The 57,671-nt window shown below is 67.4% G+C and carries 46 protein-coding genes and 1 riboswitch (1 of these 47 running past the window's edge); of the genes, 30 read left to right on the plus strand and 16 right to left on the minus strand.

Annotated features, from left to right (window positions below; all coding sequences use genetic code 11):
• Window positions 1–181: 181 nt before the first annotated feature.
• A complete protein-coding gene (gbdR, locus tag GPA22_RS08390; RefSeq protein WP_211169016.1) occupies window positions 182–1,351 on the minus strand; it encodes a choline metabolism transcriptional regulator GbdR in 1,170 nt (389 codons plus the stop codon).
• A 664-nt stretch (window positions 1,352–2,015) separates the two neighbouring features.
• On the opposite strand from gbdR, the gene GPA22_RS08395 reads away from it, so the two are divergent.
• From GPA22_RS08395 to cobT, 3 genes are all read left to right on the plus strand, one after another.
• Window positions 2,016–3,239: a hypothetical protein gene (locus GPA22_RS08395; protein ID WP_169255644.1), complete on the plus strand. Its 1,224-nt coding sequence runs from the start codon at window positions 2,016–2,018 to the stop codon at window positions 3,237–3,239.
• A gap of 236 nt (window positions 3,240–3,475) precedes the next feature.
• Window positions 3,476–5,038: a trimethylamine methyltransferase family protein gene (locus GPA22_RS08400; protein WP_169255645.1), complete on the plus strand. Its 1,563-nt coding sequence runs from the start codon at window positions 3,476–3,478 to the stop codon at window positions 5,036–5,038.
• 50 nt (window positions 5,039–5,088) lie between these two features.
• A riboswitch (cobalamin riboswitch) is annotated at window positions 5,089–5,266 on the plus strand.
• An 84-nt stretch (window positions 5,267–5,350) separates the two neighbouring features.
• A complete protein-coding gene (gene cobT, locus GPA22_RS08405) occupies window positions 5,351–6,391 on the plus strand; it encodes a nicotinate-nucleotide--dimethylbenzimidazole phosphoribosyltransferase (RefSeq protein ID WP_169255646.1) in 1,041 nt (346 codons plus the stop codon).
• A 26-nt stretch (window positions 6,392–6,417) separates the two neighbouring features.
• On the opposite strand, the gene GPA22_RS08410 is transcribed toward cobT, so the two are convergent.
• The 6 genes from GPA22_RS08410 to GPA22_RS08435 all read right to left on the minus strand — a co-directional run bounded on the left by GPA22_RS08410 (window position 6,418) and on the right by GPA22_RS08435 (window position 13,629).
• The gene (locus GPA22_RS08410) at window positions 6,418–9,084 is read right to left on the minus strand and encodes a LuxR C-terminal-related transcriptional regulator (protein WP_169255647.1); all 2,667 of its coding nucleotides are present in this window, start codon (window positions 9,082–9,084) and stop codon (window positions 6,418–6,420) included.
• 33 nt (window positions 9,085–9,117) lie between these two features.
• Window positions 9,118–9,336 (minus strand): cysteine protease, encoded by a 219-nt coding sequence (locus tag GPA22_RS08415; RefSeq protein ID WP_169255648.1) that lies wholly within the window; start codon window positions 9,334–9,336, stop codon window positions 9,118–9,120.
• The gene (locus tag GPA22_RS08420; RefSeq protein WP_169255649.1) at window positions 9,333–9,824 is read right to left on the minus strand and encodes a hypothetical protein; all 492 of its coding nucleotides are present in this window, start codon (window positions 9,822–9,824) and stop codon (window positions 9,333–9,335) included. The genes GPA22_RS08415 and GPA22_RS08420 overlap by 4 nt, the downstream gene beginning before the upstream one ends.
• Window positions 9,814–10,404: an acyl-CoA thioesterase gene (locus tag GPA22_RS08425; RefSeq protein WP_246264184.1), complete on the minus strand. Its 591-nt coding sequence runs from the start codon at window positions 10,402–10,404 to the stop codon at window positions 9,814–9,816. Before GPA22_RS08425 ends, GPA22_RS08420 begins: the two co-directional genes overlap by 11 nt.
• Before the next feature lie 60 nt (window positions 10,405–10,464).
• Entirely contained in the window at window positions 10,465–12,480 is a 2,016-nt protein-coding gene (locus GPA22_RS08430; protein ID WP_169255650.1) for a 3-hydroxyacyl-CoA dehydrogenase/enoyl-CoA hydratase family protein, read from the minus strand.
• 234 nt (window positions 12,481–12,714) lie between these two features.
• Window positions 12,715–13,629 carry a TetR/AcrR family transcriptional regulator gene (locus GPA22_RS08435; RefSeq protein ID WP_169255651.1) on the minus strand — a complete coding sequence of 305 codons (915 nt, stop codon included), beginning with the start codon at window positions 13,627–13,629 and terminating at the stop codon, window positions 12,715–12,717.
• Between the two features lie 235 nt (window positions 13,630–13,864).
• Here GPA22_RS08435 and GPA22_RS08440 point away from each other — a divergent pair, with 235 nt between their 5' ends.
• The 13 genes from GPA22_RS08440 to GPA22_RS08500 all read left to right on the plus strand — a co-directional run bounded on the left by GPA22_RS08440 (window position 13,865) and on the right by GPA22_RS08500 (window position 31,207).
• Window positions 13,865–14,548 (plus strand): GntR family transcriptional regulator, encoded by a 684-nt coding sequence (locus GPA22_RS08440; RefSeq protein WP_169255652.1) that lies wholly within the window; start codon window positions 13,865–13,867, stop codon window positions 14,546–14,548.
• Between the two features lie 54 nt (window positions 14,549–14,602).
• The gene (locus tag GPA22_RS08445; protein ID WP_169255653.1) at window positions 14,603–15,811 is read left to right on the plus strand and encodes a thiolase family protein; all 1,209 of its coding nucleotides are present in this window, start codon (window positions 14,603–14,605) and stop codon (window positions 15,809–15,811) included.
• A 175-nt stretch (window positions 15,812–15,986) separates the two neighbouring features.
• Complete coding sequence (locus tag GPA22_RS08450; protein ID WP_169255654.1) at window positions 15,987–17,519, plus strand: acyl-CoA synthetase; 1,533 nt, start codon at window positions 15,987–15,989, stop codon at window positions 17,517–17,519.
• Entirely contained in the window at window positions 17,519–19,645 is a 2,127-nt protein-coding gene (locus GPA22_RS08455) for a hydantoinase/oxoprolinase family protein (protein ID WP_169255655.1), read from the plus strand. The genes GPA22_RS08450 and GPA22_RS08455 overlap by 1 nt, the downstream gene beginning before the upstream one ends.
• Before the next feature lie 157 nt (window positions 19,646–19,802).
• Entirely contained in the window at window positions 19,803–21,500 is a 1,698-nt protein-coding gene (locus GPA22_RS08460; RefSeq protein ID WP_343035989.1) for a hydantoinase B/oxoprolinase family protein, read from the plus strand.
• Window positions 21,497–22,630 (plus strand): benzylmalonyl-CoA dehydrogenase, encoded by a 1,134-nt coding sequence (gene iaaF, locus GPA22_RS08465; RefSeq protein ID WP_169255657.1) that lies wholly within the window; start codon window positions 21,497–21,499, stop codon window positions 22,628–22,630. The genes GPA22_RS08460 and iaaF overlap by 4 nt, the downstream gene beginning before the upstream one ends.
• Window positions 22,627–23,031: a cobalamin B12-binding domain-containing protein gene (locus GPA22_RS08470; protein ID WP_169255658.1), complete on the plus strand. Its 405-nt coding sequence runs from the start codon at window positions 22,627–22,629 to the stop codon at window positions 23,029–23,031. Before iaaF ends, GPA22_RS08470 begins: the two co-directional genes overlap by 4 nt.
• Entirely contained in the window at window positions 23,028–24,641 is a 1,614-nt protein-coding gene (locus GPA22_RS08475; protein ID WP_169255659.1) for an acyl-CoA mutase large subunit family protein, read from the plus strand. The genes GPA22_RS08470 and GPA22_RS08475 overlap by 4 nt, the downstream gene beginning before the upstream one ends.
• A 181-nt stretch (window positions 24,642–24,822) precedes the next feature.
• On the plus strand, window positions 24,823–25,689 hold the full coding sequence (locus GPA22_RS08480; protein ID WP_169255660.1) for an FAD binding domain-containing protein: 867 nt from the start codon (window positions 24,823–24,825) through the stop codon (window positions 25,687–25,689).
• The gene (locus GPA22_RS08485; RefSeq protein ID WP_169255661.1) at window positions 25,673–26,146 is read left to right on the plus strand and encodes a (2Fe-2S)-binding protein; all 474 of its coding nucleotides are present in this window, start codon (window positions 25,673–25,675) and stop codon (window positions 26,144–26,146) included. Before GPA22_RS08480 ends, GPA22_RS08485 begins: the two co-directional genes overlap by 17 nt.
• 13 nt (window positions 26,147–26,159) lie before the next feature.
• Window positions 26,160–28,568 (plus strand): xanthine dehydrogenase family protein molybdopterin-binding subunit, encoded by a 2,409-nt coding sequence (locus tag GPA22_RS08490; protein WP_169255662.1) that lies wholly within the window; start codon window positions 26,160–26,162, stop codon window positions 28,566–28,568.
• Window positions 28,569–28,713: 145 nt separating this feature from the next.
• A complete protein-coding gene (locus GPA22_RS08495) occupies window positions 28,714–29,910 on the plus strand; it encodes a CaiB/BaiF CoA transferase family protein (RefSeq protein WP_169255663.1) in 1,197 nt (398 codons plus the stop codon).
• A 148-nt stretch (window positions 29,911–30,058) separates the two neighbouring features.
• The gene (locus GPA22_RS08500; RefSeq protein ID WP_169255664.1) at window positions 30,059–31,207 is read left to right on the plus strand and encodes an ABC transporter substrate-binding protein; all 1,149 of its coding nucleotides are present in this window, start codon (window positions 30,059–30,061) and stop codon (window positions 31,205–31,207) included.
• A gap of 192 nt (window positions 31,208–31,399) precedes the next feature.
• Here GPA22_RS08500 and GPA22_RS08505 read toward each other — a convergent pair whose 3' ends face one another.
• The 8 genes from GPA22_RS08505 to GPA22_RS08540 all read right to left on the minus strand — a co-directional run bounded on the left by GPA22_RS08505 (window position 31,400) and on the right by GPA22_RS08540 (window position 41,017).
• Window positions 31,400–32,575, minus strand: a complete 1,176-nt coding sequence (locus GPA22_RS08505) for an ABC transporter substrate-binding protein (RefSeq protein ID WP_169255665.1) — start codon at window positions 32,573–32,575, stop codon at window positions 31,400–31,402.
• 133 nt (window positions 32,576–32,708) lie between these two features.
• Entirely contained in the window at window positions 32,709–34,337 is a 1,629-nt protein-coding gene (locus GPA22_RS08510) for an AMP-binding protein (RefSeq protein WP_343035991.1), read from the minus strand.
• Between the two features lie 124 nt (window positions 34,338–34,461).
• Window positions 34,462–34,947 (minus strand): MarR family winged helix-turn-helix transcriptional regulator, encoded by a 486-nt coding sequence (locus GPA22_RS08515; RefSeq protein ID WP_169255666.1) that lies wholly within the window; start codon window positions 34,945–34,947, stop codon window positions 34,462–34,464.
• A 101-nt stretch (window positions 34,948–35,048) separates the two neighbouring features.
• The gene (locus GPA22_RS08520) at window positions 35,049–35,447 is read right to left on the minus strand and encodes a RidA family protein (RefSeq protein ID WP_169255667.1); all 399 of its coding nucleotides are present in this window, start codon (window positions 35,445–35,447) and stop codon (window positions 35,049–35,051) included.
• On the minus strand, window positions 35,437–36,642 hold the full coding sequence (locus tag GPA22_RS08525; RefSeq protein WP_169255668.1) for an acyl-CoA dehydrogenase family protein: 1,206 nt from the start codon (window positions 36,640–36,642) through the stop codon (window positions 35,437–35,439). Before GPA22_RS08525 ends, GPA22_RS08520 begins: the two co-directional genes overlap by 11 nt.
• Window positions 36,643–36,646: 4 nt before the next feature.
• On the minus strand, window positions 36,647–37,492 hold the full coding sequence (locus GPA22_RS08530) for an enoyl-CoA hydratase family protein (RefSeq protein ID WP_169255669.1): 846 nt from the start codon (window positions 37,490–37,492) through the stop codon (window positions 36,647–36,649).
• Between the two features lie 266 nt (window positions 37,493–37,758).
• Window positions 37,759–38,571: an SDR family NAD(P)-dependent oxidoreductase gene (locus tag GPA22_RS08535; RefSeq protein WP_169255670.1), complete on the minus strand. Its 813-nt coding sequence runs from the start codon at window positions 38,569–38,571 to the stop codon at window positions 37,759–37,761.
• A gap of 40 nt (window positions 38,572–38,611) precedes the next feature.
• Window positions 38,612–41,017, minus strand: a complete 2,406-nt coding sequence (locus GPA22_RS08540) for a bifunctional salicylyl-CoA 5-hydroxylase/oxidoreductase (protein ID WP_246264186.1) — start codon at window positions 41,015–41,017, stop codon at window positions 38,612–38,614.
• 344 nt (window positions 41,018–41,361) lie between these two features.
• Here GPA22_RS08540 and GPA22_RS08545 point away from each other — a divergent pair, with 344 nt between their 5' ends.
• The 3 genes from GPA22_RS08545 to dctP are packed head-to-tail and all read left to right on the plus strand — an operon-like array spanning window position 41,362 to window position 44,230.
• Window positions 41,362–41,892, plus strand: a complete 531-nt coding sequence (locus GPA22_RS08545) for a TRAP transporter small permease (RefSeq protein WP_169255671.1) — start codon at window positions 41,362–41,364, stop codon at window positions 41,890–41,892.
• 1 nt (window position 41,893) lies between these two features.
• Window positions 41,894–43,210 (plus strand): TRAP transporter large permease, encoded by a 1,317-nt coding sequence (locus GPA22_RS08550; RefSeq protein ID WP_169255672.1) that lies wholly within the window; start codon window positions 41,894–41,896, stop codon window positions 43,208–43,210.
• Between the two features lie 48 nt (window positions 43,211–43,258).
• Window positions 43,259–44,230 carry a TRAP transporter substrate-binding protein DctP gene (gene dctP / locus GPA22_RS08555; protein WP_169255673.1) on the plus strand — a complete coding sequence of 324 codons (972 nt, stop codon included), beginning with the start codon at window positions 43,259–43,261 and terminating at the stop codon, window positions 44,228–44,230.
• 34 nt (window positions 44,231–44,264) lie between these two features.
• Here the strand turns inward: dctP and GPA22_RS08560 are convergent, their stop codons facing one another.
• A complete protein-coding gene (locus GPA22_RS08560; protein WP_246264188.1) occupies window positions 44,265–44,729 on the minus strand; it encodes a MarR family winged helix-turn-helix transcriptional regulator in 465 nt (154 codons plus the stop codon).
• Window positions 44,730–45,102: 373 nt separating this feature from the next.
• Between GPA22_RS08560 and GPA22_RS08565 the strand changes: the two genes are divergently transcribed.
• The 11 genes from GPA22_RS08565 to GPA22_RS08615 all read left to right on the plus strand — a co-directional run.
• Window positions 45,103–47,274 carry a ferredoxin family protein gene (locus GPA22_RS08565; RefSeq protein WP_169255675.1) on the plus strand — a complete coding sequence of 724 codons (2,172 nt, stop codon included), beginning with the start codon at window positions 45,103–45,105 and terminating at the stop codon, window positions 47,272–47,274.
• Window positions 47,275–47,282: 8 nt separating this feature from the next.
• Complete coding sequence (locus tag GPA22_RS08570) at window positions 47,283–48,881, plus strand: indolepyruvate oxidoreductase subunit beta family protein (RefSeq protein ID WP_169255676.1); 1,599 nt, start codon at window positions 47,283–47,285, stop codon at window positions 48,879–48,881.
• 27 nt (window positions 48,882–48,908) lie between these two features.
• Window positions 48,909–49,898 (plus strand): PDR/VanB family oxidoreductase, encoded by a 990-nt coding sequence (locus GPA22_RS08575; protein ID WP_169255677.1) that lies wholly within the window; start codon window positions 48,909–48,911, stop codon window positions 49,896–49,898.
• Window positions 49,899–49,933: 35 nt separating this feature from the next.
• Window positions 49,934–51,247: an aromatic ring-hydroxylating dioxygenase subunit alpha gene (locus GPA22_RS08580; RefSeq protein ID WP_169255678.1), complete on the plus strand. Its 1,314-nt coding sequence runs from the start codon at window positions 49,934–49,936 to the stop codon at window positions 51,245–51,247.
• A 198-nt stretch (window positions 51,248–51,445) separates the two neighbouring features.
• Window positions 51,446–51,931 carry an aromatic-ring-hydroxylating dioxygenase subunit beta gene (locus GPA22_RS08585; RefSeq protein WP_169255679.1) on the plus strand — a complete coding sequence of 162 codons (486 nt, stop codon included), beginning with the start codon at window positions 51,446–51,448 and terminating at the stop codon, window positions 51,929–51,931.
• Between the two features lie 19 nt (window positions 51,932–51,950).
• Window positions 51,951–53,585, plus strand: a complete 1,635-nt coding sequence (locus GPA22_RS08590) for an AMP-binding protein (protein ID WP_169255680.1) — start codon at window positions 51,951–51,953, stop codon at window positions 53,583–53,585.
• A complete protein-coding gene (locus GPA22_RS08595) occupies window positions 53,582–54,754 on the plus strand; it encodes a thiolase family protein (RefSeq protein WP_169255681.1) in 1,173 nt (390 codons plus the stop codon). The genes GPA22_RS08590 and GPA22_RS08595 overlap by 4 nt, the downstream gene beginning before the upstream one ends.
• Window positions 54,751–55,995, plus strand: coding sequence for an SDR family NAD(P)-dependent oxidoreductase (locus GPA22_RS08600; RefSeq protein WP_169255682.1), 1,245 nt, complete (start codon window positions 54,751–54,753; stop codon window positions 55,993–55,995). The genes GPA22_RS08595 and GPA22_RS08600 overlap by 4 nt, the downstream gene beginning before the upstream one ends.
• A gap of 60 nt (window positions 55,996–56,055) precedes the next feature.
• A complete protein-coding gene (locus tag GPA22_RS08605; protein WP_169255683.1) occupies window positions 56,056–56,841 on the plus strand; it encodes a cyclase family protein in 786 nt (261 codons plus the stop codon).
• Window positions 56,842–56,851: 10 nt separating this feature from the next.
• Window positions 56,852–57,580: an SDR family NAD(P)-dependent oxidoreductase gene (locus tag GPA22_RS08610; protein WP_169255684.1), complete on the plus strand. Its 729-nt coding sequence runs from the start codon at window positions 56,852–56,854 to the stop codon at window positions 57,578–57,580.
• Between the two features lie 65 nt (window positions 57,581–57,645).
• On the plus strand, window positions 57,646–57,671 hold the beginning of the coding sequence (locus GPA22_RS08615; protein WP_169255685.1) for an ABC transporter substrate-binding protein. Its footprint extends 1,126 nt past the window's final position; only the first 26 of its 1,152 coding nucleotides appear in the window; the start codon lies at window positions 57,646–57,648; its stop codon lies beyond the right edge, outside the window.

A 57,671-nucleotide genomic window follows, 5' to 3' on the forward strand; every position in this document is an offset into this window, starting at 1 on the left:
ACTTATGCTCCACGCTTCCTTCCCACGCTCGGTCGCCCTCGCGCAGTTGCGCTTCACTTCGTTCGCTGTGATCAACTTACGGTGGGACTTGCACCCACAGGAGTGCGCCCATGCTGGGCGCACAAAAAAACCCGTCGCGGACCGATGGTCCGGGACGGGTTTGGTGCGCGTACCTACCGGTTCAGCAGAGCGCGCGACGCGGTACGCTCATCACACTCCCGTAAGTGGCCTCGCCCCTCGCAGCCATGAGCGCGAGTTCGGCGGTCGAGGCCGGCAGGATCGTGTCCTGCGCGTCGTGGCTCTCGTCGGCGATGAACACCTCGCGCCGTCCGCGGGCCCCGCGCGGCACCGGCTCGATGGTCCGCTCGCTGCTCGGCGGCACGCCGAAAAAACCGCGGTAGCACTTCGAGAAATGCGGCGTCGACACGAATCCGCAGGCGGTGGCGACTTCGATGATCATCATCGAGGTCTGCCGCAGCAATTGTCGCGCGCGGTTGATGCGGATCGTCAGGTAATAGCGCGACGGCGAACAGTTCAGGTGCTTGAGGAAGAGCCGCTCCAGCTGCCGCCGTGAAATGCCGGCGATTGCGGCCAGGTCCTCGAGCTCCAGCGGTTCCTCGATGTTCGCCTCCATCAACGCGACGATCTCGAGCAGTTTGGGCTGCGAAGTTCCCAATACGTGGCGCAGCGGGATGCGCTGCTGCTCCTGATCGTTGCGGATGCGCTCGCACATGAACATTTCGGAGATCGCGCCCATCAGCTCGCGCCCGTGCTGCTTGCCGATCAGGTTCAGCATCATGTCGAGCGGGGCCGTCCCGCCGGACGCCGTGAGGCGGTTCGCCTCGATCGTGAACAGGCGGTTCGTCACGAGCACTTTCGGGAAGGCTTCCTGCAAGCCCGAAATGCATTCCCAATGAATGCTCGCGCGGTAACCGTCGAGCAGCCCGGCCTGCGCGAGCGCCCAGGTGCCCGTGCACACGCCGCCGATCAATGCGCCGCGGCGCGCCTGGGCCTGCAGGAAACCCAGATGGGACTTGCGGATCGCCTGCTGCTGCGCGACGCCGCCACACACGATCACGATGTCCAGATCGTTTGCGGCATCCATGGGTGCATCCGGCAGGATGCGCTGGCCATCGCTCGCGCGCACCGGCTCGCCGTTCTCACTCAGCGTGAACCACTGGTAATGCTCTTCCCCGCTCAAGTGATTGGCCATGCGCAAGGGCTCGATGGCCGAGGAATGCGCGATCAACGTGAAATTGTCGAGCAGCAGAAAACCGATTCGCGTCGGCCCCGCCCCGATACCCCGCTCCGCGACCCTGCCTGCGGCCGCGCTATGGCGCTCGTCTTTCATTACCCCTCCTCCAGCGACAACTTTGTCCCAAGCAGGCCGATCTTTTTGCCGGCCTTGTCGTTTGAATGCCCTCGCACACCGCCCGTGTGCGCCTGGCGTCGCTCGCCCGAAAGTCATACTTGAACTTTCCCGGAGCCATTGCATGCGGTCGTTTCCGACGGGGAAATAGTGACACTGCGCGCAGGGCTAATCAACTGCGCGGAGCCTTTCGGCTTGTCCCATTACGACAGGTTTTTTGTCGAACGCGACATGCGGCCTCGGCGGGTCCCGTGCGTGCGCGACTGAGGCGAGACTGAGCGGACAAATAGTTCTGCTACGAAGGAAGTGGTGAGAACTCCAGGCAATCAATTTGCCCGCGGTGCAGCAATGTTCCCCTTGCGACCTTCGGCATTCTCCCTGCGTCGCGGCTATTGAACCCGAACCGGCACTCCTGTTTCATCTGCCGGCGCCTCGACGTCAACTCTCGCGCGCGCAACCTGCCCCTTGAGTTTTCCTGCGAGCCAATCGGGTCGGCCGCGCATGTTCGATTCAAGGGATCCCGATGATGCCGGCCGTCGCAATAACGGGATTCACTGCGACAAGAGGAATGGCGTTTCGACTCAAGCACGTGGCCGGAGTTTTCCATAACTACACAACAACGAGATTCAACCAAGGAGGAAGATCAATGAAGTCTTTGAAGCGTTCATCGTCCGCGTCGCTTATGGTCGTCGCCACCTGTCTTTCCCTGTCGGCCTCGGGGGCACTGGCACAGGCTGCGGACTCTCCCCTCAAATTCGACGGAGCCGTGCGGATCCGGGCCGAGCACCTCAGCTGGAATCCCGATCGCAAAGGGACGCTCGAATTCGACACGATCCGGCTTGGTTACACATATGACGACGGCCGCTTCATCTCATCGGGCCGCGAACGCTATTACCACTACTCGACTCGTCAGACCGGCGCCGACGAGGGGGCCAGCCTGTTGATGAATGAATACCTGTGGGCCGGCCTGCGATTCTCGGACAAGAGCGAAGTTCACATCGGCCAGGATCTGGTTCCCTTCGGGACCGGGCGTTACGCTTCGCACAATTTCTTCGAATCGATGGCGTACTACGCGGGTTACGAGGACACCTTCGCGCTGGGCGTGAAGTACACGCGCAAGGACGGCGGCCTGAGCACGGCACTGGGCTTCTTCCCGTCCGACGGTGGCCATCTGCTCGGTGCCACGGACAATACCTCGGTGCTCGACGGGTACGACTCGCTCCGCTTCAGCAACCACCTGATGAAGCCTTACGGGCGGGAGGAGCGGAACACCTTTGTCGGCCGGGTGGCCTACGAATTCGAGATCGGCGGCGGCAAATCGGAGATCGGCGTTTCCGCACTCAATGGCCAGCTCGCCGCGACCGACTCCGCACTGTCCAAGGGCCGACGCAATGCCCAGGCGATTCATTACACCGGCGAATTCGGCAATTTCGGCGTAAAGCTCGAGACCATCCGCTACCGCAACAATTTTTCCGGAAACGGCTCGGTCAATGGCAACTGGTGGACGGCATGCAACAACGATTGCGTCATCATCGGCTCGTACGGCTTCACCAATCGTCTGGCGGCCAAGGGCAATATCGATATCGTCAGTCTCAGCTACAAGATTCCCGGCTCGATCGGGCCGTTCAGCAACTTCCGCGTTTATAACGACTGGAGCCAGTTGAGGAAATCCGCGTCCGGCTTTCAACGCAGCACCCAGAACGTGACGGGCGTCGAATTCGGCAGCGGAGGCTGGTGGATCATGCTCGACTTCGCCTACGGCAAGAACCAGCCTTATCTCTCACCGGTCTTTGGCGAGGCACTGGCCGCCGGCCGCTCGTCCGACGCATCGGGAAGGCGCTTCAACGCCAGCATCGGCTACTACTTCTGAGCGCAGCCGAAAAGCCTGAAAAAGCCGATTCGAATCAGAAGCGATTGTCGCAGTGGGCGGCAATCGCTTTTTCTTTTTTCGGCGAGCGATCGGTCGAAAACGGTCTGCCCTGCCCCGCCGGATCGGCATGGCGCAATTCGCTAATCCCGGGTCGCATCGTGTCATGTCGGCCCCCACCTCCCTCCGCATACTCACAACGACGATGTGTCCGGAACCACACCATGGAGAGCGAGACAATGATTACCACCGAAACCCGCCGGCGCGGCGGTCGCAGCGGAAGCGAGGCACGCCGGGCGGCGCGCTCACGCGGGCAAGGCGCGAGTGTGCCGTACGTCACCCGCAAGGTTCCCTTCTACGAAGTGCTCAACGAAGAAGGGCTCTCGATCATCGAGCACAACGCCGACACGATCCTCGAGGAAATCGGCATCGACTTCCGCGATGACCCGGAAGCGCTGCAGATCTGGCGCGACGCGGGGGCCGACGTGCAGGGCGAACGGGTGCGCATGCCGCGCGGCATGTGCCGCAAGCTGATCCAGGAGAATGCGCCGCGCGAGTTCACGCAGATCGCCCGCAACCCGGAACGCAGCGTGCGCATCGGCGGCGCCAACACGGTCTTCGTGCCTGCCTATGGCTGCCCCTTCATCCACAACCTCGACGACGGACGCCGCTACGGCACCATCGAGGACTTCCGCAATTTCGTGAAGCTCGCCTACCTGTCGCCCAGTCTCCATCACTCGGGCGGCACGATCTGCGAGCCGGTCGACCTGCCGGTCAACAAGCGGCACTTCGACATGGTCTACAGCCACATGAAGTATTCCGACAAGTGCTTCATGGGCTCGGTGACCCACCCCGATCGCGCGAAGGACACGGTCGAGATGGCGAAAATCCTGTTCGGCGACCAGTGGATCGACCCCGAGACGGGCCGGCCGCGCACCGCGGTGATCAACCTGATAAACGCCAACTCGCCGATGACCTTCGACGACACGATGCTCGGCGCAGCAAAGGTCTATGCGCGCAACAACCAGGCCTGCGTCGTCACCCCGTTCATCCTCGCCGGCGCGATGTCGCCGGTGACCGTCGCCGGCACGGCCGCGCAGACGCTCGCCGAGGCGATGGCCGGCATGGCCTTCGTCCAGCTCGTCAATCCCGGTGCGCCGGTGGTGTTCGGCAGCTTCGCGAGCTCGATGTCGATGCAGTCCGGCGCGCCGACCTTCGGCACGCCCGAACCCGCACTGGTGCTGTACGTGATGGCCAACCTCGCGCGCCGCCTCGGCGTGCCCTTCCGCTCGGGCGGCTCGCTCACGGCCTCGAAGGTCCCGGACGCGCAGGCCGCGAGTGAAAGCGCGAACACCCTGCTGCCGACCGCGCTCGCGGGCGTGAACTTCGCGCTGCATACCGCGGGCTGGCTCGAAGGCGGTCTGGCGATGGGCTACGAGAAGTTCATCATGGACGCCGACCAGGCCGGCATGATGCAGATCCTGATGGGCGGCGTCGATCTGTCCGAAAACGGCCAGGCGATGGATGCGATCCGCGACGTCGGCCCGGGCAAGCACTTCCTCGGCTGCGCCCACACCCAGGCGAACTTCGAGAACGCCTTCTACCGCTCACCCATCGCGGACAACAACAGCTTCGAGCAATGGGACGCCGAGGGCCGCCTCGACATGGCCCAGCGCGCCAACGCGCGCTGGAAGAGGATGCTCGCCGAGTACGAGGCGCCCGAGCTCGACCCCGCGGTCGACGAGGCCCTGCAGGCCTACATGCGTCGGCGCAAGGAGTCCTTCCCCGACTCGAATACCTGAACGACGACCGGCCCGACGCGCCGGCGATTGCGTGACGTGTCGGCAATCGGGATAATTTGTCCCGTCACAGCAAAACGGAACACGGTGCAAATCCGTGGCGGGCCCGCCGCTGTAATCGGGGACGGATGCCGCACATGCCACTGCCCAGGGGAAACAGACCCGGCGGGAAGGCGCGGCGAATCCGGCTGATCCGAAAGCCAGAAGACCTGCTGTGACGTGGTACAGGGAGCCTATGGACAGGGCTTCGCGGTTGCATTCCGTCGGGATGCGGCCGCGAGGCCCTTTTTCTTTTTCCATTACCGGATGAATCGGATGCATTCTGAATTTTCCTTGCTTGCCCCGGATCGGGCATTGGCCGCTGCCCTGCAGCAAAAGATCGATCGCAAGACCAAACCGCTCGGCGCCCTCGGCCTTCTGGAAGGCCTCGGACTCAGGATCGGGCTGGTGCAGCAGAGCCTCACCCCCGCGCTCAGGAACCCTCACGTGATCGTCTTCGCCGGCGACCATGGTGCGGCCAGGGCGGGCGTGTCGGCCTACCCGCAGGACGTGACCTGGCAGATGGTCGAGAATTTCCTGGCCGGCGGCGCAGGCATCAATGTTTTTGCCCGCCAGAACGGCCTCGGGCTGACCGTGGTCGATGCCGGCGTGGCGCATGATTTCGGGCCGCGCCCGGGGCTGGTCGACGCCAAGATGGGGCCGGGAACGAAAAATTACCTGGAAGAGCCGGCGATGACCCGGGCCGAGTGCGCCACCGCCATGCAGCGTGGCGCCGGCATCATCCGCACGCTGGCCGCGGACGGCTGCAATATCGTCGGCTTCGGCGAAATGGGCATCGGCAACACCGCCGCCGCCTCGCTCATTACCCACTGCCTGACCGGAACGCCGCTGGCTGATTGCATCGGGCGCGGCACCGGCCTCGACGACGCCGGCGTTGCCCGCAAGCACCAGTTGCTGGAAAAGGCCCTCGCCCGCACCGGCAGGGTGGACGATCCGCTGTCGGTGCTTGCCGAATTCGGCGGCTTCGAAATCGCCATGATGGCGGGGGCCATGTTGGCGGCCGCCCGAGCCGGGATGGTGCTGCTGATCGACGGTTTCATCGTCGGCTCGGCCGCCTTGACGGCCGCCCGCCTCGCCCCGGCCATCACCGAGTACTGCATCTTCTGCCACCGTTCGGCCGAACCCGGCCACGTTGCCCAGCTGACTGCCCTCGGTGCGCAACCGCTCATCGACCTCGGCTTGCGCCTGGGCGAAGGGACCGGTACTGCGCTTGCCTATCCACTGGTGCAGGCAGCCGTCAATTTTGTCAATGAGATGGCGAGCTTCGAGTCGGCTGGCGTTTCAGACAAGGAGTGATGTGGGGAGTCCTGACTGCCCGGCGTTCAATCCAGAATTCCGAGCAGTCTTGCCCGGTCGACAGCGTGCCGCCGATTCGCTGCATTCAGTTTCGACAGCAGGTTCCTCATATGCCACTTGATCGTTTCGGGGCCGACGTCGAGGATGTTGGCGATTTCCTTGTTCGTGCGCCCGTGCGCGAGCGCACCGAGGATCTCCATTTCCCGCGCCGACAGCTGTGCGGCGCGCTGTTTGGCGGCAGCCGCTTTCGGCGCGGTCGTTTCCGGCATCCAGCCGACGCGGCAGCGCTCCGTGGCGCGTTCGACGAACGCCGCAGAGATGCCCGCCACGGTGCCGCCGGAGCGGTCGAGTTCGGGCAGCACGTCGAGTGCGCCGGGCCAGTCGTCGGCGAGCACGCGCACGAGGCCGAACGACTCCGCGAGACTCAAGGCTTCGGCGAGCAGCCGCGGGCCTTCGTCGTCGTCGCGCAGCCCGCTCGAGCGCAGGATGCGGACAGCGAGTTGGTCCCGGCCGCGCCGTAGCCGCGCGGCGATCTCGGCGGCATGGTCGAGCGCCGCGAGTGCGGCAGTGTCTTCATGGTCGAGCAAGGCGACGCGCGCGGCAGCGATCTCGCGGATCAGCCGCAGCTCCGCTTCGAGGCCTCGGTCGGGGCGCGCGGGATCGCCGACGATCGTGTCGAGAGCGTTCATCAGCATCCGGCACGATACGAGCCGGTTGCGCACTGCGTGCTGGCGAATCTGCTCGCCCAGGCTCGCCGCTACGAGGCGCGGCTGGCCGCGCAGTTCGCCGATCGCGGCGAGGCTGTTGAGCGCGTCGAACGCCTTGCCTTCACTGCCCTTCTGGCTCTCGTAGCGCGCGAGGGTCAGGTACGCGAGGATCACTGCGTCGGGCAGCGCCGCCTGCTCGATCAGGTCGAGGCGGTTTGCGAGCAGCGCGCGGGACTCGTCCTCGGCGCCGAGTTCCCAGTTTGCCGCCGCGAGCCCCGCGGCGTGGATCGCCGCCGGCATCGAGCGCCAGCCCGTCGTGGCTTCGGCGCGCTCGAGCGCAGCACCGAAGACCGTCGCCGCCTCCCTCGCCTGCCCTTCAACCAGGTAGCTCAGGCCGACGGCAAACGCGCCGTAGATGGAATCGTAGAAGCTGCGCGCGACGCGTCCGTGGCCGTCCGAGATCTGCTGGTAGTAGCGCGCCCGCTCGGGAAAACCGCTATGGATGGCGATGAAGGACAGCGTGTTGCAATACAGCGGCCCGAGGGCGGGATCGTAGCTGTCGATGCAGCCGCGCGCGCGCTGGTAGTCGTCGCAGTGGATCGCCGCCGCCGAGCGCACGATATTCGCCTGCAGGATGACTTCCGGTGTGACGCCGGGCCGAGCGAGGATCACGTCAACGAGCCGCTCGGCGTCCTGCGGCCGGTAGCACAGCGCGCACGCCCACGCGGCGGTGAGCTGGATTCCCTCGTGCCGCGTGAACTCCTCGGGCGGCAGGCGGTCGAGCCACGCCAGCACCTCGACGATGCGCCCCTGCACGCCGAGGTAGCGCACGCGCTTCTCGATCCAGTCCATCGCCTGCGCACGCAATCCGCCCAGGAACGCGTGCTCGGCCGCATGTTCCAGCATGTCGTGCGCAGCGAACCATTCGGCGGCCTTTGCGTGCAGCGCCCGCCGCTCGTCGGCCGGCAACTCCTTGGCAAGGCTCGCGAGGTATTCGCGGAACAGCGGATGCATCCGGTAGACGTCGCCGCCGTCGACGGACATCACGAGGCCGGTCTGCTGCTCGAGCCGTGCGAGGATCTCGGCCGCGTCGACTCCCCCGCCGAGCGCCGCGCACAGGCTCGGATGCAGGGTCTCGAGCAGCGACGCGCGCACGAGCATCGCGACAGCGCTCCCATCGAGACTTTCGAGCACGAACTGGGAGAAATAGCGTGCGATATCGCCTGTAGCGCCGGACAGTCCTGCGACCGTGCCGGCGACGTCGCTGCGTCTGGCCATTGCAGAGGTGACGATCTGCAGCGCCATCGGCCACCCTTCGGTGCGCTCGTGCAGCCGTGCGCAGGTCTCGATGTCGATGCCGTCGCCCAGCCGCCGACGCAGGAAGGCAGCGGTGTCCTCGAGGCGCAGTCGCAGGTCCTCGGTGACGAACTGCGTGTAGAGTCCGTGCGCACGCAGCTCCTCGACCGGGAACGGCGGGTCGGTGCGCGAGCTGACGACGAGGTGGAAATTCGGCGGCGCGTTCGTCACCAGGTAATAGATGAAGTCGATCGCGTTGCGGTCGGCAAGCTGGTGCAGGTCGTCGATCAGGAGATAGGTCGGACGTGCGAGCTCGTGCATCTGCACGAGCAGTTCGCTCGCGGCCCAGAGATCCGCGCCAGCCTGGTCGAACGCGCACGCCGGCAGTTCGAGCCCGACGGCGGTGCTCAGCGAAGCGAGCACCGCCGCTGCGACGCTCGCACCGTCGTCGGTCGCCTCGATCGTCAGCCAGCCGACAGCCCCGCCGTCCGCGAGCAGCTCGCGGCGCAGCTGCACGAGCAGCGAGGTCTTGCCGAAACCTGCAAGCGAGGTCACCGCGACGAGCGGTTGCTCGACTGCCTCGCGCAGCTGCGCGAGGAGGCGCGGCGGCGCGACCGCCTGCTTCGCCGAATGCGGCGGCATCGTCTTCAGGGCGAGACGATACGGGATGACGGCGGCGCTCTTCTTCATTGGCTCAGGGTGATCGGCTGTGTTCAGGACATCCTAGGACCGAGCGCAATCGCCGGCCACGCCGGATGCATCAGCGCCACGGGCCGCGCCGCGTGCGCGAAAGCGTTCGACGGCCTCGTTGAACTCCGCGATCGACTCGGCGCTGACCTTGGTACCGCATTCGTAACACGTGTCGTTGATGCGGTCGAACCAGCGGCAGCCGCACTGATCGCAGGCGAGCTCGGGTGCGCCGGCGGGATTGTGGAAGATCATCGGCAGGCTCCGAGGAAGGCGAGGCCGAGCGTGTCGAGGAATTCCTCGTAGCCCGCGTCCTGCAATTCGAACTTCGTGCGCAGCACGAAGAACATGATATGCCCCTGCCGGATCAGGCGCTTGATCAGCGAAAGCGTGTCCGCGCCGAGACTCGCGCGCATTGCTTCGAGCGCCTCGTCGTCGGCGACGAACAGCAGATCCACGCGCGCCTCCTGGAAGCCCGAATAGCGCATCAGGCCGGCCGTCATGCCGCTGCCGTCGTTGATCCATTTCATCATCGGCACGTCGCCCGCCGCTTCGACGAGCCCGGCGACGTGCTTGCCGGGCTGGATGCCCGAGCCGCTCCTCGGCACGAAACCGACCGAGGAACCTTCGACCATGTCGGTGAAGAGCACGGCGTACCGGTCGAGCATCGTCTGCCACGGCGCCATGTCGCCGAAAGGGTCCGCGGCCGTCGCCGGTGCTTCCGCTTCCAGTTCAATCTGCATGCTTGCCTCCGTCAGTGGCCCGCCGGTTGCCGTCCGCGGGAAGGGAAAGACCATCGGGTGCGATTTCCGGCACGGGCTGGCAATAGCGCCCGAGGCCGTCACGGATGTCCGCGGGGATCGGTACCGACTTCATCGTCTCGAGGTCCATCGTGACGAGCGTCTGCCGGGCCCGCAGGCGCAGCTCGTCGCCGACCCGGCCCTGCACGTCGAGACCGATCGAGCTTTCGCCGATGCGCGTAACGGTGAGCCCGAGCACGAGCGCGTCGCCCATCCGGCTGGGCCGCGTGAAGGTGCAGTCCATGCGCACAGTGGGAATTCCGAGCCGGCGCGTCAGGATCATGTCCGCGAACGAGGTGCCGAGCCCGTCCGCGAGCCAGTCCTCGACAAGCCCGTTGAGAAGCACGAAGTACTGCGGATAGAACACGATGCCGGCCGGGTCGCAATGCGCGAAGCGCACCAGCACCTCGCGTTCGAACATCGCCGGGCGTGCCGGAGCCGATGTCCTGGCTCCGGCATCGCCAACGAGCGCGATCGCGTTGCTGAGGTCTGTCATCGTGGTATCTCCCTTGCGCGTGGTCATGGACTCAATGTATCCACGCGCCGCCTCGGGCGCCCCCCCCACCCGGTATGGCTCCACCCGTCACGGCGTCTTCGTGAAATCCGGCTTGCGCTTCTGCTGGAAGGCCGTGATGCCCTCGCGGGCAGCGGCGGTGCAGGCACTGTCGCCCCATGCGAGGTAGCCGATCTCCAGCGCCTCCGCGAAGGTCGACGCGGCTGCCGCGGCACGCACGGCCCGTTCGAGGATGCCGATGACCTCGGCACTCAAGGGTTGACCGCTGACCGCCTGTGGCGCGATCGGATCGAGTTCCGCAATCGGCACCGCGCCGTCGGGGATGCCGCCCACCTTGCCGTCCAGCGCCTTCACTCTGGCGGCTGCCGCCCGGACCAGCGCCTGGTAGTCCCGGGCAAGTCCGTCGATCACGCCCAGTTCGAACGCCCGCGTCGCCTTCAGCCGCTCGGCCCGGCGCAACATGCCATGGAATTCGGCCGATGCCTGCGGCCAGCGCCGATACGGCACGACCATCGCGCCGATGCCGTGGACGATGCCGAGCGTGATTTCGGGCATCTGCATCCACGCGCTTTCCAGGGCGACAATGCCGTGGCAGCGCATTGCCAGCTCGAAACCGCCTCCCAGGGCCATGCCGTTGATCGCGGCGACGACCGGTTTCTTCATCTGATCCAGATGCACGAGCAGCCGCGAGCAGTCGCGCGCATACTGCGCCGATGCCGGCGCGTCGCCGAGCATGTTCACGAAGCGCCCGATGTCGCCGCCGGCGCAGAAGGCCCGGTTGCCGTAGCCGACGAGGACGAAGCCCGACACCGCGGGATCGTTCTCGAAGCGCCGGATGACCGACAGGATCTCGTCAGTCATTTCGTCGTGGAGCGCGTTCAGCGCCTCGGGGCGGCGCAGCGTGATGACCTTGACGTCGCCGATGTCATCGACGAGCACGTGGCGCAGGAAGCCCTGATAGTCGCCGAGCCCCTTCCGTGCGGCCGGCATGCCGCGCCGCTCGTTGCAGAAGCGGGCGAGCATGCGGCCGGATTCTGCCTCGCCCATGTCGCGCATCAGTTCGAGCGGCCCCTTCTTGAACCCGAGCGCCTGGCGGCAACCGAAATCGAGGTCGGCCGGTTCGCCGATGCCGCGGTCGAGGATGTCCACGGTTTGCGAAAACAGCACGCCGAGCAGGCGATCGCGCACGCGCTCGACCACGTTCGGCGCGACCGCGACGGACTTTCCGGGCGGCGCCGTCAGCCAGCGGTCCACCGAGCGGAACACCGGCGCCGGCCGGTAATGCTCGCCCTCGAGTTCGGCTTGCAGCGTGTTGGTCTCGGTGATGATCGGGTTGCCGTTCGCCAGGTTCAGCACGAAGAACGGCCCGGCGTGCACGAACTCGCCGGCGACGCTGTCGATTTCCGCCGCCGTCGCGCCGTCGAGCAGCAGCGCCGACTCGTTGCACCAGTTGTCGAAGATGCGGTCGAGCATGAAGCACGCGACGTCCTCGGTCACGAGCGGCACCTTGCCGGTCTCGCAGAACACCCAGCGCAGGTATTCGACGACGACCGGGTCGGTGCGCGCCCAACCGACGACCTCGACGACCGGATTCTTCCACGCCGGCGCGAAGAAATGCGTGACGGTGGCACGCTCGGGGTGCTCGAGTTCGGCGTAGATCAGGGCGGCGGGCAAGGAGCTCGTGTTCGACGTGATCAGCGCGTCGACGCGAACGACTGCCTCGACCTGCGCGAAGATGCGGCGCTTGAGCGCCAGGTCCTCGGTCGCGGCTTCCAGCACCCAGTCTGCCTCCGCCAGATCCTTGTAATCCAGCGTGCCGACCACGTTTGCCGTGACCGCGGCGGCTTCCGCCTCGCTCATCTTGCCTTTCGCGACCGCTTTGGCCGCGTAGTCCGCAAAGCGCTGCAGCGCCCGGTCGAGCGCGGCCTGGGCGACGTCGACGAGGATCAACTTCAAGCCCGGCAATGCGCTCTTCAGGTAATAGCCGATGTCCGGACCTATCGTGCCGGCACCGATTATCGCGACGGTGCGCGGCAGCGGGCGCTGCGGCGTGGCGAGCAGCGGATTGGCGAAACGGGTGACCATCAGGGAGCCTCCTTCGGTAGTCTCAAGCGGCGTGCCGTCTTTGCGGCGCGCATCCTTGTCGGCCGACCTTACGGCGCCGGCCGGCGAACTCCTCTGGGGCACCCTTTTCAGGGCGATCGGCGCAGTCCAGCCGCCGTTTTGTTTTAATGTATACAGTATCCGGTGCACTGAAGAAAAAAAGCAACCGCTCCGGGCGCCCGGAATGAAACGACGCCATGGGATCGGCGGATATCTTCAGAAAGACGACGGAGGCTTGGACGCAACACCGGGCGATTCCACACCGCGGCGCAGCATGTCGACCACCGCGGCGGCGATCTCGTCGGTCGAGCGCCGGCCTTCGCGATACCACACGTGCACCCAGTTCAGGACGCTCAACACCGTCAGGCGCAGCAGGCTGCGGTCGACGTCCGGCGCGAGCGGCAAGGCATCGATGAGACCGCGGTAGACGTTCTCGTAGGCCTCACGCATCGGCCGGATCCGCGCGAAGAGTTCCGGGTTGCCCGTCATCGCAAGGCTGTGGCCGGTGACGCGGTCGATGTAGCTGCCGCTGGTGATCGCAGCGATGTGCGCCTGGCAGACGCGGGTGAGTCGCTCCCAGGGGTCACTGGCACCCGTCAGGGCCTCAGCGACGGCGGCCATCAGGCGCCGGAAGCCTTCCCCGTGCACGGCGAGATAGAGCTCGTCCTTTGATGCGAAATAATGGTAGATCGACCCGGGCAGGAGCCCGACCCGGCTGGCGATGTCACGAATGGAAGTGCTGTCGTAGCCCTGCTCCGCGAAGAGCGCGGCCGCCGCATCGAGGATCACCTGGCGACGGTCGAGCGGCTCGCCATCGGTTGCGGCGTCGCCGGCGACGAGCTGCGCAGCGAGCGCCCCACGTTCCAGCAGTCCGCGCTGCGTGTCGGTGAGCGTCGCAACGCCCTCGCGCGACGCTTGCGCGATCGCCCGCAAGCGCTTCACGGTGGTCTCGAGGTCGTGCTTCTGCCAGATGTAACGCACCCCCGACGGCGAAACCGCGAGTCCGTCACGCCGCAGCCGGGCGGATACCGCCGCCTGGCCCAGTTCGGGCTCGTCACGAGCGAGTCGAAGGATCGCGGCCTCGACGTCCGGGGCGCGACGATCTTCACCGTGGCAGGCATCCAGGCTCATGCGCGTCACTCGATTGATTGGACATCCATCATAGCCAAGCCACCGCCGTGGCAGCAAACTGCAGGAGCGGCTTCCGTCTGCGGGGAGTTCCGAATGGGACTTCTACGACGCGCAGCCGAAGCCGTCCGCTGTCGCCGTCCTCGAATGGGCACTTTACACCTTAAAAAATACTGTATACAGTACACATCAACTCGAAAGCCGCCGCTAACAACGAACCCTCGAAAGGCTCCAGGAAATGGTCTCCACGCTTCAGCCCGTCGAACGCCCCCTCGCTCTCGGTGAACGGGTCTATCACACCTTGCGCGATCACCTGCGCAGTGGTCAGATCGTCGCGGGCCAGCCGCTGCAGGAAGTCCAGCTCGCCGAAAAGCTCGGCGTCTCGCGCACCCCCGTGCGCGAAGCGCTGCGGCGCCTCGCGAGCGAAGGCTTGCTCGTGTCCGACAATCGCAGCTTCGTCGTGCCGGCGCTGACGCTACAGGATGTCCACGACATCTACGAGATCCGCTTCCTCATCGAACCGGCTGCGATCCGCAGCATCGCTCCGCTCACACGCTCGGCCGAGCACCGCCGCGGCATCGAAGACGCACTGGCGGCGACCGCCCGCGCGCACAAGGCCGGCGACGCCGCAGCGTTCCGTGAGGCGACGATCTGCTTCCGTGCCGCGTGGCTCGCCCTGGTGCCGAATCCGCGGCTCGTGCGCATCGTCGAGCAGTACGCCGATCACATGCAACGCATCCGCACGCTGACGCTCGATGACCCGGAGATCCGCACGATCGTGCTGCGCGGCCTGAACCGCATCTCCGCCGCACTGGCTGCGGGCGACGGCGACACCGCCGCGACGGCCATGCTCGAACACCTCGTCGAGGCAAAGCGGGCGTTCATCGCTGCCGTCGGCCTCACTGAAGACGGCCAGGCCTGACCCGGGCGATCGCCGTTTGTACCTTAGAAGAAAAAATACCGGAGACCGCAGACGATGACCCGCTACACGGCCGAAATTCCCTACGGCGCCTACTGGAGCACGCCCTTCGCGCGCTGGCAGGGCAGCTTCGCGTCGCTGCACAGCGTGCGCTTCGCCGCGCATGTGGCGAAGCGTGAGCTGGCGAAGCGGGACATCGACCCGCAGGTCATCGACTACGGCGTGCTCGGGTTCTCGGTGCCGCAGCAGCACGCGTTCTACGGCCTGCCGTGGCTCACCGGCCTCGTCGGCGCGACGCGTGCGGGCGGGCCGACGATGATGCAGGCCTGCGCGACCGGCGTGCGCACCCTGCTCGCCGCGGCGCAGGAGATCGAGGCCGGCATGGCCGAGGTCGCGCTTGCGGTGAACTGCGACCGCACGTCGAACGGCCCGCACCTCTATTACCCGAATCCTCGCGGCGCGGGCGGTACGGGCACATCCGAGAACTGGGTGCTCGACAACTTCGGCTGCGACCCGCTCGGCGGGCACTCGATGCTGCAGACGGCGGAGAACGTCGCGACGAAGCATGGCGTCGGAACCTCGCAGCAGCACGAGCTGGTGCTGCTGCGCGAGGCGCAGTACGCCGACGCGCTGAAGGACGATTCCGCCTTCCTGCGTCGCTTCATGACCCTGCCCTTCGAGGTGCCGAACGCCGATTTCCGCAAGGTCGCGAGCACGCTCGACGGCGACGAGGGCGTGTCGCGCTCGACGGCCGAGGGTCTCGCGAAGCTGAAGCCGGTCGCGAACGGCGGGACGGTCACGTTCGGCGCCCAGACGCATCCGGCGGACGGCAACGCGGCGATCCTCGTGACGACACCCGAGCGGGCGAAAGCGCTGTCGAAGGATCCGTCGATCGCTGTGCGGCTGCACGGCTTCGGCCTCGCGCGCACGGAGCTCGCGTACATGCCCGATGCGATGATCCCCGCCGCGCGCCGCGCGCTCGATCAGGCCGGACTCGCCATCGGGGACATGACGGCGATCAAGACCCATAACCCGTTCGCGGTGAACGATATTGTCTTCGCCCGCGAGACCGGCGCAAACCTTGATGCGATGAACAACTACGGCTGCTCGCTCGTGTGGGGTCATCCGCAGGCGCCGATGGGAACCCGCGCAATCATCGAGCTTATCGAGGAACTCGCGCTGCGTGGCGGCGGCTACGGCCTCTTCACCGGTTGCGCGGCAGGCGATACGGCGATGGCGGTCGTCGTCGAAGTCGGCGACCGGTAAGCGTTGCAGGCGCGTCGCGACAGCAACGCGCGGCAGTACGGATTCAGGCATCACCTCCCCATTCGGGGAGACACGAGAGGCGCAAAGCGCCCGGACGCAGCATCCCCAACCGGATTCGAACGAGTCAGAAGAGGCGCGCAAAGCGCCCGTGACCGAACTTGGAGGAGGAGTGGGGATGGACCTGTCCGATTGGATTGTCCGTCGCGCCGGGCTGACGCCCGACAAGGCGGCAATCCGCTTTCCGGAGCGCGACCTGACGTACGCGGCCTTCGCCGCGGACATTGACCGTCTCGCGTCGGCGCTGCACGCGTCCGGCGTCGAGCGCGGCGACTGCGTCGCGTTTCTCGGCTACAACCGCCCCGAGACGCTCGCAGCGCTGTTCGCCTGCGCGCGTCTCGGGGCGCTCTTCATGCCGTTGAACTGGCGCCTCGCCGGCCCCGAGCACCGGCAATTGCTCGATGATTGCCCGCCGACGGTACTGCTCGTCGAGCCACGCTTCGTCGCGCAGATCGATGCATTCCGCGATGCACTTGCCGGGGTGACACTCGTCGCGCTCGGTGCGCCACCACCCGGCTGGATCGCCTTCGACGACCTGATGCGGCGCGGCGGCCTACCCGTACCGCAGGACCCGCGCGTCGGCCCCGATACGCCGCTGCTGATCTGCTACACGTCGGGCACGACCGGCAAGGCGAAGGGTGCGCTTCTCACGCAAGACGCGCTCGCCTGCAACGCCGCGAACAGCGCAGACCTGCATGAACTTACGGCCGACGACCGTATCCTGACGACACTGCCGCTGTTCCACGTCGGCGGTCTCAACAACCAGACGACCCCTGCCCTGTCGCTCGGCTGCACGGTCGTCCTGCATCCCAGGTTCGACGTCGACGCGACCTTCGACGCGATCGAGCACGAGCGCATCACGCTGACCGTGCTCGTGCCGGCGCAGATCGAGGCGATGATGGCGCACCCGCGCTGGCCGAAGGCGGATCTCTCCAGTCTGCGGATGATCACGACGGGCTCGACGATCGTGCCCGACCGGCTCTTCCGCGCGGTACACGAACGCGGCATCCCCCTCGTGCAGATCTACGGATCGACCGAAACCAGCCCCATCGCCGCCTACGTGAAGGCCGCCGACGCGTACACGCACGCGGGTTCGGCGGGACGTCCGGCGCGCCACTGCAGCGTTCGCGTCGCGGCCGAAGGCGGCACGGACGCGAAGACGGGCGCGAGCGGCGAAATCCTCGTGCGCGGGACGAACGTGATGGCCGGTTACTGGAACAACCCACAGGCGACCGCGGCGGCACTCAAGGACAACTGGTTCCACACCGGCGACATGGGGCACTTCGACGCCGACGGTTGGCTGTGGGTCGACGGCCGCAAGAAGGAAATGATCATCTCGGGCGGCGAGAACATCTATCCGGCCGAGATCGAGAACCTCCTCGCCGAGTCGCCCGACATCGCCGAAGTGGCCGTCGTCGGCCGCCCCGACGAGCGCTGGGGCGAGTGCGTCGTCGCGGTCATCGTCACGCACGAAGGCTCGACGCTCGATGCGGACGGCGTGCTCGGACTCCTCGACGGCCGCATCGCCCGCTACAAGCTGCCCAAGGAAGTGTTGTTCATCGACGAACTCCCGCGCACCGCACTGGGTAAGGTCCGCAAGGACGAAGTGCGGCGCCTGGTCGCGCGCAAAACGTTCATGGAGCACATCTGATGACATTGAAAATCGGAATCGACGTCGGGGGCACCTTCACCGATTTCGTCGTTACCCGCGACGGCGCCGAGCCGGCGATCTTCAAGACGCTGTCGACGCCGTCCGACCCGTCGATCGCGGTGGTCAACGGGCTGACCGAGATCGCCGCGAGCATGCATCCGCCGATGACGCTCGAAGCGTTCGCGCCGACGATCGCCACGATCGTGCACGGCACGACCGTGACGACCAACGCGACCCTGACCGGCACCGGCGCGAAGAGCGGCCTGCTGACGACGGAAGGCGTGCGCGACGCGCTGGAAATGCGCCGCGGCGTGCGCGAGGAGCAGTACAACAACCGCTACACCAACGTGAAGCCGCTCGTGCCGCGCTTCCTGCGCGCGGGCATCCCGGGCCGGCTCGATCGCGACGGCAGCGAGACCGCGCGGCTCGATCTGGATGCGGTGAAGGAGGCGATCGCGCTCTTTCGCCGTGAAGGCGTGCAGGCGGTGTCGATCTGCTTCATGAACTCCTTCGCCAATCCCGCCCATGAGCAGGCCGCCGCCGAGCTGGTGCGGCGCGAGTTGCCGGCCGCCTACCTGTCGGTATCAACCGACCTGCTGCCGTCGATCCGCTTCTATGAGCGTGTCAGCACGACGGCGCTCAACTCCTACGTCGGGCCGAAGCTGAACCATTACCTGGACCAGCTCGTCGGCCGCTTGAAGGGCATCGGCTTCGACGGCCTGCTGCTGATCATGCAGTCGAACGGCGGCGTGATCTCGCCGCAGCTCGCACGCGAGAAGGCAGCGCTGACGCTGCTGTCCGGCCCCGCCGGCGGGCCGGGCGCGGGCCTGCACTACGTGCGCATCCATGGCCAGAACAAGTGCATCGTCACCGACATGGGCGGCACGAGCTTCGAGGCCTCGGTGGCGGTCGATGCGCCGATGATCAAGAACGACGGCGAGATCGCGCGCCACAAGATCGCGCTGCCGATGCTCGACATCCACACGATCGGCGCCGGTGGCGGCTCGATCGGCTGGCTCGACGAAGGCGGCCTGTTGCGCATGGGCCCGCAGAGCGCCGGCGCGGACCCCGGTCCGGCGTGCTACGGCAAGGGCGGACGGCTGCCCGCGACGACCGATGCGAACGTCGTGCTGGGCTACCTCGACCCGGACTTCTTCGCCGGCGGGAAGATGAAGCTCGACGTGGCCGCCGCGCGCACCGCGATCGAAGAGCACATCGCGCGGCCGATGGGGCTCGGCATCGAGGAGGCGGCGGCCGGCATGTACCGCGTCGCGTGCAACAACATGGCGCAGGGCGTGCGCGAGGTGACGATCAAGCGCGGCTTCGATCCGCGCGAGTTCCCGTTCATCCCCGCGGGCGGCGCCGGCCCGATCCACTCCTGCCTGATCTGCGATGAACTCGAGATCCCGCTGCAGATCGTCCCGCGCGAATCGTCGGTGCTGTGCGCGTTCGGCATGTTGATGAGCGAACTCAAGCACGACTTCGTGCGCACTTTCGTGTCGCGGCTCGACGCGGCGGATTGGACGAAGCTCCAGGACATCATCGCCGCGATGGCCGTCGAAGGGGCCCGCCAGCTCGACGAGGAGCGCATCCCCGAGGAGCGCCGCCGCTTCGACGTGAAGCTCGACTGCCGTTACGTGAAGCAGTACCACGAGGTCTCCTTCGTCGTGCCGCAGGCGCTGATCGCAACGGGTGACGCCGCAGGCATCGCACGCGCCTTCCACGCCGAGCACAACCGGCTGTACGGCTACTCGCTGGAAGCCGAGAACACGCCGGTCGAGATCATCAACGTGCGCGTGCAGGCGATCGGGGTCACCGACAAGCCGGTCGCGCGCCACGAGTCGTGGGCGGGCGAGGATGCGGCGCACGCGCTGAAGGGCCGGCGCGCCGTCTATATCCCAGAGACCCGGAAGTTCCGCGAAGTCCCGGTCTATGACGGCCACCGCATGCGCCACGGCAACCGCATCGAAGGGCCGGCGATGATCGAGCAGGAGACGACCGCAATCTTCGTGTCGGCGTCCTTCGACTGCGTCGTCGATGCGCTGGGTTCGTTTGCGCTGTACCGCAAGGGGCGCGAAGACCTCGTCGAGTCGTGCATCGAGGAGAAGAAGGAGGCGCTGGCATGAGCATCCTCGGACTGATGTTTCGCGCCCGGCGCCGTAGGGCGGATGAGCCGCGCAGCGGCGTTATCCGCCGTATGCCGGCTTCCGGCATTGCGCATTCGGCGGAAGGCGCTTCGCTTTTCCGCCCTACGTTTCGCACCAAGGAATGGAGGGTAGTCCCGTGACCACGGCCAAAATCGACCCGATCCTGCTGTCGGTCTACGCGCGGACCTTCCGCTCGATCACCGACGAGATGAGCATCTCGATGGAGCAGACGACGCGCTCGCCGATCCTGTGCGAGGCCAAGGACTATGTCACTGGCCTGTACGACGGCGACGGCAACATGCTGGAGCAGACCGAGAACCTGCCGATCCTCGCGTTCTCGCTGGCGCCGGTGTGCAAGTACATCAAGGACTACTTCGGCGACGACCTGCACCCGGGCGACGTGATCTTCCACAACGACGTATTCAGCCTGGGCAACCAGAACAACGACGTCGCGGTGTTCAAGCCGGTGTTCTTCGAAGGCCAGCTCGTCGCCTGGACAGCGGTCAAGGGCCACCAGGCCGACATCGGCGGCGCCGTCGCAGGCGGCTACAACCCGAACGCGGTCGAGGTGTGGCAGGAGGCGCTGCGCATCCCGCCCGTAAAAGTCGTCGAGAAAGGCAAGCGGCGCAAGGACGTGTGGAACCTGATCTTCGCCAACGTGCGCCTCGACATCGTGCAGCACGACATGAAAGCCGAGATGGGCGCCTGCACCGTCGGCGAGCGACGCTTCCTGGAGCTGATCGCGAAGTACGGCGTGGCGAGCTACGAGTCGCACAAGCAGGCGCTCTTCGACGCGACGCGACGGATGATGGAAGCGGAGATCGCGAAGATCCCGAACGGGCGCTACTCGGGCGAGGGTCGCGTGTATTACGACGGCCGCCATGTCGGTTCGGAATTCACGATCCGCGTCGACATCGAGGTCGAGGACCGCGCCATCCGCTTCGACTACTCGCGCACCGACGCGCAGACCAACGGCTTCGTGAACGGCACCTTCACGTCGAGCGCATCGGCGACGATCCTGACGCTGCTGCAGATGGTGAACCCCGACATCCCGCACAACGAAGGCATGGTGCAGCCGATCGAGATCGTGATCCCGGAAGGCACGATCCTGAACGCGGCCTACCCGAAGGCGACGACCTTCGGCAACCACCTGTGCCCACCGAATGCCGACGCGATCCAGCGCGCGCTCGCGCCGGTGATGCCCGAGCGCGTGACCGCGGGCTGGAACAACCTGCTCGCGAGTCTGACGACCGGCATCGACCCGAAGACCAACGAGAAATACGTCGACATCGGCTTCATGGGCCTGAAGGGCGGCTCGGGGGCGATGCTCGGCACCGACGGCTACGACCACATCGGCATGATCGACGCCTCCGGCGGCGTGCTCGACCAGGACTACGAGATGTTCGAGCAGCAGACGCCGCACCGCCTGATCCGCCACGAGCTGCTCGCGGATTCGGCCGGCGCCGGCGAATGGCGCGGCGGCCTGGGCGTCGAGACCATCTTCGAGATCGGCTCCAACGACACCCAGCTCGTGACCTTCGGCGACGGCGACTTCGAGCCGGCGTTCGGGCTCTTCGGCGGCGGCGAAGGGGGCTTGAACTTCATCCGCCTGCATTATCCCGACGGCACGACCGTCGTGCCGAAGAACAAGGACCTGATCACCGGCGTGCCGAAAGGCACGATCTACCACCAGGTCGCGAGCGGCGGTGGCGGCTACGGCGATCCGAAGCGGCGCGATCGCAAGCTGCTCGCCGAGGAGATCCGCAACGGCGTCATTTCGGAGAAGGCGGCGCGCGAGCTGTACGGCTACGAGCCGGAAAAGGTTCCGGCATGAACTTCGACCTCACCGACGAACAGCGCGCGATCCGCGACACTTTCGCGCGCTTCTGCGACGAACGCATCGCGCCGCAGGCCGCCGCGCTCGACGAGGCGCACGCGTTCCCGCGCGCGCTCTTCCGCGAGCTCGGCGAGCTCGGCTTCTTCGGCATGCGCTATCCGGAATCGGTCGGCGGCACCGGGCTCGCGCTGACCGAGTTCTGCCTCGCGCTGACCGAGGTCGCGCGCGGCTCGATGTCGCTCGCCGGCGCGGTCGCGATGCAGTCGCTGATGGGCACGAAGTTCCTGCAGCTCCTCGGCAACGCCGACATCGTCGAGCGTCTGTTCAAGCCGGCGCTGCGCGGCGACCGGATCGGCGCGATCTGCATGACCGAGCCGAACGCGGGCTCGGACCTCGAATCGATTGCGACCACCGCGACGAAGGTCGACGGCGGCTACGTGATCAACGGCCAGAAGACCTGGATCACCTCCGCGCCGCTCGCCGATTTCTTCACGGTGTTCGCGCGGGCCGGCGAGGAAAGGAAGCTGACGATCTTCCTCGTCGAGAAGGAGTTCAGGGGCCTCACCGTCGGCCGCGAAATCCACAAGATGGGCGTGTGGGCGCTGCCGACCTCCGAAGTCGCCTTCAACGACTGCTTCGTGCCGGACAGCCACCGCCTTTCGAAGGAGGAAGGCGACGGCGAGGGGCATCTGAGGAAGACGCTCGCCGAGATTCGCATCATCACCGGCGCGATGGCGCTCGGCGTCGCGCGCGCGGCGCTGGATGAAGCCGTGCGCTACGCCGGCGAGCGCCAGCAGTTCGGCAAACCGATCAACCGCTTCCAGGCGATCCAGCTGAAGCTCGCGGAGATGGCGACCGGGCTCGAAGCGGCGACCGCCCTCGTCCACCGCGCCGCCTGGCTGTGCGACGCGAAGCGCCCGCATCACAAGGAGGCCGCGATGGCGAAGCTGTTTGCGACCGAGACCGCCGCCTCGATCTGCGACCAGGCCGCGCGCGTGCTCGCGTCCTACGGCTACGCGATGGAGTACCCGGTGCAGCGCTACCTGCGCGACGTGCGCTTCACGCTGATCGGCGGCGGCACCAGCGAAATCCTCAAACTCGTCATTGCGAAGGAGGTCAGCGCATGAACGACACCGCACAACGCCGCATCCGCGTGCTGCTCGCGAAGCCGGGCCTCGACGGCCACGACCAGGGCGCGAAAGTGGTCGCCCGCGCGATGATGGACGCGGGCTTCGAGGTCATCTACACCGGCCTGCGGCAGACGCCGGAACAGGTCTCCCGCATCGCGCTCGACGAGGACGTCGATGTCATCGCGCTCTCGTCGATGGCGGGCTCGCACCTGCCCTTCTGCAGGAAGCTCAAGCCGCTGCTCGAAGCGAACGGCCTCGACGACAAGCTGTGGATGATCGGCGGCAACCTGCCGGCGCAGGACCACGATGCGCTGCGCGAGCTCGGCTTCAAGGGCATCTTCCCGACCGGCTCGAAGCTCGACGCGATCGCTGCGTATATCCGGGAGAACGCCGCATGAACGACCGTGCGCAGACGACCGTGAAACGCGTCCTCAACGAATCCGGCCTCGAAGTCCAGCAGCTCTACACCGCCGACGACGTCGCGGCCAGCGGCGGCGACGCGATGATAGGCCTGCCGGGGGAATATCCCTTCACCCGCGGCATCCATCGCGAGATGTACCGCAAGCAGCCTTGGACAATGCGCCAGTACGCGGGCTTCGGCAATCCGCAGGACACGAACCAGCGTTTCAAGTACCTGATCGCGAACGGCCAGACGGGCCTGAACGTCGCGTTCGACCTGCCCACGCAGATCGGCCTCGACTCGGACGACCCGCTCGCCGCCGGCGAGATCGGCCGCGTGGGCATGTCGGTGGACACCTTGCGCGACTTCGAGATCGCATTCGAGGGCATCGACCTCGAGAAGATCACCGTGTCGATGACGATCAACGGTGCGGCGGCCATCGCGATCGCGATGTACCTGGCGATGGCCGAGAAGCGCGGCTACGACGTCAAGCAGCTGCGCGGCACGGCGCAGAACGACATCCTCAAGGAGTTCATCGGCCGCGGCACCTGGATCTTCCCGGTCGAGCCGTCGATCAAGCTCGTCGGCGACACGATCGAGTACTGCGCGCAGCACGCGCCGAAGTACAGCCCGGTGTCGGTGTGCGGCTACCACATTCGCGAGTCGGGCGCGACGCCGGCCGAGGAGATGGCCTACGCGTTCTGCATCGCCCGGGCGTACGCCGATGAGGTCATCGCACGCGGGCTCCACGTCGACGAGTTCGCCGGGCGGCTGTCGTACAACTTCAACATCTTCGGCAACCTCTTCGAGCAGGTCTGCAAGTTCCGCGCGGGCCGCAGTCTGTGGGCGAAGATCATGAAGGAGGAATACCAGGCGGAGAAGCCCGGCTCGATGTGGCTGCGCATGATCGCGGCGGGCGGCGGCGGCGGGCTGACCTTCGAGCAGCCCGAGCTCAACATCGTGCGCGGCGCCTATTACGCACTGATCAGCGCGCTCTCGGGCACGCAGACGATGGCGTTGTGCTCGTACGACGAGGCCTACACCATCCCGACCGAGTATTCGGCACGCATCTCGCTGCGCACGATGCAGATCCTCATCGCAGAGATGGGCCTTACCGAGACGGTCGATCCGCTCGGCGGCTCGTACTACGTCGAGACGATGACGAACCAGATGCGCGAGAAGATGGAGCAGATCATCGCCGAGACCGACGCGCAGGGCGGCATCGTCAAGCTCGTCTCCGAAGGCGCGATCCAGGCCAAGGTGTCCGCGCAGGCCTACAAGATGCAGCGCGACATCGAGAGCGGCAAGTTCCCCAAGGTCGGCGTCAACTGCTACCGCAACGACCAGGAGGACGAGCATCCGGTCGACTTCCACCCCTACAACGAGGACGACGCGCGCGTGCAGATCGAGTCGCTGAACCGCGTGCGCGCCGAGCGCGATGCGGAGCGCGTCACGCGTGCGCTCGCCGCGGTGGGCGAGGCCGCGCGGGCCGGCACGAACGTCATGCCGGCGATCGTCGAGGCGGTGAAGGCCTACGCGAGCGTCGGCGAGATCACGCAGGAACTGGTGAAAGTGTTCGGACGGTACCAGGAACCGATCCGCTTCTGAGGAAAAGCACGGAACGGAACAACGCGTAGGGCGGAAAAGCGAAGCGCCTTCCGCCGCATGTAATCCGGGTTTCAGCACCATCAACAGACGAAACACATGCGGCGGATAACGCCTTCGGCTCATCCGCCCTACGAAATGCGGCACGAAGGACCGATTTGATGACAAGTTCTGAGGAAATAATATGACGGGACTGGAACGATATGCCGCGCCGCAGAGCCTCGACGAGGCGCTCGGCATCCTGCAGCAGGGCGAGGTGACGATACTGGCGGGCGGCACCGACCTGATGCCGCAGACGAAAGCCGGCCGCATCGCATTCAAGCCGACGCTGATGAACATCGGCCGCGTCGCCGGACTGAAGGGCGTCACGCTCGACGGCGGACACCTGCGCATCGCTGCCCTCACCACGATCAGCGAGCTCCTTCGCGATCCGCTCGTCGCGCAGCACGCGCCGGTGCTCGCCGAGGCTTGCGATCACTTCGCGAGCGACCAGATCCGCAACGCCGGCACGCTCGGCGGCAACATCAACAACGCCTCGCCCGCGGGCGACACGCTCGTGCCGCTGATCGTGCTCGACGCGGAAGTCGAACTCGCCTCGAAGCCCAATGGCAGCGTCAGCACGCGCCGCATGCCGCTCGCCGAGTTCTTCACCGGCCCGGGCAGGACGAAGCGCGCCGGCAACGAGTTGCTGACCGCCGTGCGCATCCCGCTGCCGAAACCGGGTCACGTCGCACGCTTCTACAAGTTCGGCACGCGCCCCGCGCTCGACATCTCGACGATCTCGATCGGCATCGCCGGCATCAAGCGCGACGGCGCGCTCACGGATACCCGCGTCGCCTTCGGCGCGGTCGCCCCGACGCCGGTCCGCGCCCCGCGCACCGAAGCCGCACTCGAAGGTCGCCGCCTCGACAGCGACGCGATCGAAGCTGCCGCCGGCGCCGCGCGCGACGAGGTGAACCCGATCGACGACGTGCGCGCCAGCGCGTGGTACCGCAAGGAACTGATCCACAACATGACCAAGAGGATGCTCGACCATGTTGCTCAAGCATGACATCGAATTCACGCTGAACGGCGTCACAAAAAGGCTCACCGTCGACGTCACGATGAACGCGCTCGACCTGCTGCGCGACGTGGTCGGGCTGACCGGCACGAAGTACGGCTGTGGCGAAGGCGAGTGCGGCGCGTGCACGATCCGCGTCGATGGCGAGACGCGCAATTCCTGCCTGATGTTCGCCGTCGATTTCGACGGCCGCGACATCGTCACGATCGAGGGACTCGCCGCCGACCCGAAGGCCGATGCGCTGCGCGAGTCCTTCGTCGAGCACGGCGCGGTGCAGTGCGGTTTCTGCACGCCGGGCATGGTGATGCAGGCGTCCCACATCCTCGACGCGCATCCGGATGCCGACGCGGAGACCATCAAGCGCGGCCTCGAAGGGAACCTGTGCCGCTGCACCGGCTACAAGAAGATCGTCGACGCGGTCGAATCCGCGTGCTGCGGCGGCCGATGAGGAGAACGACAGCATGAACGTCGCAGAAAAACCCGTCATCACGGCCGACTCGCTGATCGGCCAGCGCATCCAGAAGAAGGACGCGCCCGAGAAAGCCGCCGGCAAGACGCGCTACATCCAGGACATGATCGTGCCGGGCATGCTGCACGCGAAAATCCTGCGCTCGTCGCGCGTGCATGCGCGGATCAGGAGCATCGACACGTCGGCCGCGAAGGCGCTGCCGGGCGTGCATGTCGTCCTCACCGCGGCGGATGTGCCGGACCAGCAGCCCATCGGCGTGGCGCGCGACCATCTGCCGCTGAAGGGCGAACGCGTGCGCAGCCTGCGCGACGAGATCGCCGCCGTCGCCGCCGACAGCGAGGAGATCGCCGAGGCCGCGCTAAAACTGATCCGTGTCGAATACGAGGATCTGCCGGTCATCGCCACGCCCGAGGACGCGGTCAAGGCCGACGCGCCGCTGATCCACCCTGCCCCGCTCGACGCCGACGGCAAGCCGAAGACCGTGCCGCCGAAGACGCCGATCGCGTTCGCCGGCAAGGCGGACAACATCGCGATGCGCTTCGACTACACGCACGGTGACGTCGCCGCTGCCGAAGCCGAGTCCGATGTCGTCGTCGAGGACACGTTCCAGCTGCATTACGTCACGCACTGCTGCATGGGCGTGTCGGGCGTCATCGCCGAGTTCGACGCGTCCGGCAACCTGCTGATGTATTCGAACACGCAGGTGCCCTTCCTGCACAAGCGCGAGTTTGCGGAATATCTCAACATCGACCCGAGCCGCGTGCGCATCATCCAGCCGCCGATCGGCGGCGGCTTCGGCTCCAAGCTCGACATCTACCCCTTCGAGGTCATCTGCATCTTCCTCGCGCGCGCCGCGAAGCGCCCCGTGAAGATGGTCTTTACGCGCAAGGAAGAGTTTCTGGCCTCGCCCACGCGCCAGCCGGTGCTGCTGACCTTGCGATCGGGCTGCAGAAAGGACGGCACGCTGACCTTCCGCCAGGTGCACACACTGCACGACAACGGCGCCTACACATCGTGGGGCGCGACGACGCCCTTCGTGATGATGCAGACCTTCTCGTCGTTGTACCGCGTGCCGGCCTGCGACTACCACACGACGGTGGCGTACACGAACAACCCGTACGCCGGCTCCTTCCGCGGCTACGGCAACCTCCAGGCGACCTTCGCCATCGAGCAGCACATGGACATGCTGGCCGAACGGATCGGCATGGACCCGCTCGACTTCCGGCTGAAGAACGCGCAGGAGGCCGGCGAAGTCACCGGCCAGGGCATGACGTTCAAGAGCTGCGGATTCAGGGAGTGCCTGACAACCGCGGCCGAGCGCAGCGACTACCGGAAGAAGCACGCCGACAACCTCGCCCACCGCGACGCCCCGGGACCGGTGAAGCGCGGCATCGGCATCGCGTCGATGCTGCACGTCGGCGGCGGCGCGAAGATTTATCCGTCGGACGGCTGCGGCACGATCCTGAAGCTCGATGACTTCGCGAACGTCACGCTCATCACCGGCGCCTCCGAGATCGGCCAGGGCTCGGAGACGGTGCTGTCGCAGCTCGTCTGCGAGGAGCTGGGTCTGCCGATCTCGGCAGTCACCGTCGTCAATAACGACACCGCGATCACGCCTTGGGACGTCGGCGTACACGCGAGCCGCACGACCTTCATCGCCGGCAATTCGGCAATCGGCGCGGCGCGCAAGGCCAAGGCGAAGATCCTCGCGGCGGCGGCGAAGAAGCACGGCTGCGACGAGGCGACGCTGGACCTGCGCGGCGGCTTCGTCGTCGTTGCCGAGACCGGCGAACCGGTCGTCGAGCTCGCGCGCCTGATGCGGAACCTCCACTTCTCCGACAAGGCCGAGCTCGTCATGACGACCTTCTACTACGAGCCGCCGAGCGTGCATCAGGACAAGGCCTTCAAGGGCGACGTGTCGGCCGCGTACGCGTGGGCGGCGCAGGTGGTCGAAGTCGAGGTCGATACCGACACCGGCATCGTGAAGATGACGAAGGTCACCGGCACCCACGACGTCGGCCGCGTGCTCAACCGCCTCGGCCTCGAAGGCCAGATCGAGGGCGGCGTCGTCATGGGCCAGGGCTACGCCCTGACCGAGAACCTGATCGTCGAAAACGGCGTCACGCGCAACCCGAACTTCCGCGACTACAAGCTCGTGACCGCGCCGGAGATCCCGGAGATGGACATCACGTTCGTCGAGTCCATGGACGGCGAAGGTCCGCAGGGCGCGAAGGGCGTCGGCGAAGCGCCGGCGATCTGCATCGCCGCAGCGGCTGCGAACGCGATCTACAACGCGACCGGGGTGCGCATCTTCGCCCTGCCCTTCACGCCGGAAGCGGTGTACCGGGCGCTCCGCGGCAAGGCCGAAAAGCCGCACTGGGAAGCGTGGCAGCCGGAATGAGCATCGAACGCCAGGGGGCAGCCGTAGGGCGGATGAGCCGCGTAGCGGCGTTATCCGCCGTATGCCATTCGGCGGAAGGCGCTTCGCTTTTCCGCCCTACGTTCTGCGAGGCCCAGACAACGCTCAACGAGTGGAGGGTAGTCCAATGAAACGCCGTACGATCCTGTCGATGGAGCAGGCGCTGTCGATGCCCTACGCGACGCTGCGCTTTGCGCAGCTCGGCTGGCGCGTGATCCGCCTCGAATCCACACCGGCCGGCGACGGCCTGCCCGGCGACCCGAACCGCTACATCGGCGGCAAGGTCGCCGACGACGACCGCCGGACCTATTTCATCGCCCCGAACGTCGGCAAGGAAGCGATCGCGCTCAACCTCAAAGAGCCCGACGGCCAGGCGCTGCTGAGGCGCCTGCTGGTCGTACTCGACGTCGACGTCTTCTGCTGCAACACCGTGCCGCGGCGCTACAGGCAGCTCGGCATCGACTACGAGACCCTGAGCGCCGCGAAGCCCGACCTGATCTGGGCCGGCATCTCGGCGATGGGGCCGGACTATCCGGATGCGCCGGGCTACGATCCGGTGCTGCAGGCGATGGCGGGCTACATGGAGCTCACCGGACCCGCCGACGGCCCGCCGACGCTCGCCGGGGTGCCGATCATCGACCTCAAGTCAGGCGACGAGGTCTACGCGAACGTGATGATGGCGCTGCTGGAGCGCGCCGAAACGGGCAAGGGCACGCGCATCGACGTGTCGATGCTTCAGGCGGCGGCATCCTGGCTCATCACGACGCTGCCGCTGCTCGATTTCGACTGCCAACCCGCCGAGATCACGCGCTGCGGCAACGAACATCGCAAGTTCATCCCGACCAATGTCTATCCGACCGCGGACGGCTTCATCTACATGGCGATCGGCAGCGACGTGCAGTGGAAGCGGCTCACCGAGATCCCGAAGTTCGCGTCGATCGGCAGCGCCGCGCGCGCAACGAACGAAGGACGGCACCGCGAACGCGACGCGATCCACCGCGACGTCGCCGCTGTCACCAGCCGCTATCCGACCGCCGGGATCGCCGCCGACTTCCGCGACGCGACGATCCCGCACGCGCCGATCCACGACATCCCGGCCGTGCGCGAAATGGAGGCCATCCGCCGGCGGCTGACGACGACGCGCATGCCTGGCGGCAAGCTCGTGCATATGCAGCCGATGGCGGTGAACGTGACGGGTGCCGATGGCGAGGAGCTGCCGTTTCCGCCGCGCTACGGCCAGCACACCGACGCGGTGCTGCGCGAGGCCGGCTGCAGCGACGACGAGATCGCCCTGCTCCGCACCCGCGGGATCGCTGCGGGTTAGCGGCGCAGGTTTGTCATGCGACACCCCACCGGGAAGGGTGCCGCCCTCGACTTGTGAAACCCGGAGCCCATCGACGGCGAGAGGAGCGCGCGGCCCGATCCGCGCGACAAGAGGTCCTTGTGGTCCACACCGTAGGAGAGATCAGAACATGAAGACGCTTGGCATTGGGTTGGCGTTGTCCGGACTCGTGCTGACAGCATCCCTGTCGGCGCACGCCCAGGTGAAGATCGGCGTCGTATCGTCGGCGACCGGTCCCACCGCGCTGGTCGGTATCCCGCAGAAGAACACCGTGCAGCTGCTGCCGCCGAAGATCGGCGATCTCACCGTCGAGTACATCGCACTCGACGATGCGAGCGACCCGACGGCTTCTGTCACCGCCGTGAAGAAGCTGATCTCGGAGCAGAACGTCGATGCGATCATCGGCCCCTCGGGCTCCCCCAACGCCATGGGGGTAATCCAGTTCGTCGCCGAAGCGGGTGTGCCGCTGCTCGCCCCGGTCGGCACCGCCGCCGTCGTCACCCCGATGGACGACAAGAAGAAGTGGGTGTTCAAGACCACCCAAAACGACGACATCATCGCCACGGCGCTCGTCGAGCACATGCTCAAGAGCGGCGTGAAGACGGTCGGCTTCATCGGCACCGGTGACCCTTACGGCGAGAACTGGCACAAGGTGTTTTCCGCGCTCGCCGAGAAGAACGGCCTCAGGATCACCGCGAACGAACGTTTCCAGCGTTCCGACACCTCGGCGACCGGCCAGTGCCTCAAGCTCGTCGGCGCCAACCCCGACGCGGTGCTGATCGCCGCACCGGGCGGGCCGTCGGTGCTGCCGCAGACCACGCTGCACGACCAGGGCTACAAAGGCAGGCTCTACCAGACGCATGGCGCCGCCCTGCCCGATTTCCTCAAGCTCGGCGGCAAGAAGGTCGAAGGCACGATCCTCGCCGCGAGCCTGATGCTGGTGCTACCCGAGATCGCCGACAGCAATCCGTCGAAGAAGGTCGCGGCAGAGTACATCGCCGCCTACGAGAAGGCCCACGGTGCGAGGCCCGCCACCTTCGGCGCCAACGTCTTCGACGCCGGTCTCTTGCTGCAGCAGGCGATTCCCACCGCGGCGAAGGTCGCGAAACCTGGCACGAAGGAGTTCCGCGCCGCGCTGCGCGACAGTCTCGAGCATACCCGTGAGCTCGTCGGCACCCAGGGCATCTATAACATGAGCGCGACCGACCACAGCGGCTTCGACGAGCGCGGACGCGTGCTCATCGCGGTCAAGGACGGCGCCTGGACGTTGGCGAAGTAAGTGGCGAATCGGTCGTCGCATAGCCCGTAGGGCGGAAAAGCGAAGCGCCTTCCGCCGAAATGTCAGTGGATGGTGAGGCACATGCGGCGGATTACGCCTTCGGCTCATCCGCCCTACGGTTCGTGGCTTGCCGCGCCCGCAAAACAAAAAGGGGGCTCGCGCCCCCTTGCTCGTCCCGAAAGATCCGATGCTTTACATGCGGCAGCCGCGCGCGGGATCGGCGAGCGCCTTCTCGGCGACGCCGACGAGCTTGTTGTCGCGGCCTTCGGCCTTGCGCAGGTAGATGTCCTGCACCGGGTTGTGCGCTTTCGACAGCGTGAAGGCGCCGCGCGGGCTGTCGATCTTCGCCGCCTCCATCGCCTTGATCATCTTCGGCTGATCGAGCTTGCCACCCTTGACCGCATCGAGGCCCACGCGCAGCAGCTGGGCGGCGTCGTAGCCCTGCGCGGCATACACGTCGGGCTGCATCTTGTAGGTCGTCGCGTACTTGTTGCGGAAGGCCGTGTCCTTGGGGTTCGTCAGGCCGTCGGCGTAATGCAGCGTCGTCAGCAGCCCTTCTCCCGCGCCGCCCATCGCATCGAGCGTACCGTCGGTGAGGAAGCCCGATGCATACAAGGGGATCGCCTTCTTCAGGCCCGCGGCGTCGTAGTCCTTGACGAACTTGGCCGCGCCTGCGCCGGCGAAGAACACGAACACCGCGTCGGGCTTGAGGTTCGCGATCTCGGTCAGGAGGGCCTGGAACTCGACGTTCGGGAAGGGCAGGTAGAGTTCCTTCGCGACCTTGCCGCCGGCCTTCTCGAAGGCCTCCTTGAAACCGCCCACGGCCTGTTCGCCGGCCGCGTACTTCCACGTCAGGGTGACCACGTTCTTGTGCCCGCGCTCGGCCGCGACCTTGCCCATGCCGTAGGCCGGCTGCCAGTTCGTGAACGAGGTGCGGAACACGTTCGGCGCGCACAGCGGGCCGGTGAGCTCGTCGGCGCCAGCGTTGGGCACGATCAGCAGCGTCTTCGTGTCGCGCGCGACCTTGGCCATCGCCAGCGCCACGCCCGAATGCACGGTGCCCACGAGCACATCGACCTCGTCGCGCTTGACGAGCTTCGACGCGTTCTCGGTCGCCTTGGACGGATCGGATTCGTCGTCGACGACGAAGTACTCCACCTCGCGCCCGCCGAGCGTGCCGCCCTGCTCCGTGACGTGCTGCTTGAAGCCGTTGGTGATCGCGGTGCCCAGCGCGGCATAGGTGCCGGTGTAAGGCAGCATCAGCCCGACCTTGACCTTCTCGGCGGCATGCGCCGCACCAAGTGTCAGTGCGCCGAGTGTCACGGCGGCGATGCCGCGGACCACGTTGGCTCCATTCTTCCTGGTCATTCCCGTCTCCTCCGGTTATTGGTATGTGGGCGTAAACCGCTGCCGGTCGCCCGCGCCGGTCAGGACCCGTTTCCGTCTGCGCGGAATCGATCCCGGGCCCTTCAATGATTTTCGTATCCAGCCGTTACCGATATCAGGGTTTGCCCTCGCGCAGCCGGAAGCGCTGCAACTTGCCGGTCTCGGTGCGCGGCAGCGAATCGCGGAATTCGACTGCACGCGGGTACTTGTACGGCGCGATCGTGCGCTTGACGAAGTCCTGCAGCTCGCGCACGAGCAGTTCCCCCACTCCGCGGCCGGGGCGCGGCACGACGAAGGCCTTGACGATCTGCCCGCGCTCCTCGTCGGGCACGCCGATGACCGCGCATTCGGCGACCGCCGGATGCTGCATCAGTGCGTCCTCGACTTCCGGCGCGCCGATGTTGTAGCCGGCCGACACGATCATGTCGTCGAGCCGCGACTGGTAGTGGAAATAGCCGTCGGCGTCCATGGAGTACGCGTCGCCGGTGTAGTTCCAGCCGTCGCCGACGTAGTTGCGCTGGCGCGAGTCGTCGAGGTAGCGGCAGCCGGTCGGCCCTTTCACGGCGAGCCGGCCGACAGTGCCGACGGGCACTTCGCGGCCTTCTTCATCGACGACGCGCGCGCGATAACCCGGCACGACGGTGCCCGTCGCCCCCGGGCGGGCGTGCTCGGCGTCGGCGGAGATGAAGATGTGGAACATCTCGGTCGCACCGATGCCGTCGATGATCTCGATGCCCGTCGCGTCCTTCCACAGCGCCCGCGTCGCCGCCTGCAGCACTTCGCCCGCCGACACGCACTTCACCAGCGGTCCGCCCATGGGGGCACCGAGCCGGCGTTCGCGCACGCCCTCGGCCATCGCGCGATACGAGGTCGGCGCAGTGAAGAGGATCGTCGCGCCGAACTCGCCGATCGCGTCGAGGAGCCGCGGCGGGGACGCCTGCTCGAGCAGCACCGTCGATGCGCCGACGCTCATCGGGAACAGCAGCAGGCCGCCCAGCCCGAACGTGAACGCGAGCGGCGGGCTGCCGATAAAGACGTCATCGGGCTGCGGCCGCAGAACGTGCGGCGGCCAGCAGCGGCAGGCGGCGATGACATCGCGGTGGAAATGCATCGTCGCCTTCGGCTGTCCCGTCGTCCCTGAGGTGAACGCGAGGATGCAGGTGTCGTCGGAGGCGGTCGCGACGGCGTCGAACTCTCCGGGCTGGCGCGCCATCGCCGCTTCGAGGCCGCCGCCGGACGGGTCGCCGAAGGAGACCACCTGCCCGACGGACGGACGCGTCGCCACCGCCTCGTCGAGCTCGCCGCGCAGCGCGTGCGCGCACAGCGCATGCGTGACGCAGCCCTTGTCGAGGATCTGCCCGAGCTCCTTCGCGCGCAGCAGCGGCATCGTCGCCACCGCGATCGCGCCGGCCTTCATGACCGCGAACCAGCAGGCAGCCAACATGGGGCTGTTCGGCCCGCGCAGCAGGACGCGATTGCCCGGCACAACGCCGAGCTCATGCACGAGCACGTTCGCGATGCGGTTGGCGTGTCCCAGCAGGTCGCGGTAGGTCCAGCACAGCCCGCCGGGCGCACGCACGCAGACACGGTCGCCGTCGCCGGCGAGAACACGGCGGTCGAGCAGCTCGACGGCACAGTTCACCAGCGGGGGAAACTGCAGCGACGGTAGCTCGAACAGGAATTCGGGCTGCAGCTCGGGCGGCGGCAGGCGATCGCGCGCGAAGGTATCGACGTGACTCGTCACGATGGCATCTCCCCTGTTGGCGTGAATTCAGGATGGTGACGGATTCCGCGCGCGGTGCGCCCCCCCATGACGGGGAGCAACGCGGGCGCCGGATCGGTGTCGGCGCAACCGGGCCGTCGAGCCCTCAGTCGGACACTGCCGAGAGATGCGCCTTCAAGCGGTCGAGCAGCTTCAGCATCTGCCGCTTCTCGGCATGGTCGAGCCCGGCCAGCAGGCCGACGACCCATTGCTCGTGCTCGTGCGCCATCCGGTCGAACTGGCGCTGGCCCTCGGGCGTGAGCATCACCGTGAAGGAGCGCCGGTCGCGCGGATCGTCGCGCCGCTCCACCAGGCCTTCCTCGGCGAGCTTGTCGGTCAGCCCGGTCACGTTGCCGCCGGTCACCATCAGCAGGCGCGACAGATCGCTCATCTTCAGCCCTTCCGGATGACGATCCAGCTGCGCCATCAGGTCGAAGCGCGGCAGCGTCGAATCGAAGTTCGTCCGCAGCCGCGTGCGCAGCTGCGCCTCGACGAGGTTGGTGCAGGTCAGCAGCCGCAGCCAGACGCGCAACGCCTCGTGCTCGGCGGCGCGTGCATCGGTCGAGGGGTGGGCGGTGGCGGGCGTGGACATGCGGGGTCGAAGTCGGGAAAACAACAGAAAGGAGCCGAGTCGGCAAAAATACTTTACTCATGAATTAATTCGGTTTCAAGCAAAATCGCCCCGCACAGGGCTCAGTCCGGGATCACCGCAGTGACCTCGATCTCGACTTTCGCGTCGTCCTCGACGAGGTCGGCGACCTGCACCGCCGTCATCGCCGGAAAGTTGCGCCCCATCACCTCGCGGTAAACCTGGCCAATTTCCTTCAGCCGCGCGACGTATTCCTTCTTGTCGACGAGGTACCAGGTCATGCGCGTGACATGCTCGGGGCCGCCGCCCGCGCAACGCACGACGTCGATGGCATTCTTCAGCGCGAGGAAGACCTGCTGCACGAGGTCCTCGCTCGGGAAGCGGCACTGCGCGTCCCAGCCGATCTGGCCGCCGACGAAGATCTGGCGTCCGCGCGCCTCGATGCCGTTCGAGTAGCCCTTGGGCGCGGCCCAGCTCTCGGGCTGAATCACCTTATGAACCATGCTTGTCTCCTTCGGGGGATGCCGTTCGTGACGCGGTCTGCGCCGGCTGTTTCATGAGTTCGCGCGCGACGATGAGCTTCTGCACCTCGGTCGCGCCCTCGTAGATGCGCAGCGCGCGGATCTCGCGGTACAGCGACTCGACCTTGACCCCGACCCTCACGCCCTGCCCGCCATGCATCTGCACCGCGGCGTCGATGACGCGCTGTGCATTCTCGGTGGCGGTCATCTTCGCCATCGCCGCCTCCCGGGTCGTCGGGCGCTTCGCGACGTCGCGCTGCCACGCGGCGCGCGCCGTCAGCAACGCCGCTGCATCGATGTCGGTCGCCATCTCGCCGAGCTTCGCCTGCGTGAGCTGGAAGTCCGCGAGCGTGTGGCCGAACATCGCGCGGCCCTTCGCGTGCGACACCGCCTCGTCGAGCGCCCGGCGTGCGAAGCCGAGGGCGGCCGCGGCGACCGAGGCGCGGAAGATGTCGAGCGTGCGCATCGCGATCTTGAAGCCTTCGCCCGAGGCGCCGAGACGGTTCTCGGCCGGCACGCGCAGGCCCTTGAAGCGCAGCCTCGCGAGCGGGTGCGGCGCGATGACGTCGAGCCGCTCGGCGACCTCGAAGCCGGGCATGTCCGGTGTCACGACGAAGGCCGACAGCCCGCGCGTGCCCGGCGCATCGCCGGTGCGCGCGAACACGCAATACACGTCGGCGATGCCGCCGTTCGAGATCCACGTCTTCTCGCCGTCGAGCACGTAGTGGTCGCCGTCCGCCCGCGCGGTCGTCACGATCGCGGCGACGTCGGAGCCGGCTTCGGGCTCGGTCAGTGCGAACGCGGCGATCCATTCGCCGGATGCGACCTTTGGCAGCACCCGGCGCTTCATCTCGTCGGAACCGGCGAGCGTGATCGCACCCGAGCCCAGCCCCTGCATCGCGAACGCGAAGTCGGCGAGCCCGTCGTGGTAAGCGAGCGTTTCGCGCGCGACGCACAGCGCCCTCGAATCGAGCTCCGGCAGTGCGCCCCCGAACGCCGCCGGCACGCAGTAGCGCAGGAACCCGGCGCGGCCGAGCGCGGCGACGAGGCGGCGGCACGCGGCGTCGGTGTCGTGATGGTCGATCGACGGCATCGCGGCCGCCCAATCGAAGATCGCGTCCGACAGCGCGCGGTGCTCGGGGCCGAAGAACGGCAGGTCGAGGAAGCTGCGGTCCATGGTCTCAGCAGCCTTCGAACTTCGGCTTTTCCTTCGCGGCGAACGCCTGGAACGCGCGCCCGAAGTCGCCGGTCACCATGCAGATCGCCTGGGCCTGGGCCTCCGACTCGATCATCTCCTCGATACCCATCGCCCACTCCTGGTTCAGCATGGTCTTCGTCATCGTGTGCGCGAACCACGGGCCGTCGGCGAGGGTTTTCGCGAGGGCCTGGGCCTTGCCGAGCAGTTCGGCGGGTGCATGCACGGCGCTGAAGAAGCCGCACGCGAGCGCCTCGTCGGCCCCCATCGCGCGGCCGGTCATCAGCAGGTCGGTCGCCTTGCCCTGCCCGACGACGCGCGGCAGCAGCCCGCAGGCGCCCATGTCGGCACCGGCGAGGCCGACGCGCGTGAAGAGATACGCGGTCTTCGCCTCCGCGGTGCCGAGGCGGAAATCCGCCGCGAGCGCGACCATTGCGCCCGCGCCGGCGCAGATGCCGTCGATCGCCGCAACGATCGGTTGCGGCGCGCGGCGCATCGCCTTGACGAGGTCGCCGGTCATGCGCGTGAAGGCAAGCAGTTCGGGCATCGACATCTTGGTGAGCGGCTCAATGATCTCGAACACGTCGCCGCCGGAGCAGAAGTTGCCGCCGGCGCCCTGGATCACCACCGTGCGCACGTCGCTCGCATATGCGAGGCCGCGGAACAGGTCGCGCAGCTCGGCGTAAGAGTCAAAGGTGAGCGGGTTCTTCTTCTCCGGGCGGTTCAGCGTGATCGTCGCGACGCGCCCGTCGGCGGAACATTCCCAGCGGAAATGACGCGCTGCGTAGTCCTTGAAGGGGTGCTTGTGGTCCTGCATCGACAGCTCGGCCATGTTTGTCTCCAGTTGGTTGTGACCCGCACGTCAGTGAGAGCGCGGTAAAAAATTCCTGGCTCGAGGGCCAATTCGTAGGGCGGAAAAGCGCAGCGCCTTCCGCCGCATGGAGAAGCGAAGCCGTGGCCCGACGACCGCGGAATCACGTCGCGACGGTCGCCGGAAACACAAGCCCAGAGCGCATCCTCGACTGCCGCACATTCGGCGGAAGGCGCTGCGCTTTTCCGCCCTACAGCAGACAGGTCGGCCATCGTCATTTCCGCAAATCAGCCGCACATCACCTCGCCCCCCGCGACCGCGATCGACTGACCGTGGATCGCATCGCTCGACCGCAGGCACAGCCAGCCGACCGTTGCCGCGACGTCCTCGGGCTGCACGAGCCGCCCCTGCGGGTTGCGCGCCGCGAGCGCGGCCTTCGCGTCGTCGGTGCTGCGCCCGGTCTTGGCGACGATGTTGTCGACGGCGCCTTCGATCAGCGGCGTATCGGTGTAGCCGGGGCACACCGCGTTGACGGTGATCCCCTGCTGCGCGACCTCAAGCGCGAGCGCGCGTGTGAGGCCGACGACGCCGTGCTTGGCGGCGCAGTACGCGGCGACGTAGGCGTAACCGACGAGGCCCGCGGTGCTTGCGACGTTGACGATGCGCCCCCAGCCCGCGGCCTGCATCCCCGCGAGGACCGCGTGCGTGCAGTGGTAGGTGCCGGTGAGATTCACGGCGAGCATCTCGCTCCACAGCTCGGGATCAGTGCGGCCGAACGGCGCGCTTTTCGCCGCGCCGGCGTTGTTCACGAGAATCGCGATCGGCCCGCGCGCCGCGGCGGCGGCGTCGAACGCTGCGCGCACAGCGGCGAAGTCCGTGATGTCGGCGACGACGAGGCCATGGCCTTCGCCTTCGAGTTCTGCACAGGTCGCTTCGAGCGCCGGCCCGCGCCGACCGACGAGCGTCAGCGTCGCGCCGAGCCGTGCGAGCTCGAGCGCGCAGGCGCGGCCGATACCGCTGCCGGCGCCGGTCACCAGCGCATGCCGGCCGGCGAGCGGCGCGGCGGTTTTTTCTCTCTTGGGATCGGGGGTGGTTGTCATCGTGATGTTCCCATGCTCGCTTGCGGGTCTGGGTTCCCGGTTATTTGGCTATCGAAGCCGCCACGGCGGCGCGCTGCAGATTCGTCTCGTACTGACCGCGCGCCGAGCGGTACTGCTTCGGCCACGCGACCTCGCCGAAGCCGATCTTCGCCGCTTCGTGCAGCGTCCACGCCGGGTCCGCTAGGTGCGGCCGCGCGAGGGCGCACAGATCCGCGCGGCCCGCGGCGATGATGCTGTTGGCGTGGTCCGCCTCGGAAATCGCGCCCACCGCGAGCGTCGGGATGCCGACCTCGTTGCGGATGCGGTCGGCGAACGGCGTCTGGTACATGCGGCCGTAGACCGGTGCATCGCCCTTCCACACCTGGCCCGACGAGCAGTCGATGATGTCGGCACCGGCCTCCTTGAAGAGGCGCGCGATCGCGACCGCGTCGTCGGCGGTGTTGCCGCCGGGGAACCAGTCGTGGCACGACAGGCGCACCGACATCGGGCGGTTCGTCGGCCACATCGCACGCATCGCCTTGAACACTTCGAGCGGGAAGCGCGCGCGGTTCTCGAGGTCGCCGCCGAACTCGTCGGTGCGGCGGTTGGTCAGCGGCGACAGGAAGCTCGACAGCAGGTAGCCGTGCGCGCAGTGCAGCTCCAGGATGTCGAAGCCGGCCTCGGCCGCCATCCGCGTGGCGCGCACGAAGTCGTTGCGCACGCGCTCCATGTCGTCGCGCGTCATCGCACGCGGCACCTGCGAGTGCGGCAGATAGGGCAGCGGCGAGGCGGAGATCAGTTCCCACGCGCCCGTGTCGAGCGGCTCGTCGATGCCTTCCCACGCGAGCTTCGTCGCACCCTTGCGGCCGGCATGGCCGAGCTGCATGCCGATCTTCGCGTCCGAGTTGCCATGCACGAAATCGACGATGCGCTTCCACGCATTCACATGCTCGGGCTTGTACATGCCCGCGCATCCCGGCGTGATGCGCGCATCGGGCGACACGCAGGTCATCTCCGTGTACAGGAGGCCCGCGCCGCCCAACGCACGCGAGCCGAAATGCACGAGGTGGAAGTCGGTCGGCGCGCCGTCCTCGGCCGAGTACATCGCCATCGGCGACATCACGATGCGATTCGCCAGCGTCAGGCCCCGCAGCTTGAAAGGCGTGAACATCGGCGGCGGGGGCGTCTCGTCGTCGCGCACCGTCATGCCGGCCTTGCGCGCGAGCCAGCGCTCGTAGCCTTCGAGCCAGCCCGCGTCGCGCAGCCGCAGGTTCTCGTGCGAGATGCGCTGCGAGCGAGTCAGCATCGAGTACATGAACTGCTCCGGCTCCAAGGTATCGCAGTAGCGCGCGCCGCACACCTCGAACCATTCCATCGCATTCCACGCCGCGTTCTGCAGCCGCAGCACGTCGATGTTGCGCGCCGCCTGATAGCGCTCCAGCACCGCGGGGATGTGCTCGCGCGTATCACCCTCGTCGCGGAAGAGCCGCGTTAGCTCGATCGCGTCCTCGAGCGCGAGCTTGGTGCCCGAGCCGATCGCAAAATGCGCGGTATGCACGGCGTCGCCCATCAGCACGACGTGGCTCTTGCCGTTGTAGTGATGCCACTGTTCGCACTTCACGCGCTGGAAGTTGAGCCATGCCGAGCCGCGCAGGTGGCGCGAGTTGGTCATCAGGCGGTGGCTGTCGAGATGCTTGCCGAAGAGCTGTTCGCAGAACGCGATCGACTGCTCCTGGTCGGCGGTATCGAGGCCGTGCGCCTTCCACACGTGCTCGGGGCATTCGACGATGAAGGTGGTGGTCTTGTCGTCGAACTTGTAAATGTGCGCCTGGAACCAGCCGTGCTCGGTCTTCTCGAAGAAGAACGTGAAGGCGTCGAAGAGCTTGGTGGTGCCGAGCCAGATGTAGCGGTTGGGCCGCGTGACGATGTCCGGCTTGAACACCTCCGCATATTTGTTGCGGATGCGCGAGTTGATGCCGTCGGAGGCGATGATGAGATCGGCGTCGGGAAACTCGGCGTCCGACTCGACCTCGCGATCGAACACGAGCTCGACGCCCAGTTCCTCGCAGCGCGCCTGCAGGATGTTGAGCATCATTTTGCGGCCGATGCCGACGAAGCCGTGGCCGCCGCTGCGGATCGTGCGCCCCTTGAAATGGAGCTCGATGTCGTCCCAGTGGTTGAACGCGACCTGGATCGCGTCGGCGGTCTCGGGGTCCCACTCGCGCATGTTGTCCATCGTCGCGTCCGAGAACACCACGCCCCAGCCGAAGGTGTCGTACGGGCGATTGCGCTCGATCACGCGGATCTGATGCGCCGGATTCAGCTTCTTCATCAGGATCGCGAAATACAGCCCCGCGGGTCCGCCGCCGATACACACGATGCGCATGGCTTCCCGCCCGGCCGCGGCAAGGACGGCCTGCTCCCCCTCCGGGGACAGCGAGCAAAGTGAGCGTGGGGGCTGTGTCATCTCGGGTCTCCTTTGTCCGGACGTCCGGGGGTAAAGCCGGGCGCCCTGCCGATCTATTTTAGTTTCGAATATTTCACACTTAAAGCACTTAGTCAAACGTCGGCGCGAGTCACGCCCGAAGACTTCGGATCGTCCGGGCTGCGACCTGCGCTGCGTTGGGTGCATTACCCCACATCAGCCACCGTTTTACCCCCCCCCATGTGGGGGAGGTGCGGTGCGCCGCGAAACCGCAATATCCCCCGACGCCGTGCGGTATCGCTTGCTGCGCCGCGGAAATAAAACTTCGTGACTGAATATTTTAAGCCTGATATATCTTCGCTCCACTCTACTCGCGGGAGTTCGACATGGCCTTGCAGCAAGCGGCAATCGGGACCGGCATCACGCTCCGATCCCGTCCCGGACGGTTCTACCACCTGCTGATGAACGCCTGCGGCACGCTCGCGGCGCTGCTTTTCGGCGGCATGGCGCTGCTCGTGTGCGCCGACGTCGTGATGCGCAACGTCGGCCTCGGATCGATCGCATGGAGCGTCGAGGCGACCGAATACATCCTGATGGTCGCAACCTTTGTCGCGGCGCCATGGCTGCTGTACCTGAACGACCACATCCGCGTCGACGTCGTGCTGCGCGCGCTGTCGGCGCCGATGCAGCGCCGTCTGGAGCTCGGGACCGACCTCGCCTGCTGCGTGATCTGCGCGGTTCTCGCATGGCAGACCGTCGCGGTGGCACAGGACACGGCCGCCCAGGGCAGTCTCGTGTTCAAGGTGCTGGTGTTCCCGGAATGGTGGCTGAATCTGCCGATGGTGTTCTCGTGCACGCTGCTCGCGGTCGAGTTCGCGCGCCGCTTCATCAATCTGCTGGCGCGGGAGGCGAACTGAGATGGAATGGTACTGGGCGCTTGCACTGATGCTGGGCCTGATGTTCGGGCTGATGGGAATCGGGCTGCCGGTCGCGTTCACCTTCCTCGGCGTGAACCTGGTCGGTGCCTGGGTGTTCCTCGGCGGCGAAGCGGGGCTCGCGCAGCTCGTGAGGAATTCGGTCGGCGCGGTGACGAGCTTTTCGCTCACGCCGATCCCGCTGTTCGTGCTGATGGGCGAGGTGCTGTTCCACACCGGGCTCGCGTTCCGCGCCATCGAGGCGATCGAGCGGCTGATCGCGCGGCTGCCGGGGCGGCTGTCGGTGGTGTCGGTGCTCGGCGGCACGACCTTCGCCGCGCTGTCGGGCTCGACGATCGCGAACACCGCGATGATGGGCGGCGTGATGCTGCCCGAGATGTTGAAGCGCGGCTATCACCCGACGCTCGCGATGGGACCGATCATGGCGGTCGGCGGCATCGCGATGCTGATTCCGCCGTCGGCGCTCGCGGTCATGCTCGGCAGCCTCGCCGGCATCTCGATCGCACAGTTGCTGGTCGGCGGCATCCTGCCGGGCCTCGTGATGGCGGCATGCTTCCTCGCCTATGTGATGATCCGCTGCCGCATCGACCCGGGCCTCGCGCCGCTCGACGAGGCACCGCGCGCGCCCGACGCCTGGACGCGCTGGAAGCCGTTCGTGCGCGACGTCGTGCCGCTGTTCTCGATCTTCGCCGCGGTCGTCGGCAGCATGCTTGCCGGGTGGGCGTCGCCAACCGAATCGGCCGCAATCGGCGCCCTCGCCTCCGTCCTCGCAACAGTCTGCTACGGCGCACTGACATTGCGTTCCCTCAAGAAATCGCTCGTCGAGACCGCGCGCGTGTCGGTCGTGATCCTGTTCGTGCTCGTCGCCTCGACGACCTTCGCGCAGATCCTGAGCTTCTCGGGCGCGACGAGCGGCGCGCTGAGCCTCATCAACGCGCTCGAACTCTCGCCGATGATGCTCGTCCTCGGCATGCTCGCGATCCTGCTCGTGCTCGGCTGCGTCATCGACCAGATCAGCATGATGATGATCACTCTGCCGTTCTTCATGCCGCTCGCCAATGCTGCCGGGATCGACCCGGTATGGCTCGGCGTGCTGATGCTGGTCGCGATGGAACTCGGCCTGCTGACGCCGCCGTTCGGCCTGCTGCTGATGGTGATGCAGTCGGTAGCCCCGCCGCCGATCCAGTTGCGCCAGATCTACGCCGCCGCGGCGCCTTTCGTGCTGATCGAGATCGGCGTACTCGCCCTCATCGTCACGCTGCCCTGGCTGGCCGTCGGCCTGCCGCGGCTGATGCAGTAGTCCGCCTTCCACCCCACGCCACACCATAACGAGATGGAGAACGAGGAGATGAAGATCCGCCCCCGCAAGCTCGCCGTCGCCGCGCTGATCGCGCTGCTCGGAACCGGCGCGAACGCCGCCGAGATCACGCTGAAGGCCGTCAGCGCATTCGGCCACGACACCTTCTTCAATCAGCGCTTCAAGACCTTCGTCGACAAGGTCAATACGGAAGGCAAGGGCATCATGAAGATCCAGGTTGTCGGCGGCCCCGAGGCGATCCCGCCGCTCGAAGTCGGCAACGCGGTGCGCACCGGCGTCGTCGACCTCGCGAACACGACCGGCGTGTTCCACGCGAACCTCGTCCCCGAGGCCCTCGCCGGCTCCTTCGCCGAGAAATCGATGGCGGAGCTGCGCGCGAATGGCGGCTACGCGCTGCTCGACCGCATCCACCGCGACAAGGCCAACATGGTGTGGCTCGGGCGGGTGTCCGACGGGCTGCAGTACCACATCTACACGAACAAGAAGGTCGACGCCGGCAATTTCTCGGGCATGAAGCTCAGGAGCGTGCCGGTCTATCGCGCGTTCTTCCAGTCGCTCGGCGCGACGCCGCTGCAGGTGCCGCCGGGCGAAGTGTTCACCGCGCTCGAGCGCGGTGTCGTCGACGGCTACGGCTGGCCGTCGGTGGGCATCTTCGACCTCGGCTGGCAGGAGAAGACGAAGTACCGCGTCGAGCCCGGTTTCTACAACGTCGAGGTCGGCCTGTACATGAACCAGAACACGTGGAAGAAGCTCGATGACGCGCAGCGCGCGTTCCTCGAAAAGCAGATCGCGTGGGTCGAGGCGGAGAACGTCAAGGACCTGAAGGCGGCCGAGGCCGAGAAGGCGCGCCAGGCCGGCGCGAAGATCGACACCATCGCGATCCCCGAGGCCGAGGTCCGGCAGTTCCGCGCCCGCGCCTACGACGCGGGCTGGAAGGGTATCGAGCAGGCGAGCCCGCAGCACGTCGCGAAGCTGCGCGAGCTGTTCGGCAACGTGCACTGACGCGCGCCCGGCGGGCCGCGAAGGCCCGCCCGCCCTACCCGCCGTCGGCGAGCGGCGCTGCCGGCGGGTGCAGCGCGATCAGGTCCTTCAGCATGCCGATCAGGAGTGCCGCGTTGTCGTGGCCGAACGGTTCGAGCACGGCCTGCTGGTGGCGCAGGGCGTGCGCGCACAGCGAATCCGCAAGGCCCCTGCCCTTGCGCGTGAGACGGACGAGCGTCTGTCGGCGATCGCGGCGCGCGCCGGTGCGCTCGACGAGCCCGTCGGCCTCCATCCGCTGCACGACCTTGCTCAGCGTCGGCTGTTTCGTCAGCGCTAGCTGCGCGAGGGTACCGATGCTCTCGCCGTCGCTGCCCGAGAGGCTCGCGAGCACGCGCCACTCGGTCACCGACAGGCCGGACGCCTCGACCTCGCGATGGAACTCGCGCGAGATGCGGCTGCTCGCCTGCGCGAGCAGGTACGCGAGATAGCCGTCGACGAAGCGTCCAGATGCTTCGCTCAATACATCGTTTCCGGTCGTCGTCGCATCCACCATCACCCGCTCCGTTCCTTTCCGAACCGCTCGCCGCGGAAGCCCCGCGGCGCACAACCCGGAATGTGATTGCTGTTCAAATCATCATCGCAAGTTTAAGCCCTGTATGGATAAATTTCTTTTTCCATGAATTTTCATGTTTTCCATTGACAAGGTAAAGCTTCATACCTAAAGTAAATTCCACAACAACGCTGCGGACGGCATCAAGGCAACGCGACGCCGGACCGGGTGAAAACCGGAGGAGACAAGATGGCCCCGACCCCAACAGTCTGGCCGTCGCCCGTGCGCCGCCCACTGCGGCCGTGCGGCGATGCCCGCATCCCCTGCGCCGGACAGCCGCGCCATGGCTGAGCGCTCGTTCGCGAAGGAAGTCGAGCAGCTCCGGCTGCCGGCCGGCAGCGAGTTCCGCGGCGAAGGCATCCTGGCCGTCACCAAGGCCTTGCTGCAGTCCGGTGTCGGCTACGTCGCCGGCTACCAGGGCTCGCCGATCTCGCACCTGATGGACGTGCTCGCCGACGCGAAGGAGATCCTCGACGAGCTCGGCGTGCATTTCGAGGCGAGCGCCTCCGAGGCCACCGCAGCAGCGACGCTCGCCGCGTCGGTGATGTACCCGATCCGCGGCGCGGTCACGTGGAAGTCCACGGTCGGCACCAACGTCGCATCCGACGCGCTCGCCAACCTCGCGTCGGGCGGCGTCACCGGCGGCGCGCTGGTGATCATCGGCGAGGATTACGGCGAAGGCTCGTCGATCATGCAGGAGCGCTCGCACGCCTTCGCGATGAAGTCGCAGATGTGGCTGCTCGATCCGCGCCCGAATCTCGAATCCATCGTCAAGGCGGTCGAGGACGGCTTCGAGCTGTCGGAGGCGAGCAACACGCCGGTGATGCTCGAGATGCGCATCCGCTCGTGCCACGTGCATGGCCGCTTCACGACCCGCGAGAACCGCCGGCCCGCGTTCAGCCTCGCCGACGCGCTCGAAAACCCGCGCCGCGACACCGGCCGCATCGTGCTGCCGCCCGCCTCCTTCGCGCACGAGCACGAGAAGGTCCGCGACCGCTGGCCCGCCGCCGTGAAGTTCATCCGCGAGCGGAAACTCAACGAGTTCTTCGACGGCGACGACGCCCACGCCGACCTCGGTCTGATCCTGCAGGGCGGCCTCTACAACGGCGTCATCCGCGCGCTGCAGCTGCTCGGCCTCGCCGACGCGTTCGGCAACAGCCGCATCCCGCTGTACGTGATGAACGTCACCTACCCCGTCATCGACGACGAGGTGCTCGCCTTCTGTGCGACCAAGCGCGCGGTGCTGCTGCTCGAAGAAGGCCAGCCCGACTACATCGAGCAGAACCTCAACACCATCCTGCGCCGCTCCGGCGTGACGACGGCGCTGTGCGGCAAGGACGTGCTGCCGATGGCCGGCGAATACACGACGCAGGTCATGCGCGACGGCATCGAAGCCTTCCTTACGACCCACGCGCCGCGCGCACTCGAATCGTCCGCGGCGGTGCCGGCGCAGGCCCCCACCGCGGTGCCGATCACCTTCCACCCGAAAGTCCGCGATCTCGCCGCCGTCGTGCCGCCCCGGCCCGCGGGCTTCTGCACCGGCTGCCCCGAGCGGCCGATCTTCGCGGCAATGAAGCTCGCGCAGGCCGAGCTCGGCGAGCATCACATCTCGTGCGACATCGGCTGCCACCTGTTCTCCATCCTGCCGCCGTTCAACCTCGGCGCGACGACGATGGGCTACGGGCTCGGCGCGGCGTCGAGCTCGGCGTTCAACGTGAAGTCCGGCAAGCGTTCGATCTCGGTGATGGGCGACGGCGGCTTCTGGCACAACGGCCTGACGAGCGGCATCGCCAACGCGGTGTTCAACAAGAACGACGGGGTCATCGTCATCGTCGACAACTTCTACTCGTCGGCCACCGGCGGGCAGGACATCCCGTCGTCGCGCGCGGACAACCCCAACCGCGCGACCAAGCATCCGATCGAGGCGGCGATCCGCGGCGCCGGCGTCCAGTGGGTGCGCACCATCGACCGCACCTACGACGTCGCCCGCGTGCGCGACACGCTCGAAGAGGCGCTGACGACGAGCACCGACGGCCCGAAGGTCATCATCGCCCAGTCCGAATGCATGCTGAACAAGCAGCGGCGCGTGAAACCGCTGTTCAACAAGGCGGTGAAGGCCGGCGAGCGGGTCGTCAAGGAGCGCTTCGGCGTCGATCCGGACGTGTGCAGCGGCGATCATGCGTGCATCCGCCTGTCGGGCTGCCCCTCGCTGTCGGTGAAGGACAGCGGCGACCCCCTGAAGGAGGACCCGGTGGCGCACGTCGACAACAGCTGTGTCGGCTGCGGCAACTGCGGCGAAGTCGCCGAGGCCGCGGTGCTGTGCCCGTCCTTCTATCGCGCCGACATCATCCACAACCCGACCGCGGCCGACCGCATCAAGGCGCGCGTGCGCGGCGCCGTCATCGGCTGGCTGCAGCGACGCCGCGCGGCGCGGCTCGCGCGCCACGCGCTGTGAGGATTCCGATGAGCGAAGTGACCCTTCATTCCGGCACGCCGATCAAGATCGCGATCCTCGCGATGGGCGGCCAGGGCGGCGGCGTGCTCGCCGACTGGATCGTCGAGATGGCCGAAGCGGGCGGCTGGTGGGCGCAGACGACCTCCGTGCCGGGGGTGGCTCAGCGCACCGGCGCGACGATCTACTACGTCGAGCTGTTGCCCGAGGCCGCCGCGCATGCTGCCGGACGCGCGCCGGTGCTCGCGATGATGCCCACGCCGGGCGACGTCGATGTCGTCGTCGCCGCCGAGCTGATGGAAGCCGGCCGCGCGATGCAGCGCGGCCTCGTGAGCCCGGACCGCACGACGCTGATCGCCTCGACGCACCGCAGCTACGCAGTCGCCGAGAAGGCCGCGCCCGGCAATGGCATCGCCGATCCCAACAAGGTCCTCGATGCCGGGCGCGAAGCGGCGAAGCGCCTGCTGTGCTTCGACCTGCAGCAGATGGCCGAGCGCGCCGGCAGCGTGATCTCGGCGAGCCTGTTCGGTGCGATCGCCGGGGCCGGCGTGCTGCCCTTCGCCCGCGACGCGTTCGAAGCGACGATCCGCCACGGCGGCGTCGGTGTCGAGGCGAGCCTGAAGGCGTTCGCGCTCGGCTTCGATGCCGCGGCCGGAGCCCCTGCCGCCCCCGCGCCCATAGACACCTCGCGCCCGCTGCCCGATGTGCCCGCGAGCGCGGGGCATCCGCGCGTGCAGGCGCTGCTCGACACGGTGAAGCAGTTCCCGCAGGCCGCGCAGCCGCTGGTCGTCGCGGGCGTGCGCCGGCTGATCGACTACCAGGACGTCGCCTACGCGGAGGACTATCTGCGCACGCTGCAGGGCTTCCGCACGCTCGACGCGCAGGCCGGCGGCGACGCGCGCGACTGGGCGCTGACGCAGGCGGCGGCCCGTTACGTCGCAGTCGCCATGAGCTACGACGACGTGATCCGCGTCGCCGACCTGAAAACGCGCGGCAGCCGGTTCGAGCGCGTGCGCAGCGAAGTCGGCGCGAAGAGCGACCAGCTTGTCTACACGACCGAGTTCATGCAGCCGCGCCTGGAAGAGATCTGCGGCACGCTGCCGCTGCGGCTCGGTCGTTGGCTGGAGAACTCGAAGACGCTCGGCGGCTTCATCCGCCGCCGGGTCGAGCATGGCCGGCGCGTGAAGACCGGCACGCTGACGTGGTTCGTCGGGCTGTACTGCCTCGCCGGCCTGCGCCGCTTTCGCCGCGGCACGCTGCGCCATGCGATCGAGACGGCGCACATCGACGATTGGCTCGCCCGCACGACCCGCATCGTCGCGACCGACTATGCCCTCGCCGTCGAGGTGCTCGCCTGCCGGCGGCTCATCAAGGGCTACAGCGGCACGCACGACCGCGGCGACCGCCGCTTCGCGCGGCTGATGCAAGCTGCCGACGAACTCGCCGGCCAGCCCGACGCCGCCGCAACGCTGAAATCCTTGCGCGAAGCCGCGCTCGCCGACGAGGAAGGCAAGGCGCTCGACGCACAGCTCGCTCAGCTGTTGAGCGCGCGCGCCGCGCCTCCCGCAGGCGGCCGTGCACGAATCGACACCCCCCGCGTCGCGGCCTGAGCCGTGACCCTATCGAGGAGCGTTCCCATGCGCACATTCGAACTCGAAATCCGTTCCGTCACAGCGGAAACCCCGCTGATCCTCGCGTTCGAACTCGCCGCACCCGATGGCGCCGTCCTGCCCGGCTTCAGCGCCGGCGCGCATCTGCAGATCGCGGTGCCGGGGCTTGCCGAGCCGCGCTGCTATTCGCTGATCGAGCTTGCGCCCGCCGCCGCGGCATTCGAGCGCCCGACCCGCTACCGGCTCGGCGTGCGCATCGAGGACGGCAGCCGCGGCGGCTCACGCTTCATGCACGCGCTGAAAGCGGGCGACCGCGTCACCGTGACGGGCCCGAAGAACGAGTTTGCACTGCACGAACCGGGGCCGGACGAAGCACCGGTCGTGCTGCTCGCCGGGGGAATCGGCATCACGCCCGTCGCCTCGATGGCGGCGGCGCTGAAGGCAGCCGGGCGCCCCTTCGTGCTGCACTACAGCGGCCGCAGCCGCGACCAACTCGCCTTCGTCGACGAACTCGCGACGCTGGCCGGCGACGCGCTCGTGTTGCACGCCGACGACGACCCCATGACCCGGCTCGACATCGCCGCGCTACTCGATTCGGTGAAACCCTCGCGCAGCGAAGCCCCGCACCTCTATGTGTGCGGCCCCAAAGGGATGATCGACGCGACCATAAACGGCGCGAAGGCGCGCGGCTGGCCCACCGGCCACGTGCATTTCGAACTCTTCGCCGCGGCGGCGCCCGTCGCGGGCGACCAGCCCTTCGAGCTCGAACTGCGCCAGTCCGGCCGCGTGCTCACGGTCCCCGCCGACAAGACCATCGTCGAGGTCATGGAGGCCGCCGGCTGCGACCCGATGTTCGACTGCAAGCGCGGCGAATGCGGCGTGTGCACCGCGACCGTCCTCGAAGGCGTGCCGGACCACCGCGACTACTTCCTGACGGACTCGGAGAAGGCCGAAGGAAAGCTGATCCAGATCTGCATCTCGCGCGCAAAGAGCGCGCGGCTGGTGCTCGATCTCTGAAACACCACAGACGAGAAAACTCGCAGGAGGAGACGATGGAACGTTACACGGGCAACCCGGACGCCGTGCGCGCACTGGTGCGCGACCTCGAAGTGCACAAGGACACCTACATCGACGAGGAAGTCTTCGCGCTCGAAATGGAGCACCTCTTCGCCAACACCTGGGTCTATGTCGGCCACGCCAGCCAGGTGCCGAACAAGGGGGACTTCTACACGACGACCGTCGGCACCGAGCCGGTCGTGATGGTGCGACACACCGACGACTCGATCCGCGTGCTGTACAACCGCTGCCCGCACAAGGGCGTCAAGGTCGCCGGCGAGACCTGCGGCAACACCGGAAAATTCTTCCGCTGCCCCTACCACGCCTGGACCTTCAAGACCGACGGCAGCCTCCTCGCCGTGCCGCTGAAGAAAGGCTACGAGAACACCGGCTTCGAGTCCTGCGAGGCCAAGCATGGCATGGCCCCGGTCCAGAACGTGAAGGTCTACCGCGACTTCGTGTTCTGCCGACTCAACCCGAACGGCATTTCGTTCGAGGACTACTTCGGCGAATCGCTGTCGACCATCGACAACATGGTCGACCGCTCGCCCGAAGGCCGCCTCGAAGTCGCCGGCGGCGTGCTGCGCTACATGCACAACTGCAACTGGAAGATGCTCGTCGACAACCAGACCGACACCTGCCACCCGATGGTCGCGCACGAATCCTCCGCCGGGACCGCGGTGAAGGTGTGGCAGGAAGCGCCCGAAGGCACGCCCAAACCGATGGCGGTCGAACTCTTCGCGCCCTTCGTCTCCTCGTACGAGTTCTTCGAGAACATGGGCATCCGCGTATGGGACAACGGCCACGGCCACACCGGCGTCGCCGACTCGATCCATGCCGCCTATTCGCCCGCCCCCGGCTACTGGGAACAGATGGTCGCCGCCTACGGCGAGGAGCGCGCCAAACACATCCTTGGCGACACCCGGCACAACACCGTCTATTTCCCGAACATCATGGTCAAGGGCCCGATCCAGACGCTGCGCCTGTTCAAGCCGATCGCCGCGAACAAGACCCTCGTCGAGTCCTGGACCTTCCGCCTAGTCGGCGCGCCCGACCTGCTGCTCGAACGCACGCTGATGTACAACCGGCTGATCAACGCCCCGACCTCCGTCGTCGGCCACGACGACCTCGAGATGTACGAACGCGCGCAGGAAGCCCTGCAATCGCGCGGCCGCGACTGGATCAACGTCGCAAGGCTGTTCGACCCCGCCGAGAAGGAACAGAAGAACGTCGCGACGAACGGCACGAACGAGTGGCAGATGCGCAACCAGTTCCGCGCCTGGGCGAAGTTCATGACGGAAAGCATGTAGAGCCACGGCAAATAACCCCGAAAGCCAGGGACGGTCGGGGTGTTGGCGGAGCGGGCGAGGACTGTCTGAGCGAGGGCCGCGGGAGCGGCCCGACGCGAGTTCCGCAGCCCGCAGAGCAAATACCCCGGCAGGCCCGATTAGCGGCACCTCCCGCCCTCGCCCGAAGAAAACAGCGCAAACAGAACGAGGAACAAACAAATGTCCGCCCTCGACATCACCCACAAGACCCTCACCGACTTCATCTACGCCGAAGCCCGTCTCCTCGACGAGCAGCGCTTCGAAGACTGGCTCAACCTGTTCACAGAAGACGGCCACTACTGGATGCCGCTCGCGCACGGCCAGACCGACCCCCGCCTGCACACCTCGCTGATGTACGAAGACAAGCTGCTGCTGCGAGTACGCGTCGAACGTCTCGCCGGCCAGCGCACCTTCTCGCAACAGCCGAAAAGTCGCTGCCACCACCTGCTGCAGGCGCCCACCGTCGAATCGCCCGCCCCCGATGGCGAGCACGTCGTGCGCACCGCCTTCCACTACGTCGAGACGCGCCAGGACCAACAGACCCTCTTCGCCGGCTGGACCACGCACCACGTCGTCGAAGACGCAGGCGCGCTGAAGATCCGCCTCAAGCGCGTCGACCTCGTCAATTGCGACGCCGCGTTCGGCAACATCCAGCTCTTCATGTGAGCCCCTCGTGAGCCCCTTCATGACCGCCACCGTCTTCGACGCCTTCACCGCGGCCGCCGGGCAATGGGGCGAACGCCCCTTTCTGTGCATCCTGCCCGACACCGCCGCGGCCTACGGCATCGCACCCAGCGAACTCGCCTATCGCGACGCCGCACAGCGCATCGAGGCGCTGCGCCAGGCCTACGCCGCCGCCGGCTACGGCCCCGGCCACCGCGTCGGCCTGCTGCTCGAAAACCGCCCGGCCTTCTTCCTGCACTGGTTCGCACTCAACGCACTGGGCGTCTCCGTCGTCCCGATCAACGCCGACCTCCGCGCCGCCGAACTCGAATACCTCATCGGCCACTCCGAAATCGCCCTCGCCGTCGCACTGCCGCAGCGCCACGCCGATCTCGCCGCAGCAGCCGAACGCGCCGGCCGCCCGCTGCACATCATCAGCGACGGCGACACGCCGCCGGCCGCCGCCTTCCCCGCGCCGCTCGCGGGCACGGTGCCGGGCGAGCTCACCGAATGCGCCCTGCTCTACACCTCCGGCACCACCGGCCGGCCCAAGGGCTGCATGCTGCCGAACCGCTACTTCCTGCACGCCGGCCGCTGGTACGCCAACATCGGCGGCCTCGCGCGCCTCATGCCTGGCGAGGAGCGCATGATCACGCCGCTGCCGCTGGTGCATATGAACGCGATGGCGTATTCGACGATGGCCATGCTCATGACCGGCGGCTGCCTCGTCCCCCTCGACCGCTTCCACCCCAAGCGCTGGTGGGCCAACGTCCGCGAGGCGCGCGCCACCGTCGTGCATTACCTCGGCGTCATGCCGGCGATGCTCATGAAGGCCGAGGCCTCGCCCGAAGACCGCGCCCATTCCGTGCGCTTCGGCTTCGGCGCCGGCGTCGATCGCACCCTGCACGCCGCGTTCGAAACGCGCTTCGGCTTCCCGCTGCTCGAAGCCTGGGCGATGACCGAGACCGGCGCCGGGGCCGTCGTCATCGCGAACCATGAGCCGCGCAAGGTCGGCACGAGCTGCTTCGGCAAGGAGGCGTCCGACATCGAAGTCCGCATCGCGACCGAAGACGGGCGCGACGCTGCCACCGACGAACCCGGCGAGCTGCTCGTGCGCCACGCCGGCGACGATCCGCGCTACGGCTTCCTCGCCGGCTACCTGAAGGACGAGGCCGCGACCGCGGAGGCCTGGGCCGGCGGCTGGTTCCATACCGGCGATGTCGTGCGCCGCGACGTCGACGGCCACCTGCATTTCGTCGACCGCAAGAAGAACGTCATCCGCCGCAGCGGCGAGAACATCGCCGCGGTCGAGGTCGAGAGCGTGCTGCAGCAGCATCCGCTGGTGAAGGCGGTCGCCGTCGCCGCGGTGCCCGATCCCGTGCGCGGCGACGAAGTCATGGCCTGCATCGTGCCCCAGCAGCCGCTCGCCGACCGCCGCGCGATGGAGGCCGCCGCCGAGGAACTGGTGCGCTGGACGCTCGGCGAACTGGCGTACTACAAGGCGCCGGGCCATATCGCCTTCGTCGACGGCCTGCCGCTGACGGTCACGAACAAGATCCAGCGCGGCGAACTCAAGGCGCTGGCGCCCACGCTCGTCGGCGCGCCCGAGTGCGTCGATACCTGCGCGCTGAAGAAGCGCCAGGAGACGGCCACATGAGGAGCCGCCAGAGCTACGACGGCGTCGCCGCCGCGGTGCCCTTCACCGTGCCCTACGCGCGCTACTCGACGCACGCCGCGCACTGGTGGCTCGGCCGCGCCCTCGCCGCGCTGATCCGCGAGTCGGGCATCGCCAAGGCCGACATCGACGGCGTCTGTGTCTCGAGCTTCACGCTCGGCCCCGATACCGCGGTCGGACTGATGCAGCACCTCGGCATGAGCCCGCGCTGGCTCGACCACATCCCGATGGGGGGCGCGTCCGGCGTCGTCGCGCTGCGGCGCGCCGCGCGCGCGGTGCAGGCCGGCGACGCGGAAGTCATCGCGTGCATCGCCGGCGACACCAACCACGTCGACTCCTTCCGCCACACCGTCAGCCAGTTCTCGCGCTTCGCCCAGGACGCCGTCTATCCCTACGGCGCCGGCGGGCCGAACGCGAGCTTCGCGCTGCTCACCGACCACTATATGCGGCAGTACGGCGCCACCCGCGAGGACTTCGGCAAGCTCTGCGTCGCCCAGCGCGACAACGCGCTGAGGAACCCGCACGCGCTGATGAAGAAGCCCCTGACGCTCGCGCAATACCTCGACGCACGGCCGATCACCGACCCCATCCATCTCTTCGACTGCGTGATGCCCTGCGCCGGCGCCGAAGGCTTCCTCGTCATGACGGAGGAACGGGCGCGCGCCCTGAAGCTGCCGCGCGTGCGCATCCGCTCCACGATCGAGCGCCACAACGCCTACCCCGACGACCCGATCCAGTTCCGCGGCGGCTGGGCGATGGACCGCGATGCGCTGTACGAGCACGCCGGCCTCTCGCCCGCCGACGTCGACTTCGTCGAGACCTACGACGACTACCCGGTGATCAACATGCTGCAGTTCGAGGACCTCGGCTTCTGCGCGAAGGGCGAAGCGCCCGCCTTCGTGCGCGAACACGACTTCACGATCGACGGCTCCTTCCCGTTCAACACCTCCGGCGGGCAGCTCTCGGTCGGCCAGGCCGGCGCGGCGGGAGGCTACCTCGGGCTCGTGCAGGCGCTGCGCCAGCTCACGAACGTCGCTGGCGCCATGCAGGTCGCCGACGCACGCATCGGCCTCGTGTCCGGCTTCGGCATGATCAACTACGACCGCGGCCTGTGCTCCGGCGCGGCGCTCCTCGAACGGGGGACGGCATGACCGACGCCACGCCCAAGCCGAAACGCAAAAACCCCGTCGCGCGCACGCGCCTGCCGACGCTGCCGCCCGCATCGCGCAGCCGCGCGGCGCTCGGCCTCGCCCGTGCCGCCGCCGAAGGGCGCTTCGAGATGCAGGCCTGCGCCGACTGCGGCGCGGTGCAATACCCGCCGCGCGAAGTCTGCGGCAGCTGCCTGTCCGAGCGGCTCGACTGGCGCGAGGTCGCCAACGGCGGCGCACTGATCGCGACGACGACCTTGCGCCACAGCAACGATCCGTATTTCCGCGAGCGCCTGCCGTGGCGCGTCGGCACCGTGAAGATGGACGCCGGCCCCTCGGTGGTCGCGCACGTGCATGAAGACTGCCACGAAGCCGGCCGCGTGCGCCTCGCCCTGAAACTCGACCGTAGCGGCCAGGCCGTGCTGCACGCGCTGCCCGCGGAGGACACCCCGAACATGAACGATTCGCCCCAACTGCGCGAGACGCATTGCGACCCGAAGCACCGCCGCGTGCTCGTCACCGACGGACGCTCCACGCTCGGCCGCGCGATGGTCAAGGCCTTGCTCGACGCCGGCGCGTCGACCGTCTTCATCGGCGATCCGGCGACGTGGAAGGCCGATGCCGGTTTCGACGCCTTTGTCGCCTCCGATCCGCGCATCGAGCCGGTCGCGCTCGACGTCACCGACACCGACTCGGTCGACCGGCTCGCCGCGTCGATCGGCGCCAAGGTCGAGATCCTCATCAACACCGCCGACCACCTGCGCGACGGCGGGGTCATGAACGCCCGCGACGTCGGGCTCGCGCGCGACGCCTTCGACGTCAATGTGCTCGGCCTGATGCGGCTCGCGCAGGCCTTCGGCCCGACGATGTGCTTCCGCGCGGCCGACGGCACGCACGGCGCGGTCGCGTGGGTGAACCTGCTGTCAATCCATGCGCTCGCGGCCCTGCCCGCGCGCGGCGCGTGGTCGGCGTCGAAGGCCGCCGCCCTGTCCGCCGCCCTGACCCTACGTGCCGAGTTCGGCGGCGCCGGCATACGGGTCATGAACGTCTTCCCCGGCCCGATCGACGACGAATGGGAACAGCTGACCCCGCCCCCGAAGCTCGCGCCCTCCGCGGTCGCCGCCGCCGTCGTCCGCGGGCTGCGCGACGGCGTCGAGGATCTTTACGTCGGAGACGTCGCCGAGGAGCTGCGGGCGCGCCTGCGCGACAACCAAAAGGCCGTCGAACGCGAACTCGGCGGCTGACTGCGCCGCAACACACGACAGACCCGTAAGGGCACCCCACCCACCGAAGGAGACCCCCACGTGAGCACCGCCATCCTCGCGCAGTTCATGGCCGAGCTGCTGTCCGGCCGCATCCGACTCGTCGACCTCACGCAAACCCTGACCCCGGAATTCCCGACCATCGTCCTGCCGCCGGAACTCGGCCAGGCCTGGCCCTTCCGCATCGAGGAGATCTCGCGCTACGACGAGCGCGGCCCGGCCTGGTACTGGAACAACTTCTCCTGTTCGGAACATACCGGCACGCACTTCGATGCCCCGGTGCATTGGGTCACCGGCAAGGACCAGCCGAACAACGCCGTCGACTCGATCCCGGTCGACAACTTCATCGCCGCCGCCTGCGTCATCGACGTCTCCGCCGAGGCTGCAAAGAACCCCGATTTCCTGCTCACTATCGACTTCGTCGAGAAGTGGGAAGAAAAGCACGGCCGCATCCCCGAGCGCTCGTGGGTGCTGCTGCGCACCGACTGGTCCAAGCGCAGCGGCGCGAAGGAATACCTGAACATGGCCGAGGACGGCGCGCATTCGCCGGGCCCCGACGCCGAGGTCGTGCCCTGGCTGATCCGCGAACGCCACGTGCACGGCTTCGGCACCGAATCGATCGGCACCGACGCCGGCCAGGCGCATCACCTCAACCCGCCCTACCCGTGCCACTACTTCATGCACGGCAACAACCGCTACGGCCTGCAGTGCCTGACGAACCTCGACCAGCTGCCGCCCCAGGGCGCGCTGATCCTCGCCGCGCCGCTCAAGATCCGTAACGGCTCCGGCAGCCCGCTGCGCGTGCTCGCGCTGACCCCGCACATCTGAGGACATGACGATGAGCGAAAGACGTGTCGCGATCGTCACCGGCGGCAGCGCCGGCATCGGCGCCGATATCTGCCGGCGCATGCTGGAGGACGGCTACGAGGTGGTTTCCGTCGCGCGCCGCGCCGCCGACTGGACACACCCGCGGCTGACGAACGTCCAGGTCGACCTCCTCGACGCCGCCGCGACGGAAACCGCCGCGCAGGAGATCGCGCGCGACTTCCCGGTGAGCCACCTCATCCACAACGCCGGCGTGATCTGGCCGAAACTGCTGCCCGACGTCACGCAGGACGAGCTGCACGGCCTCACGCAGATCCACCTCGGCGCGGCGATCAGCCTGATGCAGGCGGCGCTGCCCGGCATGCGGGCGCGCGGCTTCGGCCGCGTCGTGCTGATGTCCTCGCGCGGCGCGCTGGGGCTCGCCACGCGCACCGCCTATTCGGCGACCAAGGCCGGCATGATCGGCATGGCGCGCACCTGGGCGCTCGAACTCGCGCCGCACGGCATCACCGTGAACGTCGTCGCCCCCGGCCCCATCGCTACCGACATGTTCCACGACGTCGTCCCCGCCGGCAGCGAGCGCGAGCAGAAACTCGCCGCGAACATCCCGGTCGGGCGCATCGGCCGCCCCGACGACGTCACCCGCGCGGTGATGTTCTTCGCCGACCCCGCGAACAGCTTCGTGACCGGCCAGACCCTGTACGTCTGCGGCGGCGCGAGCGTCGGCACGCTGACGATCTGATGCCACCCCATAACCAGACGCCGTAAGGCGCCCCACCCCAAGCACCGCACCCACGGAGACGAAAGATGAAGCTGAACAAAGCTGCCACCAC

Source organism: Aromatoleum toluvorans (assembly GCF_012910905.1).
GTDB lineage: Bacteria > Pseudomonadota > Gammaproteobacteria > Burkholderiales > Rhodocyclaceae > Aromatoleum > Aromatoleum toluvorans.

What these genes read in the sequence shown, in the direction of transcription:
- gbdR (WP_211169016.1), bottom strand. Translation starts at nt 1,351, where the DNA reads ATGAAAGACGAGCGCCATAGCGCGGCCGCAGGCAGGGTCGCGGAGCGG.
- GPA22_RS08395 (WP_169255644.1), top strand. Translation starts at nt 2,016, where the DNA reads ATGAAGTCTTTGAAGCGTTCATCGTCCGCGTCGCTTATGGTCGTCGCC.
- GPA22_RS08400 (WP_169255645.1), top strand. Translation starts at nt 3,476, where the DNA reads ATGATTACCACCGAAACCCGCCGGCGCGGCGGTCGCAGCGGAAGCGAG.
- cobT (WP_169255646.1), top strand. Translation starts at nt 5,351, where the DNA reads ATGCATTCTGAATTTTCCTTGCTTGCCCCGGATCGGGCATTGGCCGCT.
- GPA22_RS08410 (WP_169255647.1), bottom strand. Translation starts at nt 9,084, where the DNA reads ATGAAGAAGAGCGCCGCCGTCATCCCGTATCGTCTCGCCCTGAAGACG.
- GPA22_RS08415 (WP_169255648.1), bottom strand. Translation starts at nt 9,336, where the DNA reads ATGATCTTCCACAATCCCGCCGGCGCACCCGAGCTCGCCTGCGATCAG.
- GPA22_RS08420 (WP_169255649.1), bottom strand. Translation starts at nt 9,824, where the DNA reads ATGCAGATTGAACTGGAAGCGGAAGCACCGGCGACGGCCGCGGACCCT.
- GPA22_RS08425 (WP_246264184.1), bottom strand. Translation starts at nt 10,404, where the DNA reads ATGACCACGCGCAAGGGAGATACCACGATGACAGACCTCAGCAACGCG.
- GPA22_RS08430 (WP_169255650.1), bottom strand. Translation starts at nt 12,480, where the DNA reads ATGGTCACCCGTTTCGCCAATCCGCTGCTCGCCACGCCGCAGCGCCCG.
- GPA22_RS08435 (WP_169255651.1), bottom strand. Translation starts at nt 13,629, where the DNA reads ATGAGCCTGGATGCCTGCCACGGTGAAGATCGTCGCGCCCCGGACGTC.
- GPA22_RS08440 (WP_169255652.1), top strand. Translation starts at nt 13,865, where the DNA reads ATGGTCTCCACGCTTCAGCCCGTCGAACGCCCCCTCGCTCTCGGTGAA.
- GPA22_RS08445 (WP_169255653.1), top strand. Translation starts at nt 14,603, where the DNA reads ATGACCCGCTACACGGCCGAAATTCCCTACGGCGCCTACTGGAGCACG.
- GPA22_RS08450 (WP_169255654.1), top strand. Translation starts at nt 15,987, where the DNA reads ATGGACCTGTCCGATTGGATTGTCCGTCGCGCCGGGCTGACGCCCGAC.
- GPA22_RS08455 (WP_169255655.1), top strand. Translation starts at nt 17,519, where the DNA reads ATGACATTGAAAATCGGAATCGACGTCGGGGGCACCTTCACCGATTTC.
- iaaF (WP_169255657.1), top strand. Translation starts at nt 21,497, where the DNA reads ATGAACTTCGACCTCACCGACGAACAGCGCGCGATCCGCGACACTTTC.
- GPA22_RS08470 (WP_169255658.1), top strand. Translation starts at nt 22,627, where the DNA reads ATGAACGACACCGCACAACGCCGCATCCGCGTGCTGCTCGCGAAGCCG.
- GPA22_RS08475 (WP_169255659.1), top strand. Translation starts at nt 23,028, where the DNA reads ATGAACGACCGTGCGCAGACGACCGTGAAACGCGTCCTCAACGAATCC.
- GPA22_RS08480 (WP_169255660.1), top strand. Translation starts at nt 24,823, where the DNA reads ATGACGGGACTGGAACGATATGCCGCGCCGCAGAGCCTCGACGAGGCG.
- GPA22_RS08485 (WP_169255661.1), top strand. Translation starts at nt 25,673, where the DNA reads ATGTTGCTCAAGCATGACATCGAATTCACGCTGAACGGCGTCACAAAA.
- GPA22_RS08490 (WP_169255662.1), top strand. Translation starts at nt 26,160, where the DNA reads ATGAACGTCGCAGAAAAACCCGTCATCACGGCCGACTCGCTGATCGGC.
- GPA22_RS08495 (WP_169255663.1), top strand. Translation starts at nt 28,714, where the DNA reads ATGAAACGCCGTACGATCCTGTCGATGGAGCAGGCGCTGTCGATGCCC.
- GPA22_RS08500 (WP_169255664.1), top strand. Translation starts at nt 30,059, where the DNA reads ATGAAGACGCTTGGCATTGGGTTGGCGTTGTCCGGACTCGTGCTGACA.
- GPA22_RS08505 (WP_169255665.1), bottom strand. Translation starts at nt 32,575, where the DNA reads ATGACCAGGAAGAATGGAGCCAACGTGGTCCGCGGCATCGCCGCCGTG.
- GPA22_RS08515 (WP_169255666.1), bottom strand. Translation starts at nt 34,947, where the DNA reads ATGTCCACGCCCGCCACCGCCCACCCCTCGACCGATGCACGCGCCGCC.
- GPA22_RS08520 (WP_169255667.1), bottom strand. Translation starts at nt 35,447, where the DNA reads ATGGTTCATAAGGTGATTCAGCCCGAGAGCTGGGCCGCGCCCAAGGGC.
- GPA22_RS08525 (WP_169255668.1), bottom strand. Translation starts at nt 36,642, where the DNA reads ATGGACCGCAGCTTCCTCGACCTGCCGTTCTTCGGCCCCGAGCACCGC.
- GPA22_RS08530 (WP_169255669.1), bottom strand. Translation starts at nt 37,492, where the DNA reads ATGGCCGAGCTGTCGATGCAGGACCACAAGCACCCCTTCAAGGACTAC.
- GPA22_RS08535 (WP_169255670.1), bottom strand. Translation starts at nt 38,571, where the DNA reads ATGACAACCACCCCCGATCCCAAGAGAGAAAAAACCGCCGCGCCGCTC.
- GPA22_RS08540 (WP_246264186.1), bottom strand. Translation starts at nt 41,017, where the DNA reads ATGACACAGCCCCCACGCTCACTTTGCTCGCTGTCCCCGGAGGGGGAG.
- GPA22_RS08545 (WP_169255671.1), top strand. Translation starts at nt 41,362, where the DNA reads ATGGCCTTGCAGCAAGCGGCAATCGGGACCGGCATCACGCTCCGATCC.
- GPA22_RS08550 (WP_169255672.1), top strand. Translation starts at nt 41,894, where the DNA reads ATGGAATGGTACTGGGCGCTTGCACTGATGCTGGGCCTGATGTTCGGG.
- dctP (WP_169255673.1), top strand. Translation starts at nt 43,259, where the DNA reads ATGAAGATCCGCCCCCGCAAGCTCGCCGTCGCCGCGCTGATCGCGCTG.
- GPA22_RS08565 (WP_169255675.1), top strand. Translation starts at nt 45,103, where the DNA reads ATGGCTGAGCGCTCGTTCGCGAAGGAAGTCGAGCAGCTCCGGCTGCCG.
- GPA22_RS08570 (WP_169255676.1), top strand. Translation starts at nt 47,283, where the DNA reads ATGAGCGAAGTGACCCTTCATTCCGGCACGCCGATCAAGATCGCGATC.
- GPA22_RS08575 (WP_169255677.1), top strand. Translation starts at nt 48,909, where the DNA reads ATGCGCACATTCGAACTCGAAATCCGTTCCGTCACAGCGGAAACCCCG.
- GPA22_RS08580 (WP_169255678.1), top strand. Translation starts at nt 49,934, where the DNA reads ATGGAACGTTACACGGGCAACCCGGACGCCGTGCGCGCACTGGTGCGC.
- GPA22_RS08585 (WP_169255679.1), top strand. Translation starts at nt 51,446, where the DNA reads ATGTCCGCCCTCGACATCACCCACAAGACCCTCACCGACTTCATCTAC.
- GPA22_RS08590 (WP_169255680.1), top strand. Translation starts at nt 51,951, where the DNA reads ATGACCGCCACCGTCTTCGACGCCTTCACCGCGGCCGCCGGGCAATGG.
- GPA22_RS08595 (WP_169255681.1), top strand. Translation starts at nt 53,582, where the DNA reads ATGAGGAGCCGCCAGAGCTACGACGGCGTCGCCGCCGCGGTGCCCTTC.
- GPA22_RS08600 (WP_169255682.1), top strand. Translation starts at nt 54,751, where the DNA reads ATGACCGACGCCACGCCCAAGCCGAAACGCAAAAACCCCGTCGCGCGC.
- GPA22_RS08610 (WP_169255684.1), top strand. Translation starts at nt 56,852, where the DNA reads ATGAGCGAAAGACGTGTCGCGATCGTCACCGGCGGCAGCGCCGGCATC.